The organism is Priestia sp. RMT2NF4, assembly GCF_047872835.1.
Lineage (GTDB): Bacteria > Bacillota > Bacilli > Bacillales > Bacillaceae_H > Priestia > Priestia zanthoxyli.
Window position 1 is genome coordinate 172,435 of sequence record NZ_JBLQZO010000003.1, and the last position, 57,671, is coordinate 230,105.

General features: G+C 38.3%; 51 protein-coding genes and 1 riboswitch (2 of these 52 only partly in view). Of the genes, 34 read left to right on the forward strand and 17 right to left on the reverse strand.

Annotation, left to right across the window (positions count from 1 at the left end; all coding sequences use genetic code 11):
- From ACMX9J_RS14430 to lrgB, 4 genes are all read left to right on the forward strand, one after another.
- A protein-coding gene (locus tag ACMX9J_RS14430; RefSeq protein WP_047751631.1) for a sensor histidine kinase crosses the window boundary here: on the forward strand, positions 1–386 show its final stretch. The gene continues 1,366 nt to the left of window position 1, outside the view; the window shows 386 of its 1,752 coding nt (coding positions 1,367–1,752); the start codon falls outside the window, past its left edge; it ends in the stop codon at positions 384–386.
- A 1-nt stretch (position 387) separates the two neighbouring features.
- Entirely contained in the window at positions 388–1,128 is a 741-nt protein-coding gene (locus tag ACMX9J_RS14435; protein WP_033578087.1) for a LytR/AlgR family response regulator transcription factor, read from the forward strand.
- A 162-nt stretch (positions 1,129–1,290) separates the two neighbouring features.
- Positions 1,291–1,725, forward strand: a complete 435-nt coding sequence (gene lrgA / locus ACMX9J_RS14440; RefSeq protein WP_028412310.1) for an antiholin-like murein hydrolase modulator LrgA — start codon at positions 1,291–1,293, stop codon at positions 1,723–1,725.
- Between the two features lie 33 nt (positions 1,726–1,758).
- A complete protein-coding gene (gene lrgB, locus ACMX9J_RS14445; protein WP_028412309.1) occupies positions 1,759–2,439 on the forward strand; it encodes an antiholin-like protein LrgB in 681 nt (226 codons plus the stop codon).
- Between the two features lie 51 nt (positions 2,440–2,490).
- Here the strand turns inward: lrgB and ACMX9J_RS14450 are convergent, their stop codons facing one another.
- Entirely contained in the window at positions 2,491–2,925 is a 435-nt protein-coding gene (locus ACMX9J_RS14450; protein WP_033578088.1) for a hypothetical protein, read from the reverse strand.
- A gap of 337 nt (positions 2,926–3,262) precedes the next feature.
- Between ACMX9J_RS14450 and nirB the strand changes: the two genes are divergently transcribed.
- The gene (nirB, locus tag ACMX9J_RS14455) at positions 3,263–5,608 is read left to right on the forward strand and encodes a nitrite reductase large subunit NirB (protein ID WP_416225893.1); all 2,346 of its coding nucleotides are present in this window, start codon (positions 3,263–3,265) and stop codon (positions 5,606–5,608) included.
- Positions 5,609–5,627: 19 nt separating this feature from the next.
- On the forward strand, positions 5,628–7,778 hold the full coding sequence (gene nasC, locus ACMX9J_RS14460; RefSeq protein ID WP_416225894.1) for an assimilatory nitrate reductase catalytic subunit NasC: 2,151 nt from the start codon (positions 5,628–5,630) through the stop codon (positions 7,776–7,778).
- Between the two features lie 49 nt (positions 7,779–7,827).
- On the opposite strand, the gene ACMX9J_RS14465 is transcribed toward nasC, so the two are convergent.
- On the reverse strand, positions 7,828–9,009 hold the full coding sequence (locus tag ACMX9J_RS14465; protein ID WP_047751628.1) for an MFS transporter: 1,182 nt from the start codon (positions 9,007–9,009) through the stop codon (positions 7,828–7,830).
- A gap of 369 nt (positions 9,010–9,378) precedes the next feature.
- Between ACMX9J_RS14465 and speE the strand changes: the two genes are divergently transcribed.
- On the forward strand, positions 9,379–10,266 hold the full coding sequence (speE, locus tag ACMX9J_RS14470) for a polyamine aminopropyltransferase (RefSeq protein WP_034269436.1): 888 nt from the start codon (positions 9,379–9,381) through the stop codon (positions 10,264–10,266).
- Positions 10,267–10,269: 3 nt separating this feature from the next.
- Here the strand turns inward: speE and ACMX9J_RS14475 are convergent, their stop codons facing one another.
- Complete coding sequence (locus ACMX9J_RS14475) at positions 10,270–10,944, reverse strand: hypothetical protein (protein WP_047751627.1); 675 nt, start codon at positions 10,942–10,944, stop codon at positions 10,270–10,272.
- Between the two features lie 245 nt (positions 10,945–11,189).
- Here ACMX9J_RS14475 and ACMX9J_RS14480 point away from each other — a divergent pair, with 245 nt between their 5' ends.
- The 6 genes from ACMX9J_RS14480 to ACMX9J_RS14505 are packed head-to-tail and all read left to right on the forward strand — an operon-like array spanning position 11,190 to position 20,135.
- Positions 11,190–13,811 (forward strand): putative amidoligase domain-containing protein, encoded by a 2,622-nt coding sequence (locus ACMX9J_RS14480; protein WP_416225895.1) that lies wholly within the window; start codon positions 11,190–11,192, stop codon positions 13,809–13,811.
- Positions 13,808–15,217 (forward strand): Mur ligase family protein, encoded by a 1,410-nt coding sequence (locus tag ACMX9J_RS14485; RefSeq protein WP_034269446.1) that lies wholly within the window; start codon positions 13,808–13,810, stop codon positions 15,215–15,217. The genes ACMX9J_RS14480 and ACMX9J_RS14485 overlap by 4 nt, the downstream gene beginning before the upstream one ends.
- A gap of 13 nt (positions 15,218–15,230) precedes the next feature.
- Positions 15,231–16,748 carry a phosphoenolpyruvate mutase gene (aepX, locus tag ACMX9J_RS14490; protein ID WP_034269449.1) on the forward strand — a complete coding sequence of 506 codons (1,518 nt, stop codon included), beginning with the start codon at positions 15,231–15,233 and terminating at the stop codon, positions 16,746–16,748.
- Positions 16,741–17,871, forward strand: a complete 1,131-nt coding sequence (gene aepY, locus ACMX9J_RS14495) for a phosphonopyruvate decarboxylase (RefSeq protein ID WP_416225896.1) — start codon at positions 16,741–16,743, stop codon at positions 17,869–17,871. Before aepX ends, aepY begins: the two co-directional genes overlap by 8 nt.
- Positions 17,864–19,705, forward strand: coding sequence for a 2-aminoethylphosphonate aminotransferase (locus ACMX9J_RS14500; protein ID WP_034269455.1), 1,842 nt, complete (start codon positions 17,864–17,866; stop codon positions 19,703–19,705). The genes aepY and ACMX9J_RS14500 overlap by 8 nt, the downstream gene beginning before the upstream one ends.
- A gap of 7 nt (positions 19,706–19,712) precedes the next feature.
- Positions 19,713–20,135, forward strand: a complete 423-nt coding sequence (locus ACMX9J_RS14505; RefSeq protein WP_416225897.1) for an NUDIX hydrolase — start codon at positions 19,713–19,715, stop codon at positions 20,133–20,135.
- Positions 20,136–20,242: 107 nt separating this feature from the next.
- Here ACMX9J_RS14505 and budA read toward each other — a convergent pair whose 3' ends face one another.
- From budA to ACMX9J_RS14535, 6 genes are all read right to left on the reverse strand, one after another.
- Positions 20,243–20,956 carry an acetolactate decarboxylase gene (gene budA, locus ACMX9J_RS14510; RefSeq protein ID WP_028412303.1) on the reverse strand — a complete coding sequence of 238 codons (714 nt, stop codon included), beginning with the start codon at positions 20,954–20,956 and terminating at the stop codon, positions 20,243–20,245.
- A gap of 16 nt (positions 20,957–20,972) precedes the next feature.
- Positions 20,973–22,652 carry an acetolactate synthase AlsS gene (gene alsS / locus ACMX9J_RS14515; protein WP_098113876.1) on the reverse strand — a complete coding sequence of 560 codons (1,680 nt, stop codon included), beginning with the start codon at positions 22,650–22,652 and terminating at the stop codon, positions 20,973–20,975.
- Between the two features lie 227 nt (positions 22,653–22,879).
- The gene (locus tag ACMX9J_RS14520) at positions 22,880–23,044 is read right to left on the reverse strand and encodes an aspartyl-phosphate phosphatase Spo0E family protein (RefSeq protein WP_080754377.1); all 165 of its coding nucleotides are present in this window, start codon (positions 23,042–23,044) and stop codon (positions 22,880–22,882) included.
- 863 nt (positions 23,045–23,907) lie between these two features.
- Positions 23,908–24,105 (reverse strand): YwbE family protein, encoded by a 198-nt coding sequence (locus ACMX9J_RS14525; protein ID WP_013055498.1) that lies wholly within the window; start codon positions 24,103–24,105, stop codon positions 23,908–23,910.
- Positions 24,105–24,284, reverse strand: coding sequence for a hypothetical protein (locus ACMX9J_RS14530; RefSeq protein ID WP_028412301.1), 180 nt, complete (start codon positions 24,282–24,284; stop codon positions 24,105–24,107). Before ACMX9J_RS14530 ends, ACMX9J_RS14525 begins: the two co-directional genes overlap by 1 nt.
- 84 nt (positions 24,285–24,368) lie before the next feature.
- Positions 24,369–24,737 (reverse strand): winged helix-turn-helix transcriptional regulator, encoded by a 369-nt coding sequence (locus ACMX9J_RS14535; RefSeq protein WP_013055500.1) that lies wholly within the window; start codon positions 24,735–24,737, stop codon positions 24,369–24,371.
- A 328-nt stretch (positions 24,738–25,065) separates the two neighbouring features.
- Between ACMX9J_RS14535 and ACMX9J_RS14540 the strand changes: the two genes are divergently transcribed.
- The 8 genes from ACMX9J_RS14540 (at position 25,066) to ACMX9J_RS14575 (ending at position 33,633) form a co-directional block, all read left to right on the forward strand.
- Positions 25,066–26,265: an MFS transporter gene (locus tag ACMX9J_RS14540; protein ID WP_014461498.1), complete on the forward strand. Its 1,200-nt coding sequence runs from the start codon at positions 25,066–25,068 to the stop codon at positions 26,263–26,265.
- A gap of 56 nt (positions 26,266–26,321) precedes the next feature.
- Positions 26,322–27,278 (forward strand): LLM class oxidoreductase, encoded by a 957-nt coding sequence (locus ACMX9J_RS14545; protein ID WP_416225898.1) that lies wholly within the window; start codon positions 26,322–26,324, stop codon positions 27,276–27,278.
- 262 nt (positions 27,279–27,540) lie between these two features.
- Entirely contained in the window at positions 27,541–28,467 is a 927-nt protein-coding gene (locus ACMX9J_RS14550; RefSeq protein ID WP_416225899.1) for an ACP S-malonyltransferase, read from the forward strand.
- Positions 28,468–28,504: 37 nt separating this feature from the next.
- Positions 28,505–30,157 (forward strand): malonate decarboxylase subunit alpha, encoded by a 1,653-nt coding sequence (gene mdcA / locus ACMX9J_RS14555; RefSeq protein ID WP_154973544.1) that lies wholly within the window; start codon positions 28,505–28,507, stop codon positions 30,155–30,157.
- A gap of 5 nt (positions 30,158–30,162) precedes the next feature.
- On the forward strand, positions 30,163–31,020 hold the full coding sequence (locus ACMX9J_RS14560; protein WP_034269473.1) for a triphosphoribosyl-dephospho-CoA synthase: 858 nt from the start codon (positions 30,163–30,165) through the stop codon (positions 31,018–31,020).
- Between the two features lie 27 nt (positions 31,021–31,047).
- Positions 31,048–31,350: a malonate decarboxylase subunit delta gene (locus ACMX9J_RS14565; RefSeq protein WP_028412295.1), complete on the forward strand. Its 303-nt coding sequence runs from the start codon at positions 31,048–31,050 to the stop codon at positions 31,348–31,350.
- Positions 31,337–33,037, forward strand: coding sequence for a biotin-independent malonate decarboxylase subunit beta (gene mdcD, locus ACMX9J_RS14570; protein WP_416225900.1), 1,701 nt, complete (start codon positions 31,337–31,339; stop codon positions 33,035–33,037). Before ACMX9J_RS14565 ends, mdcD begins: the two co-directional genes overlap by 14 nt.
- On the forward strand, positions 33,025–33,633 hold the full coding sequence (locus ACMX9J_RS14575) for a malonate decarboxylase holo-ACP synthase (RefSeq protein ID WP_028412293.1): 609 nt from the start codon (positions 33,025–33,027) through the stop codon (positions 33,631–33,633). Before mdcD ends, ACMX9J_RS14575 begins: the two co-directional genes overlap by 13 nt.
- 39 nt (positions 33,634–33,672) lie before the next feature.
- On the opposite strand, the gene ACMX9J_RS14580 is transcribed toward ACMX9J_RS14575, so the two are convergent.
- Together ACMX9J_RS14580 and ACMX9J_RS14585 are read right to left on the reverse strand one after the other, a co-directional pair.
- Positions 33,673–34,611: a response regulator gene (locus ACMX9J_RS14580; RefSeq protein ID WP_028412292.1), complete on the reverse strand. Its 939-nt coding sequence runs from the start codon at positions 34,609–34,611 to the stop codon at positions 33,673–33,675.
- Between the two features lie 4 nt (positions 34,612–34,615).
- A complete protein-coding gene (locus ACMX9J_RS14585) occupies positions 34,616–35,866 on the reverse strand; it encodes an ATP-binding protein (RefSeq protein ID WP_033578101.1) in 1,251 nt (416 codons plus the stop codon).
- Positions 35,867–36,132: 266 nt separating this feature from the next.
- Between ACMX9J_RS14585 and ACMX9J_RS14590 the strand changes: the two genes are divergently transcribed.
- The gene (locus ACMX9J_RS14590; protein WP_028412290.1) at positions 36,133–37,122 is read left to right on the forward strand and encodes a glutaminase; all 990 of its coding nucleotides are present in this window, start codon (positions 36,133–36,135) and stop codon (positions 37,120–37,122) included.
- Between the two features lie 103 nt (positions 37,123–37,225).
- On the forward strand, positions 37,226–38,656 hold the full coding sequence (locus ACMX9J_RS14595; RefSeq protein WP_028412289.1) for an alanine/glycine:cation symporter family protein: 1,431 nt from the start codon (positions 37,226–37,228) through the stop codon (positions 38,654–38,656).
- Between the two features lie 30 nt (positions 38,657–38,686).
- Here the strand turns inward: ACMX9J_RS14595 and ACMX9J_RS14600 are convergent, their stop codons facing one another.
- The 3 genes from ACMX9J_RS14600 to ACMX9J_RS14610 form a co-directional block, all read right to left on the reverse strand.
- A complete protein-coding gene (locus ACMX9J_RS14600; protein ID WP_033578103.1) occupies positions 38,687–40,186 on the reverse strand; it encodes a sodium:solute symporter family protein in 1,500 nt (499 codons plus the stop codon).
- Positions 40,186–40,389, reverse strand: a complete 204-nt coding sequence (locus ACMX9J_RS14605) for a DUF3311 domain-containing protein (RefSeq protein ID WP_033578104.1) — start codon at positions 40,387–40,389, stop codon at positions 40,186–40,188. The genes ACMX9J_RS14600 and ACMX9J_RS14605 overlap by 1 nt, the downstream gene beginning before the upstream one ends.
- 355 nt (positions 40,390–40,744) lie before the next feature.
- Complete coding sequence (locus tag ACMX9J_RS14610; protein ID WP_080754378.1) at positions 40,745–41,344, reverse strand: cupin domain-containing protein; 600 nt, start codon at positions 41,342–41,344, stop codon at positions 40,745–40,747.
- Positions 41,345–41,730: 386 nt separating this feature from the next.
- Positions 41,731–41,809: riboswitch (ZMP/ZTP riboswitch) on the forward strand.
- A gap of 56 nt (positions 41,810–41,865) precedes the next feature.
- Between ACMX9J_RS14610 and ACMX9J_RS14615 the strand changes: the two genes are divergently transcribed.
- The 7 genes from ACMX9J_RS14615 (at position 41,866) to ACMX9J_RS14645 (ending at position 50,879) form a co-directional block, all read left to right on the forward strand.
- Positions 41,866–43,461, forward strand: a complete 1,596-nt coding sequence (locus tag ACMX9J_RS14615; RefSeq protein ID WP_028412286.1) for an APC family permease — start codon at positions 41,866–41,868, stop codon at positions 43,459–43,461.
- 179 nt (positions 43,462–43,640) lie between these two features.
- Positions 43,641–44,687: a DUF5105 domain-containing protein gene (locus ACMX9J_RS14620; RefSeq protein ID WP_205689700.1), complete on the forward strand. Its 1,047-nt coding sequence runs from the start codon at positions 43,641–43,643 to the stop codon at positions 44,685–44,687.
- A 130-nt stretch (positions 44,688–44,817) separates the two neighbouring features.
- Positions 44,818–44,955 (forward strand): hypothetical protein, encoded by a 138-nt coding sequence (locus ACMX9J_RS14625; RefSeq protein ID WP_167387308.1) that lies wholly within the window; start codon positions 44,818–44,820, stop codon positions 44,953–44,955.
- 191 nt (positions 44,956–45,146) lie between these two features.
- Positions 45,147–45,656 carry an acyl-CoA thioesterase gene (locus ACMX9J_RS14630; protein WP_034269490.1) on the forward strand — a complete coding sequence of 170 codons (510 nt, stop codon included), beginning with the start codon at positions 45,147–45,149 and terminating at the stop codon, positions 45,654–45,656.
- Between the two features lie 393 nt (positions 45,657–46,049).
- On the forward strand, positions 46,050–48,818 hold the full coding sequence (gene ppc / locus ACMX9J_RS14635) for a phosphoenolpyruvate carboxylase (RefSeq protein WP_416225901.1): 2,769 nt from the start codon (positions 46,050–46,052) through the stop codon (positions 48,816–48,818).
- Between the two features lie 217 nt (positions 48,819–49,035).
- On the forward strand, positions 49,036–49,479 hold the full coding sequence (locus ACMX9J_RS14640) for a hypothetical protein (protein WP_014461480.1): 444 nt from the start codon (positions 49,036–49,038) through the stop codon (positions 49,477–49,479).
- A 392-nt stretch (positions 49,480–49,871) separates the two neighbouring features.
- Complete coding sequence (locus tag ACMX9J_RS14645) at positions 49,872–50,879, forward strand: Rieske 2Fe-2S domain-containing protein (protein ID WP_416225902.1); 1,008 nt, start codon at positions 49,872–49,874, stop codon at positions 50,877–50,879.
- Positions 50,880–50,910: 31 nt separating this feature from the next.
- Here the strand turns inward: ACMX9J_RS14645 and ACMX9J_RS14650 are convergent, their stop codons facing one another.
- The 3 genes from ACMX9J_RS14650 to ACMX9J_RS14660 form a co-directional block, all read right to left on the reverse strand.
- Positions 50,911–51,666 (reverse strand): ABC transporter permease, encoded by a 756-nt coding sequence (locus ACMX9J_RS14650; RefSeq protein ID WP_033578108.1) that lies wholly within the window; start codon positions 51,664–51,666, stop codon positions 50,911–50,913.
- Positions 51,663–52,400 (reverse strand): phosphate ABC transporter ATP-binding protein, encoded by a 738-nt coding sequence (locus tag ACMX9J_RS14655; protein WP_033578109.1) that lies wholly within the window; start codon positions 52,398–52,400, stop codon positions 51,663–51,665. Before ACMX9J_RS14655 ends, ACMX9J_RS14650 begins: the two co-directional genes overlap by 4 nt.
- Positions 52,401–52,498: 98 nt before the next feature.
- Complete coding sequence (locus ACMX9J_RS14660; protein ID WP_028412095.1) at positions 52,499–53,806, reverse strand: homocysteine synthase; 1,308 nt, start codon at positions 53,804–53,806, stop codon at positions 52,499–52,501.
- Positions 53,807–54,148: 342 nt separating this feature from the next.
- Between ACMX9J_RS14660 and ACMX9J_RS14665 the strand changes: the two genes are divergently transcribed.
- The 4 genes in view from ACMX9J_RS14665 to ACMX9J_RS14680 are tightly spaced (each overlapping or abutting the next) and all read left to right on the forward strand, a layout consistent with a single transcriptional unit that may run on beyond the window.
- On the forward strand, positions 54,149–54,835 hold the full coding sequence (locus ACMX9J_RS14665) for a Yip1 family protein (protein WP_028412096.1): 687 nt from the start codon (positions 54,149–54,151) through the stop codon (positions 54,833–54,835).
- Complete coding sequence (locus ACMX9J_RS14670; RefSeq protein WP_154991707.1) at positions 54,836–55,966, forward strand: efflux RND transporter periplasmic adaptor subunit; 1,131 nt, start codon at positions 54,836–54,838, stop codon at positions 55,964–55,966.
- On the forward strand, positions 55,963–56,652 hold the full coding sequence (locus ACMX9J_RS14675) for an ABC transporter ATP-binding protein (RefSeq protein ID WP_028412098.1): 690 nt from the start codon (positions 55,963–55,965) through the stop codon (positions 56,650–56,652). Before ACMX9J_RS14670 ends, ACMX9J_RS14675 begins: the two co-directional genes overlap by 4 nt.
- On the forward strand, positions 56,649–57,671 hold the 5' portion of the coding sequence (locus tag ACMX9J_RS14680; RefSeq protein ID WP_311265054.1) for an ABC transporter permease. 174 nt of this gene lie beyond the right edge of the window; 1,023 of the gene's 1,197 nt are visible here — the first part of the coding sequence; it begins with the start codon at positions 56,649–56,651; its stop codon lies beyond the right edge, outside the window. Before ACMX9J_RS14675 ends, ACMX9J_RS14680 begins: the two co-directional genes overlap by 4 nt.

Here is a 57,671-nt window from a genome sequence, read left to right on the forward strand (position 1 = left end):
AATACGAAATTGACATGTATATTGAAGAAGGACTAGATGATGTCTTGCTTCCGCCGTTTATTCTTCAAGTACTTGTGGAAAATGCCATTCGGCACGCGTTTCCACGCAAACAAAAACACTGTCGCGTAGAAGTTTATATTGAGACAAAAGATAAATATGTATACGTAAAGGTAAAAGACAATGGACAAGGTATAGACACAAAACGATTGGAACTGCTTGGCAATGAGCCTGTTTTTTCAGAAAAAGGAACGGGGACGGCTCTTTACAATATTAAACAACGTTTACATGGATTGTTTGGAAAAGAAACGACACTGGAGTTTGATGTAACAGAAGGAACAGCAGTTTCGTTTGTTATACCAATTGAATTAAAAAGCGAGGGTATGTAGTATGCTGCGAGTACTAATAGTAGACGATGAAATGTTAGCGCGAGATGAATTAAAATATTTACTCCACCGAACGAAAGAAGTAGACTTCATTGAAGAAGCTGAAAGTATCGAAGAGGCGTTGGATAAAATGATGGATGAAAAGCCGGATTTATTATTCTTAGATATACAATTGTCAGATGACAGCGGTTTTGATATTGCGAAAAGACTTAAAAAAATGAAAAACCCGCCTGCTATTATATTTGCAACTGCGTACGATCAGTACGCTTTACAAGCCTTTGAAGTAGATGCAATTGACTATATTTTGAAGCCTTTTGATGAAGAAAGAGTGGTGCAGGCCATTCATAAATATAAAAAAATGCGTGTTCCTCATCACGCTGTTAAAGAAGAAGAACCGATAGGAGAGTCTTCTTCTCAAACGGGAAAGTTAGCGATTTCTGTAGACGATTCAATTGTGTTAGTAAATATAGAGGACATCTTGTTTGTAGGGCTAATAGAAGGAGAAGTTACCATTCAAACCATAACCGAATCCTATCATACTGCAGATACGCTGGCTATGCTAGAAAAAAAGCTCCCTTCTCAGTCGTTTGTTCGTGTGCACCGGGGTTATATCGTCAACGTACATCATATTTCCGAAGTACAGCCATGGTTTAATTCCACGTATAATTTAGTGATGAAAAACGATAAGCGAGTTCCTGTCAGCCGTACATATGCTAAAGAATTGAAGAAGCGTTTAGGAATTTAAGTAAGAAACAGCTTGCGTATGCATGTTAGCAGGCTGTTTTTTGCATTTCAAGGCTCGATTTTTGTAAGTGAGCACAAATATTCGACTCTTTGATTTGAAAACGCTTTCTAACGTGTTTTCATTTTATATAATGAAGTCAACAAACAGAGAGAGGTGAAAGAAATGAGTGCTAAAAAAGTGTATGGCTTTTTAACACAAGCATTTATTTTTTCCGTAATTATGTTGATTTCAGATTTTATTGCAGAGCATTTGCCTTTTCCGATGCCAGCTTCAGTTATTGGACTTGTGCTGTTATTTCTTGCACTCTGCTTGAAGATTATTAAACTAGAGCAAGTTGAATCACTGGGAACGGCTTTAACTTCTTTGATCGGATTTTTATTTGTACCAGCAGGTATTTCTGTTATGAATTCATTAGGTGTTATGCAGCAGTACGGCATTCAAATTTGTTTAGTTATCATCGTGGCAACGATTATTTTGTTAGGCGTTACAGGCTTATTTTCACAGCTTATACTTGGCATGACAAAAGATAATAAAGCAAAAGAAGAAATAAAAGATGTAGATATGAGTGAAAAAACAAAAAAACAGGGCATTGCGTAATATCAATTATAAAGAGACAAGGTGGTTGGAAAGATGAATCCGTATTTTGGAATCGTGGTTTCTTTAGCTGCGTACGGTATTGGAACGTATTTATTTAAAAAGTCAAAAGGGTTTTTCTTATTTACTCCTTTATTTGTGGCAATGGTGCTCGGGATTGCTTTTTTGAAACTTGGTCACTTTTCTTATGAGGAGTACAGTAGCGGCGGAAAAATTATCAGCTTCTTTTTAGAACCGGCAACAATTGCTTTTGCCATCCCTTTATATAAGCAAGCCGATAAATTAAAAAAGTACTGGTGGCAAATTCTTTCTTCTATTGCAGTAGGATCAGTTTGTTCGGTAGCGATTATTTTTGCGATTGCTAAAGGTATTCATATGGATGAAGTCGTGATGAAATCAATGCTCCCACAAGCAGCTACAACAGCGATTGCACTGCCATTGTCTCAAGATATTGGAGGGATTCCTGCTATTACTTCCTTTGCCGTTATTTTTAATGCAGTTATTGTATATGCACTGGGCGCATTATTTTTAAAAGTATTCAAAGTGAAAAATCCAATTTCAAAAGGATTAGCGCTGGGAACGTCCGGGCATGCGCTAGGAGTAGCCGTAGGGATTGAAATGGGAGAAGTAGAGGCAGCCATGGCAAGTATTGCAGTCGTTATTGTAGGTGTCGTCACAGTTGCCGTTATTCCACTTTTTGTTCAGCTAGTCATGTAATAAAAGCCTGAAGATGTCAGAAAACCTCTGACTTCTTCAGGCTTTTATTTGTTAATACACCACTCCAAAATGTCGTGATGCGCAGTTTTGGCAGGTTGTATGGTCAAAAAGACTCTCAGGAATGATAAATTCAAAACAAAATTGACATTGTTTGAATTGACTTTGTCTATAAAACATTGTCTCTAAGAAAATAGCTGTAATATGTTCGGTTATACGCTTATGGGAACGTTGTTCTAAAGTGGACCACGGAATAGACTGATGCTCTATGTAAATCGGAGAAGAAGTATAGGGTGTATCCCATTGAATGGCTTGATATCCAAACGTAAGGCCATGACGTGCTGCTGATGTAAATATGATCAGGTTTTGATGGAATTCTGGTAGAGGTAATTCTAGTTTTTGATCTTTAAGCGATCTCGTTTTGGAATGAAGGTTATACAATTTAATTTGAAAATGAATCCACTGAGTGGCGTGAACGGTTATTGACATGTTTTAAACCTCCAATTCAGACTCTTTCTTTTATCATAATTGATTTCAAAATAAATAAATAGTAGGCAAAAAGAAGATAACAAAATTTTATATAGAGTACTTATAAAGCGTAGAGAAAGGTAATGCAAGCACAGCATCCTTTTTTCTACCCCTTTTTAAAGCAGATTAATCTTCTATATAAAAGCCTGCTTTCAACGAAAGGTATCGGCGTATTCATACGCTTTAAACAGATTTTAATGTTAGAAGTTATAACAAGGTCCATTTCTTTTAGAGAAGTTTATGAAATAATAAAAAATGTATATTTTACGGTCTGAATCTATGTGTTGGAGGTTTTTATATGACGAAACAAAAGCTGATAGTAATCGGAAACGGAATGGCGGGAATGCGCTGTATTGAAGAAATTCTTATTCATTCTCCAGATTGTTTTGATATTACTGTTTTTGGAAGTGAGCCTCACGTTAACTATAATCGAATTTTATTATCAACCGTTTTACAAGGCAGTACAAAGCTTGAAGATATTAACATTCATTCTTTTGCATGGTATAACGAAAATAATATCACTTTATTTAAAGGAGAAAGTGTTACGCACATAGACACCAAGAGAAAAATAATAAAAACAGATAAAAACAGAGAGACGATGTACGACAAGCTTATTATTGCTACTGGTTCGAGCCCGTATATGCTCCCCGTTAAAGGTGCTGAAAAAGAAGGTGTCCTCGGTTTTCGTACCATTGAAGACTGTCAAAAAATGATTGAAATTTCTAAACAATATAAAAAAGCAGCGGTTATTGGAGGAGGTCTGTTAGGGCTGGAAGCTGCTAGAGGACTATTAAATTTAGGGATGGATGTTCAAGTTATTCATCATTCGGGTTTTTTAATGGAGCGACAGCTAGACAGAGCAGCATCTGCCATGTTAAGAGAAGAATTGGAAAAGCAAGGCATGAGTTTTCTATTAAACAAACATACGGATGAGATTATAGGGGGAAATCGAGCAGAAGGCGTCCGATTTAACGATAACAGCAAAGTTGCAGCTGATTTAGTTGTAATGGCTACAGGAGTGAGGCCAAATGTGAATCTCGCTAAAAAAAGCGGAATAGCAACAAATAGAGCAATTATCGTAAATGATTATTTAGAAACGAGCATTCCGGATATCTATGCAGTAGGTGAATGCGCTGAACATCGGGGGATGACATACGGCCTTGTTGCTCCTCTTTACGAACAAGGGAAAGTCTTAGCGCGACACCTTTGCCAAATGAAAAACGAGGGTTATGGCGGGTCCGTTCTTTCCACTCAGTTAAAAATATCAGGAATAGACGTTTATTCGGTCGGAGAGTTTAAGGAAAATCAAGGTGCAAAAGCTATTACGATTTCGAATATGTTAGATGGTATATACAAAAAAGTAGTTTTTCGCGAAGGGAGAATAGTGGGAGCCGTTCTTTTTGGGGATACCAGTGAGGCTATAAAGCTATCACAAATGATTAGTGAAAAAAAGGATTTGTCGCAAGCGGAAAAAGTACAATTATTTCCTTCTCAATATGAAAAGGAAAATGCAGCAGCTTCTATGTCAGTTACAGATATGGTATGTAACTGTAACGGTGTAACCAAGGGAGCTATTATTGAAGCAGTACAGAAACATGATTTAACGACAGTAGATGAAATAAAAAATTGCACGAAAGCTTCTGGTTCATGCGGAGGATGCAAGCCCCTTGTAACAGATCTTTTAACATATATTCAAAGCAATGAATTTGATGAAAACATTGAACAAAAAACCTTTTGTGCTTGTACACATCTATCAGAAGATGAGCTGGTAAGAGAAATGCAGCAATATCAATTTGAAACGGTTCAGCAAGTAAGAGAAATGTTAAAGTTTAAAGACATGAAAGGCTGCTCGTTATGTGAAGGCGGTCTTCATTACTATTTAAATATGATGAATCCTCATTATGAAAATAATCGACATTCTTTATTTACTATGGAGAATGAACAGGCCGTTTTGCTTCATGACGGTACTTATGCAGTGGTACCGCAAATTCACGGTGGTCTGACAAATGTACAGGAATTAAGGAACATAGCAAATGTAGCTGAAAGGTACAACATCTCGAATATTCGTTTAACAAGTGATCAGCGCATTCAACTTATTGGAGTGAAAAAAGAATATCTTTCGTTGATAAGTGAGGAAATAGATAGAGGACTTCAGCAGCTATATGAACGTACAGTTAAAAATGTATCTGTTTATATAGGAAAAGGAACGTGTATTTGTCAGTATGAACCTGCTCTTGCTTTATCAAATGAATTAGACAAACAGCTTGAATACGTAAAGACCCCATGCGATATCAAAATCAGTATTGCTTCTTGTTTTCACATTACAGAGGATGTCACAACAAGTGATATAGGATTAAGAAGAATAGACAGAGGTTGGGAAATATATGCTGGCGGAAGCAGCACAGAAGCCAGAAGCGGGGAGCTGTTTTATGTGGCCGAAACGAACGAAGAAGCGATAGAAATCAGCTGTTCTTTGATTCAATATTACCGTGAAACGGGGAACTATTTAGAAGCTGTCGGCAGCTGGATCGAGCGAGTAGGAATTGTTCATGTCAGAGAAGTTTTGTTTGAGGCAGACAATCGAGAGTATTTAATGAAGCAGCTCAGCTCAGAACGCTCTCGTGCAATCACATATTTATTATAGGAAAGAAGGGTGACCTACGATGACTGAGATGCTGTTGAAATATTTTCGTGAGCAGCAAAAGCAAGTTGAAACCGAGCGTATCTATAATACGCAGTGTCCTTACTGCAGCATGCAGTGCAAAATGCAGTTAGTTGAACAAACACATGTAAAAAGAAAAACGTATAAAACAATTGGAAGAGACAACCCTACTTCTCAAGGAAGATTATGTATCAAAGGAATGAATGCGCACCAGCATCCTTTGCATAAAGATCGGATTCAATATCCTTTGTTAAAAATAAACGGAGAGTTTGTAAAGATTTCTTGGAGGGAAGCTCTTGACTATATTAAAGAGCACGTTACAGAGATTCAAGAGAAGAATGGAGCAGATGCGCTAGGTGTTTATGGAAGTGCCTCTATTACAAATGAAGAAGCTTATTTATTAGGGAAATTTGCTCGAGTTGCGTTAAAAACAAAGTATATTGATTACAATGGACGCTTATGTATGTCAGCTGCTGCTTCTGCTGCTAGTAAAACATTTGGCATGGACCGAGGATTTACGAATAGCTTACAAGAGATTCCGTTTACTGAATGTATTATGTTAGCTGGAACAAATATTGCGGAATGTCAGCCAACGATTATGCCTTATTTTGAAAAAGCAAAAGAAAACGGAGCTTTTATTATTGCTATTGATCCAAGAGAGACAGGTACAACTAAAATAGCTGATTTACACCTGAAGCTTAAACCGGGGAGCGACGCGGCATTAGCCAATGGAATCTTGAAGGTCATTATCGAAGAAAATTATCTAGATGAACGATTTCTACAAGAACGTGTTAATGGATTTGAAGAGGTAATGCAATATGTGGCGTCTCTAGAATTTAGTGTCATTGAAGAAATAACGGGAGTGCCGCTTGAGAAAATGTATCAAGCTGCCCGTATGTTTGGTCAAAGAGAAACAGGAATGATTTTTACTGCTAGAGGGGTAGAGCAGCAAACAGACGGGAGTGCTGCTGTGCAGAACTTTTTGAATATTCTACTTTCTGTCGGGAAAATCGGTAAACCTCGCTGCGGATATGGAGCCATTACTGGTCAAGGAAATGGGCAAGGAGCCCGAGAACACGGTCAAAAAGCAGATCAGCTTCCAGGCTACCGTTCAATTGAAAATCACGAGCATCGGATGTATATAGCAGATGTTTGGAACATAGAGGAGAAAGATCTTCCTAGAAAAGGTGTTTCTGCATATGAAATGATTGAAAAAATTCATGACGGTGAAATTAAAGGGCTGTTTCTGGTATGTTCAAATCCAACCGTTTCAAATCCAAACGCTAATTTTGTTAAGAAGGCTTTTGAAAAGCTTGAATTTCTAGTGGTAGCAGATATGTTTGAATCAGAAACGGCAAAATTAGCAAACTTAATTTTACCAGCATCCTCTTATTTGGAAGATGAAGGAACGATGACAAATGTGGAGGGAAGAGTTACATTGCGCGAAGCTAGCTTTCCGCGCCGTGGCGAAATCAAACACGACTGGGAAATACTATGTGAAATTGCTAAAGTTTTAGGGAAAGAGGAATATTTTTCGTTTTCATCAGCTGAAGAAATATTTAATGAACTGCGAATAGCAAGTAAAGGAGGAATCGCGGATTACTCCGGTATTACGTACGAACGATTACGAGCGGAAAAAGGAATTTTATGGCCATGCAGAAGCTTAACAGATAAAGGAACCGAGCGCCTGTTTGAAACACGTTTTGCTCATAGTGATGGAAAGGCGATGATGGTCCCTGTCTCCAATCAAGCTATTGTTCCTAAAGCAAAAATAACGAAAAAATATCCTCTCTATTTAACAACAGGGAGAGTGGTGTCACACTATTTAACGGGTGTACAAACGCGAAAAAGTGCATCTTTATCTGCTAGAAATTTCGAATCTTTTATGGAAATCCACCCTTCAACAGCGAAAAAATATGAAATATCGAATCAAGAATTAGTACAAATTGAATCTTCATATGGAAGGATTGTGGTAAGAAGCAAATTTTCAGAGGGCATTCGGCCAGATACCGTATTTGTTCCTTTTCACTGGGCGGATTCTCAAAATGTTAATAACCTTGTTTCTGAGAAATTAGATCCCGCCTGTAAGATGCCTGGCTTTAAAGTAAGTGCCGTGAATATTAGCCCTTCTGTAAAAAGAAGCAGTTATTAAAAATGCTGATGCAAAAAGCCTCTTGCAAAAAGAGGCTTTTTACGTGGAATCAGGCAAGGTGCTTTTGGTTAATACGTACATCTTGTTTTTTGAATCCAGAATAATTCAGTAAGAGACAGAATAGAGCAAAAAGCGCTAGTAAGGAAAAACCGACAACGTAATCTCCGCTTGTATCTTTTATAAAGCCTAGCACAATAGGAGGGAAAAAGCCGCCTACTCCTCCGAATGCTCCTACGATCCCCGTAACAGCTCCAATATTTCCTGTTGAAACAGATGGAACCATTTTAAAAACAGCTCCATTTCCGATACCAAGGGTAATGGCTGCAAGTAAGCAACCTGCGCTGAATAGCGCGAAGGAGCTGATGGTAAAGGCGATAAATAATCCTATTAGCAGCATTCCGGTAAAGACAAAGGTGAGTACTTTTTTTGCTCCGAATACATCCGATAAATATCCTCCAAGAGGCCGTACAAACGTTGCTAATACAACAAAAATAGCTGTTTTCAGCCCGCTGTCTACGGTTGATGCATTAAATTGATCGTGCAAAATGGTAGGGAGATAGATGCTGAATGTGACAAATCCACCGAATGTTAAAAAATAGAAAACGGACAAAAACCACGTTTCTCTAAATTTTAATACCGATAAAGATTCCTGCAGCGTTTTAGGAGAAGCAGCAGAAGGGTGGTCTGAAGTTCCTACCCATAATAAAAGAGCCATTAAAGCTACCGCAATTGCTAAACTCCAAAATACCCAAGGCAAGCCAAAAGAAGAAAAGATAAGTGGAATACTAAAGCTTGCTACCGCTGATCCTAAGTTGCCCATCCCGGCAATTCCTAAAATAAAACCTTGCTTTTGAGGTGAATACCATTTAGAGACATATGTAATGGAAATAGCAAATGTTGTTCCAGCCATGCCGATAAAAAATGCCCAAAAGAGCAGCATGGAGTAAGAATGAGTAAAGCCTGCACAAATGGTAGGGAGTAAAAGAGCAAGCATTGTTAACGAATACACTTTTCTTCCGCCGAAGCGATCTGTTAAAATTCCCATTGGAATCCGCATGAGTGAACCTAATAAGACGGGAGTGGCAATTAAGATACTTTTTTCAGCATTGGTTAATGAATACATCACTTGAATATCTGCGGCGATAGGCGCGAAGACAGACCATACTGAAAAAGCAATAATCATAGATAAAGTCGAGATAAGAAGTACAGATAAGGGCCGTTTAGAAAACATTGCTTAAAAACCTCCTTTTTTATATACAGCGTAAAGCTGTTGCAATATGGTAATTATGATACTACGCTTTCTTTCTTATGTATCATTCTGTGTTAGGCTTTCTTCCGTACTTTTGCTGAAGAACGGACGCAGATAAAGGCGGAGAGATAACTTAGAGTTGTACTCTATCTAAGTGCTGATGAAGAAACGATTAAAAAGCTTCGAAAGAAAAGTAAGTAGAAATATTGTGGGAAGAATGGAAGAAACATTGAAATTAGAAGAGATTAATAGAGTAAGCACCTATAAATTTGTGCTATCGAATTATAGCGAAATGAAAAATAATTCATATTTTATATAGAACACAAATTTTTGAAATAGAAGGTGGAAAAAGTGACAGAAAAGCATCCTCTTTCAGGTTATAAAAAGGATGATAATGGAGTTCTCTGGATCTGGAGTTACGTTGGACAGGCTAGAGTGAAAATGGGGTATAAAGTAAAAAGTCTGCTTCACTATGAGCAATCTTCCTATCAGCAAATCAGTATTGTGGATACAAAATGGTATGGGAAAATGCTGGTGCTAGATGGTACTCCACAAATTTCAACAGGAGAAGGGTTTATTTATAATGAAATGATTAGCCATGTGCCAATTATAACGCATTCAAATCCCCAAAAAGTTGCGATGATTGGCGGAGGAGACTGTGGTCCTGCACGGGAGGCAATGAAGTATGATGGAATTCAACAAATTGATGTAGTCGAAATTGATCCAAAAGTTACAGAAATCTGCCGCACCTGGCTAACTCCGGCTTCTTGTTATGATGGTGAAACCAGGCTCAATATGATACATCGAGATGGAATAGATTGGATTCAAGAACAAAAAGGAGTTTATGATGTTCTCATAATTGATCGACCTGACCCTGTTGGGCCCGGAAAAAAACTATTTCAACCTGATTTTTATCAATATGTCTACAACAGCCTTAAAGATGATGGCGTGGTTGTTTTTCAATCAGGTTCTCCTTACTACAATACTTCTACGTTACAAGGCACAGTTAAAAATTTAAAGGAGCTATTTCCCATTGTCCGCACATATCTAGTGACTATACCTCTGTTCCCTTGCGGCATTTGGAGTTTTACGATTGCTTCTAAAAAAATGGATCCTCTTCAGGCCGATTTAACGAAGCTACAGCATTCACATACTCAATATATTGATCCTGAAATTTTCCGCGCATCATTTGTTTTACCTAAATATATAAAAGAAATAGTAGACGGAAAGGATTCTTAAAAACTAAGTAGCGACAAATGTTTGTTGAAAGTCATCAATAATCTCGGAAAATATATTTGTTATAGCAGATCTATGTTTGCTGCGCAGAGTCCGGGATAGTTCAATTTGAAACGTATTAAAATTATGACTGTAACCTGTATAGTTCCTATTGTCACCTTGTCTGTGAAAGGCAATTGATTCGTTTCCAACAAATTTATTATCAACTATTACATGGATTTTTGGTAACGAATCTTCAGCTTTTTTAGTCAAGGCCTGTTGAAACCAATCTTTAACGTCCTTTGAGCAAGATTGTCCTTTTAAAGTCCCCACTTCAATTGCATAAGGCCCGTAATGTGTATCCTTCATTCCATGAAAAGATAAATGCAAATAGGGTGTTAAAAGGCAATCATTACTATCTATTATCTTTAAAGATTTGATAATTTCTTGGATTGTTCTTCTATATTCTTGTATCCCCTCGTAGTTTGTTTTATTTAGGTTTCTATTTAAATCTGCTACGGTTCTAGAAACCGTACTAACGATTCCTGCACATCCTGTTTTCTTAACTAAATTCTCTACAATTTTATCCGTAAATAAATCAGCAGCGGGTGGTTCTGCATGAAGTGCATCCACATGACAGCTCATAAAGCCGGTTCCTTTATTGTATTTTAAGTAGTTTCCATGAATGAATTTTAATGTCATTGACTATTTCTCCTTTTATATCGTTTGAAATCTATCCTTTCTATAATAAATGCAGTGAAAATAAAATCGGTGAATTATTACGCGTGTTAAATACATACATAAAAAGTTTTTAGATACGGTGGAAATAAATAGATAAATGTACAGGAGTATTTTGTATAGTTACATACTATATGATTAGCTGATTATTGTTATAGGGCATTAAAGTAGCAAAATACGATAGAAAGTTCTAATTAGGAGGCTTTAAAATGGATCCAATGAGAGAAGAGTTAGGGATATTATCTGATAAAGAAATGACGTTGCAAACTCTTAATCTGAATAATATACCGTCTGTTGAATTAGTTGACCCAAAAACCTGTTCATATCCAGTGATAGGGAGGAAATATGGTCACCGTAGCGGAAGAGATATTGTTATCGTCAATACAAAGGATCAAGCAATATATGAAGGATATGATTATTTTACGAAAATATATGCAATAGACAAAGAATATTGTCTAGAAGTAGAAGGACTGAGCGTAAAAACAGTACAAGTAGTGACCAGTGAACATGTAGTATTTAATGAAATACCCATTCGAACGCAAGCCTTCGGTTGGAAATTAGAACAGATAAACAGCATGGATGTACCGGAAATGCTGATGAACGTAGCCATTCGAGCGCTCTACGTAACAGGAGCTAAAAGCGGCTTTGTTAAAATGGGTGTATTAGAAAACGGAGAGTGTATCGTCACAGATATTAACTCATCAGAAAGCGAATGGATAGAAAATCCGCTAAAGCCTAGTGTTCCTTTTAGCATGGGTGCTGATGTTGAGTTTATGTTAAGTTGTGATGGAGAGCTTCTACCAGCTTCTACTTTCTTTTCTGTTGAAGGTCCGGTAGGTTGTGATGAAAGGCAAATAGAGCAAGATAGCGGTGAGTATGCATTAGTAGAAGTTAGGCCTGAAAAAGCGAATTCATCAACAGAGCTATTTCAGAATATCCAAAAATTAATAGAAAAAGCATCTGCACAGGTACCATATAAAAACGTTCATTTTCGGGCAGGAAGCATGCCGTTTTCAGGGTATCAATGTGGAGGGCATATTCATTTTGGCATCCCGCTTTCTTTATCTTTATTAAGAGCTCTTGACCACTACCTTGCTATTCCAGTAGCGCTGATAGAAGAATCTAAAACCGCTAAACTTAGAAGGAAAACGAACCATGGAGGCCTTGGACGCTATCGTGAGAAACCGTATGGATTTGAGTATTTAACGTTAAGCTCTTGGATTATCGACCCTAGAATTACTCTCTCTACTTTAGCTCTTGCTCAGCTAGTTGCTACCCATCATCATGAATTAAAAAGCGAATTTTTATTTCATCCACTTACGCAGCGTGCCTACTATCAAGGGAATAAAATCTTTCTTAAACGGATGTGGAAAGATATCAAGGCGAATCTTATGAAAACATCTAGCTATCCACACTATCAAAATGAACTATCTTTTCTATTTGAAATGATCGAAAAAGAAATTTCTTGTGATGAATCAAATGATATTCGCAGCAATTGGAATGTAAAGATTTCTAAAGAAATCTATAATCGCGGATATATTATCCAAATCCCCAAAAAGCTCCGTTTAAAATACGGCCTCAAAGAGGGGCAGTCTACAATTGTTAGTGCAGGAAAGGCAATATCAACCGCAACTGTTCATTCTTACCCTTTTTCATTTCGCCATCCAAATATGGTTCAACTCTCTAAATCTCTCCGTGATAAACTATCTCTCCCAAAAGATTGGTGCCCCAAGCTATCAGCTTCAGAAGGTATCATAACTTTAGGTCCTATCATTGGCATTCTTGCTAACCGTCCTTTTGAAAGACAAACAACTTATTTCCACCATTTATGTCGCTTAGCAAATGAAAAGCGAATGCTTGTATATGTGTTTGAACCCGAAGATATTGATTGGGAGAAAAAACTGGTTAAAGGAACAACCATTAACGGTGAAGGGCTTTTTCCTTTTCCTGCTGTTATTTATGATCGTTATTTCATAGATGGTAGAAAAAATATTTTAATAGATGAAGTAAGGGCAAAACTTCAGGCGATTTATAAAATTCCTTTTGTTAATTCTTCAAATTTGTTTCAGCTTACGGGAGATAAGTGGGCAACATATCAACTTCTTATGAAAGAATATGAAGAATTTCTTCCGGAGTCACGTCTAGTAAAAAAACCTGCTGACATTGCAGAAATGCTTGATAGCTACGGAGAAGTTTATTTAAAACCGCTTGGCGGAGCCTTAAGTAAAGGAGTCATGCGCATCGTTCGCCGACCAACAGGCATCTTTTGGTTTGATCTTAATAAAAAAGAGCTTCATCAATTCAGTAATATGGAAGAACTATTTACTTTGCTCTCTCCTTTGATGAAAAACAATCCTTATCTTGTTCAAGAAGGAATTCGCAGAAAGCAGCATAAAGATAAAAATTTAGAAATACGGGTTTATATGCAAAAAAATGAAAAGCAAATTTGGCTTCGAACGGGTATGGTTGCGCGCCTCACCGGTGAAGATGTGCTAACGGAAGATTCTGAAACGAATATGCGCCTCAGTAAAATATTGAATAGTTTATACCCTGATCCAACAGACAGAAGGCTCGTTATAAACCAACTAGCTAAAATATCTAAAAATATTGTTGCAACAGTAGAGGAGAAAGTGGGCCCTTTTGGGGAGCTGGCAGTAGATTTATGTATAGATCAGTATGGTTCCATAAAGTTACTCGAAATAAATGCAAAACCAGATAGTCTATTCTCACAAATTAGAGCCTATAAGCTGCGTACTTTGGCGGGGATTCGTCTGCTCAATTATGCATCTTCACTGGCGGGTTACGAAGAAGAAAAGGAGGATTTAACATGAAGAACTTCACATTAAATGAAATCCTTAAACAAACGGGGGGAGACCTTTGTTATGGATCAGGAAATCCGGTTATTAAACATGCTATAAACTACGCTAAAAGAGATATAGAGGATCATACACTCATCTTTCATTTAGATAGAGAACCGATTAGAGGGAAGTATTGGAAAGAAAATCATTCAATCGTCGTTATAACAGATCAACCCGAGCTGTGCACGAACTTAGGGGGAAATATTATTCTTGTTAAAACAGCTCAATTAGAAGATGCTTATTGGAAATTTATCGAATACTACCGAGGGCTTTTTGATCTTCCTGTTATTGGTGTTACAGGAACTTGTGGAAAAACGACTACGAAAGAGATGATCCGACAAATATTAATTGAAGATTATAAAGTGAAAGCTACGTGGATGAGTATGAATTCTATGTCTGTAAATCTACGTTATTTAACAGGTATTGACGATACGACGGAAGTAGCTGTTTTTGAGATGCCGGTCGCTTATCCAGGCTATCTAAAAGTTGCGTGCCGCTACTTTCAACCGCAAATACGAATTTTATTAAATATAGGCGTACACCATCTCGCTGATTGTGAAACGCCTGAAGAATACATGAAAGCAAAAGCTGAAATTGTAGAAGGCTTAGATCCAAATAGCGGCATTTTGATTTTAAACGCAGATGACGAAAATATTAAGAAAGTACTTGATGTGAGTCCTTTTAAAGGCGTTGTATATATAGGTAAAAATGATGGTTCCCAATTTCAGGCGAAAGATATTAAATATGCCAATGGAGGAATGGCTTTTACTTTAAAACACAAAAACAAAGAGTACAATGCCTTTATCCCTGGATATGGTGAACATAATGTTTATAACGCACTTGCTGCCATTGCTGCTGTATTTTATGTGGGCGTTGATATTTCCGTTGCCATACAAAGACTTAGCTTATTTGAACAAGTAGAAGAACATTTGGAATTTAAAAGAGGAATGAATGAATGTACGGTAATTAATGATACATGGAACTCTTCACCTTTATCAATGGCTACAGCTCTTAAAGTTCTTAGCGATATGTCAAAAGAGAAACAATCTATCGCTTTATTAGGCTACATGCCTCAGCTAGGAGAAGGGCCTCATGCAATTAAACAATACGAAGAGATGGGAAGAAAAGCAGCGGAATCAAAAATTAACATTCTGGTTGTAGTAGGAGATGAAGCAAAAGCTATCGGAACAGGAGCTTTAAAATATGGAATGGATCCTAATAAAGTTTATTTTTGTAATACCGGCGACGAAGTATACGGTGTTTTAGCTCCTTATTTAAATGAAAATACAATACTTCTATTAAAAGTAACGCATCGTGTTATGAAAAAACCTACTTTTAAACAATTAAGAAATACACTCATTCCAGACAACGAAGAGTAAAAGGAGGATAGAAATGAAGAAGACTAAACAGCTAAGAGAGTTGATAGAAAGTAAACAGCTAGAGTTTATTATGGAAGCTCACAGTGCGCTATCTGCAAAGATTGTAGAAGAAGCCGGATTCAAAGGGATATGGGCGAGTGGCTTGTCATTATCTGCAGCACTGGGTGTAAGAGATAATAACGAGGCTTCATGGACACAGGTATTAGACATCTTAGAGTTTATGAGTGACGCAACGTCCGTTCCAATTCTTCTCGACGGCGATACAGGCTATGGGAATTTTAATAATGCAAGAAGATTGGTTAAGAAATTGGAGCAGCGAGACATTCCAGGAGTGTGTATTGAAGATAAACTGTTTCCAAAAACAAACTCATTTATTAAAGGTGAAGCACAGCCGCTTGCAGATATTAATGAATTTTGCGGCAAAATTAAAGCAATGAAAGACAGTCAAAAAGATGAAGATTTTGTGGTGGTATCGCGCGTAGAAGCTTTTATTGCAGGGTGGGGGCTGAAAGAAGCTTTAAAGCGTGCAGAAGCTTATCGCCAAGCGGGAACCGACGCCGTTTTGATTCATAGTAAAAGGTCAGATATGACAGAGATCGAAGCTTTTATGAAAGAGTGGGGAAACAGGCTCCCGGTTATTATTGTTCCAACCAAATACTATTCGGTTCCAACTGATAAATTTAGTGATTTAGGAATTAGCTTGAGCATTTGGGCTAACCATAACTTAAGGTCTTCCATTACGGCTATGCAGAAAACGTCCGCTCAGATTTATTATGATCAAAGTTTGATTAACGTAGAAAAAAAGGTCTCTCCGCTTGAGGAAGTTTTTCGCCTTCAAAAAGCTGAAGAGCTCGATATGGCAGAGAAACTTTATTTAAGCTCTGCTAATCATAGCACAAACGCTATGATTCTGGTAAAAGAATCAGCAAATGACGCTTTAATAACTGAACAAATAAATCAGTTAAAAAAAGTCGGCGTGACAAATAGTATAAAAGTAGACAGTAGCAAAGCTATGGAAGATAAGGTATCTGCTAATAGAGGAGAATTATATCCTCTTTATGCTGCGAGGGATAAGCTAGGAACTGCTACTTTAATAAGCGATAGTAACATCGTGTATAAAACACATGTTTTTGAGGAGTTAATTCATGAAAGTGGCGATATCACTATCGTAGCAGGAGCGGATTACGAGTTAAAAGGAAATCAAACATCTTATGTAACCGCTAAACTTCCCTATTCCAAACAGCTGTATTCCAAAACAGTAGACTTAATTCAAATGTCGTGCAATCCAAACTCTAAAAACATTCATGGTGAATTCATTGGTCTTTGGAAAGTTTCCGGAAAAGGCACTGAGGTTGTAAAAAAAGCTTTGGAAGAACTGGCACAAAGAAAAGATTTTGCTCAGCTCACGTTCTCTGATTTCTTTAATTATATTAATCTAATTCATCCGGTTGCTGTTAAATATACGATGGGGTCATGGATAGATACGGAAACGTATACAAAGATTCAAAAAGATGGTGGCAAAAATGATTAGTACATCATCATTTGGGAAGCAATTAAAAAAACTAGGTTTTCAATTTTATAGCGGGGTGCCTTGTTCGTATCTTAAACCTCTTATTAACTACGCTATTAACGAATGTGAATACGTTGCAGCAGCAAACGAAGGAGAAGCGGTAGCGATTGCTGCTGGTGCATCAATTGCTGGTAACAAAGCGGTTGTGTTAATGCAGAACTCCGGATTAGCAAATGCTGTTTCCCCTTTAACCTCTCTTATCCATCCATTTAAAATTCCTGTCCTTGGATTTGTCAGCTTGCGAGGAGAACCTGGATGTCCAGATGAACCGCAGCATGAATTAATGGGAGAAATTACTCCTGCCCTGCTAAATACGATGAAAATAAAATGGGAATATTTATCTTTTGATGTTGCGGAAGTTAAAAACCAATTACAGCGGGCTAATCAAGCTGTTGAAAATAATGAAAGCTACTTTTTTATTGTAAAAAAAGGAACGTTTGAGCCAGTTAAGCTTTTAGAACAATCAATCAAAAACGTTGCTTCTAAAATGAAAAGTGAACAGGTGGCAACCAACGAATTACCTTCAAGGTATGAGGCATTACAAGTAGTTAATTCATTAAAAGACAACGATACTATTCAATTGGCTGCTACAGGAAAAACTGGCCGAGAGCTTTACGAAATAGAAGATGCTAGAAATAATTTTTATATGGTTGGATCTATGGGATGCGTTAGTTCCATTGGTTTGGGCCTAGCTTTGAGCAGAAATGAAAAGAACATTATTACGATTGATGGAGACGGAGCTTTGCTTATGCGCATGGGAAATCTAGCAACCAACGGATACTATTGTCCGGAAAATTTATTACACATTCTTTTAGATAATCAAACCCATGATTCTACAGGGGGACAACATACGGTCTCTCATAACATTAATTTTGTAGATATTGCTTCTTCCTGTGGGTATCAACATTCCATTCATGTTCATAACTTAAATGAGTTAGAGACGTATATAAAACAGTGGAAAAATGATAAAAAATTAACGTTTTTATATCTTAAAATAGCGAAAGGATCTAAAAAGAACCTGGGGCGTCCTGAAATGAAGCCTTATGAAGTCAGAGAAAGACTGCAGGTGTTTTTAGATGATTAAAACAGCTGTTATTCTAGCTGCAGGGATGGGGAGCAGAATTCGTAGAAGAGCTGGAAATCGCCCTAAAGGTTTTTTGATGATTGATGAAAAATCGATTATTGAACATTCCATTTCGAAGTTAATAGAAGCGGGAGTTAAGACGATTTTTATTGGAACAGGTTATATGAAAGAAGAATATGAAAAATTAATGAATAAGTATCCTCAAATAAAATGTGTTAATAACTCCAGATACGAAACAACAGGAAGTCTGTTTACGCTCTATCAATTTAAGGATCATATTAAAGACGATTTTTTACTGTTGGAATCAGATGTAATTTATGAAAAGAGTGCGTTGAAAACATTAGTAAACCATTCGAGATCAGATGTCATACTAGCGAGTAAATTGAACGGTGCTGGCGATGAAGTGTATATCGAAACTGATGGAAATAATAACCTTAAGAATATGTCAAAACAAAAAGAAGAGTTGAGTAGTATCTATGCAGAATTAGTTGGTTTAACCAAACTCTCTTATGCTACATTTCAGAGACTGTGTGATGAAGCAAATACGCTCTTTCAGTTTAGTCAAACGATCGATTATGAATATGGCCTCGTTAAAATTTCTAAAAAAACAAATGTGTATATTCATAAACTGGACAATTTAGCATGGTGTGAAGTGGATGATGAGGATCACTGGGTAAGAGCAACTACTATTGTTTATCCGATTATTAAAGCTCGAGAAGGTATTCCACACGCTGTTAAGAGAAACATACTCCTAAACCCGGGACCGGCAACTACAACAGACACCGTCAAGTATGCTCAAATAGTGGAGGACATTTGCCCGAGAGAAAAAGAATTTGGAGAGACGATGGAATTTATCTCTGCTGAACTAACAAAATTTGTTGGGAATCCAGAGAAGTATACTACGGTATTATTCGGCGGATCTGGAACGGCGGCAGTGGAATCGATTTTAAGTTCAGTAATTGATAACGGTACTGTGGTTATTATCAATAACGGTCCATACGGTGAGAGAATGTGTAAAATCGCCGCGGTTTATGGGCTGAATTATGCAGAATATAAAAGCTCCGCCGAGCAGGCTATTGATATGAACGACTTAGAAGCTTTTATAAAAAAGATTTCAACGAACGTTTCTTATCTGGCACTTGTTCACTGTGAAACTTCAACAGGGCTTCTTAATGATATTGAACAAATTGGGGAATTTTGTGCCGTGAAAAATATCGAGATGATTGTGGATGCAATGAGTTCGTATGCAGCTGTTCCGATTGACATGCAAAAAATGAATATAAGCTATCTGGCCGCAAGTGCAAATAAGAACCTTCAAGGAATGGCAGGCGTGTCGTTTGTTATAGCAAATAAAGACCGGTTAGAAAAAACGGAGCAAATGAAGCCTCGTAACCTTTATCTTCATTTATATGATCAGTATCGCTATTTCCAAATGAATAAACAAATGCGTTTTACTCCTCCTGTTCAGACTATGTATGCCTTAAAGCAGGCAATTATAGAAACTCAGTGGGAAGGAATTGAGAAACGATATGAGCGCTACTCAAAATCGTGGACTACTTTAACTGATGGAATTACTCGGCTTGGGTTAACCTATTTGGTTCCTAAAACACATCATTCTAAAATTATTACCTCTATCATCGAGCCTTCCGATAAAAAGTATAATTTTGATATTATGCATGATTTTTTTTATAAACAAGGGTTTACCATTTATCCTGGTAAAGTTGATAAATTAGAAACGTTTAGAATAGCAAATATTGGTGATATCACATATAGAGATATAGAAAGATTTCTTCACCTTCTTGAACAATATCTTAAAGCTTTAAAAGGAGAGTGAGAAAAAGTTGAATCAAAAATTAGCTGTAGCAGTTATGGTAATCAATCAAGATCATCACGTGCTTCTAGTCAAAAACCATAGACGGGGATGGGAATTTCCTGGAGGTTTTGTAGAAGCAGGTGAATCGATAAAGGATGCGGGTATACGGGAAGTTAAAGAGGAATCTGGAATTGTTGTTGAAGTGACCAACTTTCTTGGAGTAGAGCAAGATGTTAAACGATCTACTACTGTTGTTTTATTAAAGGGAAAAGCGATTAGCGGGGAAATTTCAGTTTCTAGTGAAACGCAGGATGTAGGATATTTTACGTTCGAAGAAGCAAAAGGCATCATTAAATTAGATAACTTTAAGGATCGAATGGCTAGATGTCTAAATGAGACTGAAATACCTTTTTTCTATGTTTTAAAAGACACGGATTCCTTTTACGTATAGGCGGAAGGTTTCTGTGTTGTGATAGATGTGCGGGGTGAACTCGATTAAAAAACTCTCATCGTCATGCGCAGCGATGAGAGTTTTTTTATCAGTAAAAGTATCGTTGCTTATTCAGCCGTCGCAATTTCTTCTTCTACATCATGGTCTTCTAAATTAGCATTTAGAAATTCACTTGTTTCCGATAAATTGAGATTTAATTTCGTTTTTTTGCAAATTTGAATGGTAACATCTTGAACGGAGACGTCTAAAACATGTCCACCTTCTTTTTTATATTCATCAATAAAGTGCAGGTGATACCCGGGAACACCGATGCCTGAAGAATATTCTGGCGTGTAAAAACCTGCTAGTGTTCCATTTACATCTGAAGATGTAAATGTAGGCTGATCAGCAGCTGCATCTACCATGGAAGGATAGGGTTTCTCTTGCTTTGCAACAGTGCGAGTTTTTACTTCTTTAAACTTCCCGTCAATACGAACTGCATAGAATAAATTCGGACTGGGAATAAGCTCGTTCATTAAGGTTTCTAGTTGTTCACGGTTCATTTCCTCTTCTACACGATAAGAGATATCTTCATAAAAGGTTGTCATAATGGCAAAAGGTGTTTTTGCATCTTCACTAATAGGTGCGGCTTTCCCATCAGCAATGTGATAAAATTCTCCGTCAAAGGCAATCATTTCACCATCCAGCTGATTAAACGTGCCGATGCCGAAATCACCTTTCTTAGCTAAATCCCTGTATGTGACAACACCGTCAAATACTCCGTCCAATAAAGCAATCATAGTGGAAGTTTGGTGAATCGTTAATTTTTCTTTATTGCTCATTCTTTACTCAGTCCTTTCAGTTAATTTGATCTGGCAGTAGCTGTGTATTTAATTTTTCATTATCTTTATAATCTACAGGCACGTCGATGATAACGGGGCCTTGTTCACGAAAAGCGCTTGCTAGAGTGTCCGAAAATTCTTCTGGTGAGTTCACTCTAAATCCTTTGGCACCAAAACTTTCAGCAAGCGTAACAAAGTCTACACTCCCGAACTCTACCGCAGATTTTCGGCCATATTTAATCTGCTGTTGAAAGCCAACCATATCGTAGGTTTGATCGTTCCAGATAATGTGAACAATTGGTAAGTTTAACCGAACGGCTGTCTCGAGCTCCATAGCTGAAAATAAAAACCCGCCGTCTCCAGACATGGACAGAACTTTTTTATGGGGGCGAACGAGTGCAGCTGAAATAGCCCAAGGCAAAGCAACACCTAGCGTTTGCATGCCGTTGCTGAATAGTAAATGCTGAGGTTCATAGGAACGAAAATAACGAGCCATCCATATGTAATGCGAACCAACGTCACATGTGATGGTAGTATCATCTTCAACAAAGTCCTGCAGAGCTTCAATTAACTGTAGGGGATGAAGGTGAGTGTCATTAGAAAACTCGTACTGATCGTCAGGTTGTTCAAGTTTGCTTTTTAGCGTTTTTAAAAAAGAAGCACTTTCTGTTGAACGTATTAAATGTGGGAGTTTATCCGTTAATATGTCGATGGTGCTTGGGATATCCCCTACTAACTCAATTTCCGGCTGATAATGGTGGTCAGCTTGTGCTTGTACATCATCTAAATGAATAATGCTTCTTTGACTTTCTGAGTTCCAAAGAGAAGGAGGGTATTCAATTGGGTCATATCCGATTGTTAAGACGACGTCAGCATGCTTCAATAAGACGTCTCCAGGCTGATTGCGAAAAAGACCTACTCGTCCAAAAAAGTGAGTTTCAAGCTCTCGTGAAACAGCTCCCGCACCTTGGAACGTTTCTACGACAGGAAGGTCATGTTCTGCTACGAGTTGACGGATTGATTCCACTGCTTTAGATTTACTTGCTCTCATACCTAAAAGTAAAACAGGTAGTTTTGCTGTGCGAATAGTGTGTATAGCTTGGGCAACAGCGTCTAAATTAGCAGCGCCAATCGTAGGAGTTTTTAGAAAGGATAGAGTGGAAGCTGATGTTTCGCCATCCATTACATCCTGCGGCAAGCTGACAAAAGATGCTCCTGAAGGAGAAGAAACTGCTTCACGAAAGGCGTCTGTTATCACTTCTGGAACGTTTGCAGCATCTTCTACCTCAACGCTGAATTTGGCGATAGATTTAAATAGTCCTTCATTGTCCATTGATTGATGCGTCTTTTTTAATCGATCTGCTCTTGGAACGGCTCCTGCTAGGGCTACCACTGGATCACCTTCAGAAGTAGCAGTGACAAGGCCAGTGGCTAAATTAGCGGCACCTGGACCTGATGTGACAAGGCAAACGCCCGGCGTACCTGTCAATCTTCCCATAGCAGCTGCCATAAACGCAGCATTTTGTTCGTGGCGGCAAACAATTACTTCCGGTCCTTTTTCTTTCAAAACATCAAATACGCCATCAATTTTGGCTCCTGGAATGCCAAAAATATAAGGCACATTCTGACTTGCCAAACTTTCTACTAGTAAATCGGCGCCTTTTTTTGTTTCGGTAGTATCAGCATTACTCATCATGCATTCTCTCCTTTAAGTTTCTTAAATAAGTTTTAAGGCCTACTGATTGAATACCCAATTTGTATGACAACTAACCAAAGGAAAGGAGAAGGTTTTAATTTTCTAAATAAAAAACTTCCCTAATTAATTAGGGAAGCAGAGATGTACCTATTGCGAATAAAACACATCTGTTTTATCTGTAGGTTTATGGTACTTGGGGGATAGCAAGTGAAAGTCCTACGCGGCTCTTATTTGGTATGGTTAAAAAGCTTTTGGTAACGAACAATTTTTTGATCTAGCTTTTGACTTAATTTTAAGATCTCACCGTGAGAATAGCTGCTTGTTTTCTTAGCTAATTGGTAAATATCTGATTGTAAGGCTCGAATTTCTTTTTCTAACTGTGGTTGCTTCATTGAAATCCTCTCCAAGTCAGAATACTTCTATCTTCTATCTTTTATCTAATAGTATGAAATTCCTTCATATTTGTAAAATGTTTTTTGTTTTGAAAAATATGAAATAGGTAAAGAGCTGCTGACAAGCTTTGTCGAACACTTTTTTTACCTATTTTCAACAAATATGATATACTAAGGCTAGGAAAAATGACAATCCGGAGCGCACGTTCAGTTATTCTTAACAAGCGAATGAATTCTTAGCTTTGACAAGTTTAACTTGTAAGGTGAAGAAATTCATCACATAATCTTATTAGATCTGAACCTTGTTAGCCCGGATGAGGATTTGTCGAAAACGATTCACTAGAAAAAACCTTCGAGACCGCCAACTCGGAGGTTTTTTTATTTTTGTGTATGGGAAGTAAAAAAAAGACATAGACTAATAAAGAAAAAGGTCCTGCACCCATAATCGGCCGTAGTTGATTACACCTTGTCCATTTCTGCAAGGAAGCTGTCTTTTTACTATAGGGAAGTGCCGCCAAACACCATTCCCTAAAGACAATCACCACACGAGCCTTATGGATGAAGAACCCTTTAGACGATACTTATCGGTGATTACTTATTTTACTACTGGAAAAATAGCAAAACAAGAGCGACTATGGCTCCTAAAAGCTCCACGTAAGCCGTTAGGAGCTGAACATTCTCAGCATCTAGGAAAAATGACTTGAGGATTCGTCTCAGACTATCCACCACCTTTTTTTTCCTTGCGTGAGTTCCCAAGGGAAAGAAAGGGGACGACAGTGCTTCTTTATTTTAACAAAAGTAGGAAATGATAAGTAGATTTATTTGAAGTGTAAATTAAAAAAGCATGTAAAATACATGCTTTTTTAATTTGGGTAAATTTCTTTTATGCGTCCGACTTGTCCATCTGTTAAACGAACTTTGATACCGTGCGGGTGAAAGCTTGAATTGGTCAGAATGTCTTTGACCGTTCCGTGTGTAAGTTTTCCAGAACGCTGATCTGCTTTTAAAACAATGTCGACTTCAATTCCAGGGGCTACGTCTTTTCTATTTTGTCCGTTCATTATACACCTGTTCTCTTTCGCTGATTATTCGTTTTTTTGGTTTGTTGACTCGTCAGCTTTTTGGTTGCTTGATTGGTACTGCCGTTCTTAGCTTTACTTGAAGATTGATTTTTCTTATTAGCAAGCTGCTGTTTGATAGCATCTTGAAGGCTAATTTTCTTTTTAAGTTGTTCTGTCATAAAGGTTCCTCCTGAATACGTACATCGTCTGAAAAAATAAAGAAAGTAAGGGAATGAAAAAGCTGACTATCTAGTCAGCTTTTTTTAATTAGAAACAGTGACTTCTTCTACAGGCTGCATAAGTACAGCTTCTTTATCAGGGTACGTTTTTTCAATATGATGTTCTCCCCAAGAGCATAGTGAATCAAGAATGCTTTTTAAAGACCATCCGTAATCTGTTAAAGAATATTCTACTCGAGGCGGCATTTCATTGTACATTTTTCTAACAATGATGCCGTCTGCTTCAAGCTCACGAAGCTGCTGCGTTAATACTTTTTGTGTAACGCGCGGCATAATTCTTTTTAATTCTCCAGGGCGTTTTGTCCCTTTAATTAAGTGGCAAAGAATAACGACTTTCCACTTGCCTCCAATGACTTCTAATGCCGCTTCCACTGGAATATTATATTTTTTCACGTTAACAACTCTCCTTGTTCTAGAGATAACGGTTAAATGCATGGTTTCGCATTTTTTCTGATGTTTATCATACCACTATAGCGCAGAATTTTCTAGGTGTAAGCATTTTTTTAGAATACCCAATAGTTCATGACTTTAGTATTTATGCTTATTGTAACCTCCAGGTACCTATATCACTTGAAAGTGCGTACTTTTTCTTTGGTTCTACATCGCTCATAATAACAATTGTTGATGGCCGGTTAGCGAATATATGAAGGGTACCTAAGCTAATCAGCTGTAAGAGAAGCTATTATAAAAAGTTATTATAACGAACAGGAGGCGTTAAGAAGTGAATACACTTTCACAAACACAACAAAGTAAAAAAAGCGGTGCTTTGCCGCTATTAGCGCTAGCTATTAGCGCCTTTGGAATCGGGACAACAGAGTTTGTTCCAGTAGGTTTATTATCATCGCTTGCAGATGATTTAAATATTTCCATTACACTAGCAGGGTTATTAATTTCAGGGTACGCAATGGGAGTTGCATTTGGAGCGCCCGTATTAACAGCATTAACAAGTAAAATGAGCAGAAAATCATTGCTGATGCTATTAATGGTTATTTTTATCGTAGGAAACTCAGTAGCAGCTTTATCAACAAGCTTTGGGCTGCTGCTTATAGCACGAATTATTACTGCATTTTCACACGGGATTTTCTTTTCTATCGGTGCGACTATCGCTGCTGATTTGGTGCCGGAAGATAAGCGGGCAAGTGCCATTGCTTTAATGTTTACAGGTTTGACAGTTGCAACTGTTACAGGTGTTCCACTTGGTACATTTATCGGACAAGCTTTCGGCTGGAGAGCAACATTTTGGGGAGTAGCGTTACTTGGCGTTATTGCCATTATTGCCAGTGCTCTTTTAGTGCCTAAAAACTTAAAAGAAGCGCCGCCGGCAAAGTTTAGTGATCAATTAAAAATTTTGAAAAACGGGCCGCTTTTACTATCGTTTGCTATTACTGCTTTAGGTTATGGCGGAACGTTTGTAGCTTATACGTATTTAGCACCTATTCTTGAAAAGTTAACAGGATACGCACCAAGCGCAGTTAGTATCTTGCTATTAGTATACGGCGTAGCAGTAGCCATCGGAAATACGATTGGAGGAAAAGCTGCGAATAAAAATCCGTTAAAAGCATTATTTTGGATGTTTTTAATTCAAGCCGTTATCTTAGTTATTTTATCGTTTACTGCATCGTTTAAAGTAGCGGGAACAATTACGATTTTTGCCATGGGCTTATTGGCATTTATGAACGTACCTGGACTGCAAGTGCTGGTCGTGAACTTAGCTGAAAAGTATGTTCCTTCAGCAGTAAACGTAGCCTCTGCGCTGAATATTGCTGCATTTAACGTTGGAATTGCTATTGGTTCTTTTGTAGGCGGCCTGATTGTTGATTCCATTGGTCTTGTTCATACTCCTTGGATTGGAGGAGTGATGGTTTTAGGAGCGGTCTTATTAACCGCATGGAGCCGCTCAATAGAAGCAAAAGCAAAATAAAACAGAGATCATCGCCTTTTGCGATGATCTCTTAGCTATAAAAGGAGAGGAAGCAAATGACTGCATTTCAATATCATAAGGCGTATCGTCGTATGTACAAGGAGAATGAGTTAACGTTAGGTTTGCATATGCCGCTTGAAAATTATCAGTATGCCACGCCTACGATGGAGAAACAAGTAGAGCTCACGCAGCTTGCAGAACAATATGGGTTTACAAGCTTATGGTTCCGTGATGTCCTTCTTCAAGATCCATCATTTGGCGATCCAGCCACGGGTCAAATTTATGATATGCTTATTCATTTGACTTACCTTGCCAGTCAAACAAAAGAAATTGCTCTCAGTACATCTGCTATTGTGCTGCCTTTACGTCATCCGCTTCGTGTAGCTAAAGAAATGGCAACCATTGATCAGCTTTTTCCTGAGCGTTTGATTATGGGCGTATCCTCTGGAGACCATCAAGCAGATTTTCGAGGGTTAGGTATTCCTCATGAAGAAAGAGGAAAGCGATTTGCAGAGGCTTTTCATTATTTAGAAGAAGCGTTAAATAAAGAATTTCCATCTATCCAGTCTGCTTTGGGGTCCATTCAAGGAGCAAATGTTGTTCCTAAGCCAACGAAACGTATTCCAACGATGATCACGGGATACAGCCAGCAAAATATGGAGTGGTTTGCACAGTATGGAGACGGCTGGATGTACTATCCTCGTCATCCGCATTTTCAAGCAGAAGCCATTAAACAGTGGAGAGAACTGGTTGATATCTATCATCCAGGCGTTTTTAAACCTTTTACACAACCTATGCATCTAGATTTGGCAGAAGATCCAAATGAAATGCCAACGCCAATTCGTTTAGGATTTCGAGCAGGGCGTAATACATTAATTGAGCTTCTTTCTATTTATAAAGAAATAGGAGTTAACCATCTCTTTTTTGCTCTTTTTGATAGTAAGCGTCCGGCTGAAGAAGTCATACATGAGCTTGGTGAAGAAGTGCTTCCGCATTTCCCGTCTCATATGTAGCAAACAAAAAGAGGCTGAGACAAAAGCAGTTTACTTAAAGGAAAATCCGAACGATGAATCGTTCGGATTTTTTCATTTATCCAATTCGCTCATCTTTAGATTCCAGATTCCATTGATTTCGTTATGTCTAACGCTCTTTTTATATAGATTTCAAGTTATAGGATATATAAGAAATATGTATTAGAGTTATTGATCCTATGTTCTTTATAATAAAAGTATCCATTATCTCCTTGGGTGATATAAAGTCGAAAGGAGAAACACGATGAGTGTTGCATTTCTATTTCCAGGACAAGGTGCACAATATGCTGGTATGCTTCATGATATAAAAAATAAATGGGGATTAACGACTACGTTTGAAGAAGCAAGTGAGGCTTTAAATCAAGACGTATTATCGTTAGATTCGTCAGAAAAATTAAAATGTAATAAAAATGTTCAGATATGTCTTTTTATTGCAGGAGTGGCTACGGCTAGGTCGTTTAAAAACAAAGGTTACTCGCCAGACGTGGTAGGAGGGCATTCAATAGGGGCGTTTGGAGCAGCAGTTATATCTGAAGTGTTATCTTTTAAAGAAGCTCTTTTTCTTGTGGGAAAAAGAGGGGAACTGATGGAAAATGCCTATCCTGATGGTTATGGTATGGGGGTTGTAATGGGACTGCGCGAACATCAGCTTCTCTCTATTGTACATGAAATATCCACCGATGCAGCTCCTGTTTACGTAGCGAATCTAAATGCTCCTGATCAAATAACGCTTTCTGGCACCTTAAAAGCAATTGAGGAAGTTCTTGAAAAAGCATCTAAAAAAGGGGCTAGGAAAACCAAAATGCTTCATGTAACGGTGCCTTCTCACTGTCCTCTTATGGAAGGAGTTTCGAGCGAATTACGAAAAGTAATAACGGAAGTGAAAGGAAAAGACCCGATCGTTCCTTTTATAGGTAATTGTAAAGCTCGGAAATTATGGAAAGCTGCTGATATTAAGGAAGATCTGGCAGAGAGTGTTGCCCTGCCCGTCCGTTGGCATGATATGACGGAAGTTATGTATGAAATGGGTACAAGATTATATATTGAAATGGCTCCAGGAAGAGTACTAACGGATTTGACTGCTAAGAGCTTTCCGGAAGCAAGGGCTATTTCTGCAGCCGAATCTACTATGAAATCTGTGTTAATTTTAATGGAGAAAGAAAAAATGTAAGCGCATTAATTTAGGAGTAGAAGAAAGGAGCTAGAACATGAGTGGAATAAAAAAAACTTCAAAATCATGGACAACCCGCCGAGATCAAAAAGCAGCTCGCCTTGCGAAAATAGACCAACTTCTTAAAGGAAAGTTATTGGATAATGAACACATTATTGAAGCGTTAGAATTGCTTATATCACCCGGAGATAAAGTAGTGCTTGAAGGAGACAATCAAAAGCAAGCATCTTTTTTATCAAAGGCGCTGAATGAAGTAAGCGCTGATAAAATAAACGGTCTTCATATGATTATGTCTAGTATTTCACGCCCGGAACACCTCGACATATTTGAGAAAGGAATTGCTGAAAAAATTGATTTTTCGTACGCCGGTGCTCAAAGTCTTCGCGTATCTCAAATGATTGAAGATGGCACGTTGAAAATGGGAGAAATTCATACATATCTAGAGCTTTACGGACGCCTTTTCATTGATTTAATTCCCAATATTGCATTAGTGGCTGCCGATAAAGCGGATGCACAAGGTAACTTATATACAGGAGCAAATACGGAAGAAACGCCGACGATTATTGAAGCAACAGCGTTTAAGGACGGAATTGTCATTGTGCAGGTAAATGAACTTGTTGAAGAACTTCCGCGAGTTGATATTCCGGCTTCTTGGATTGATTGTATCGTCGTGGCCAATCAGCCTTATCAATTGGAAGCTTTATTTACCCGAGATCCTCGTCATATTACAGAGCTCCAAATTCTAATGGCTATGATGACGATTCGAGGTATCTATGAGCGCCACAGCGTACAATCATTAAATCATGGCATTGGCTTTAATACAGCTGCAATTGAGCTTTTGCTGCCTACCTATGGAGAAAAGTTAGGGCTGAAAGGTAAAATATGCAAGCACTGGGCTCTGAACCCTCACCCTACGTTAATTCCGGCTATTGAAAGCGGATGGATTGAGAGCGTACACTGCTTTGGCGGAGAAGTAGGAATGGAACAATACACAGCAGCCCGTCCAGATGTATTTTTTACAGGACGCGACGGCAGCCTGCGCTCAAACCGTGCGATGTGTCAAGTGGCTGGTCAATATGCAGTAGATGCTTTCGTGGGATCAACTTTGCAAATAGATGGAGAAGGAAATTCTTCTACCGTCACATCTGGACGTTTATCAGGGTTTGGCGGAGCGCCTAACATGGGGCATGATCCTAGAGGCCGACGGCATTCTACGTCTGCTTGGTTGGATATGATGAACGATAAGCATGAATTAGCAAGAGGCAGAAAGCTAGTTGTACAAATGGTTGAAACCTTTCAATCAGGAAATGAGCCTGTTTTCGTTGAGTCTTTGGATGCGGTAAATGTAGCTAAACAAGCAAACTTAGCTACTGCTCCTGTCATGATTTACGGGGATGATGTGACACATGTCGTGACTGAAGAAGGAATTGCTTATTTATATAAAGCACAAAGCTTGGAAGAAAGAAAAGCAGCGCTTGAAGCAGTAGCGGGGGTAACGCCTATAGGGTTACGGCACAACCAAAATAAAGTGGAAAGAATGCGCAGAGATGGCTTAGTGGCTTTTCCGGAAGATTTACAGATTCGCCGTACGGAAGCAAAGCGTTCGCTGTTAGCCGCGAAAAGTGTAGAAGATTTAGTAGAATGGTCAGATGGTTTATATAATCCGCCTGCTAAATTTAGGAGCTGGTAAAAAATATGCGTATTCAAGAAGAGTCAAAAACAACTGTGTTTTCTTCATGCCTGATAGCTAAAATGGCAGTTACCGCTTTAGTTGATGAAGCGGTACTTACACCTAAGCCGGGGCTTGTAGATGCAGCAACAACTGGATCTCATCAAGATATGAATATTGAGACGCTGCTAGCCTCTGCTTATGCTTTACAACCGACCTTCTCACAGATTGCATTATATAGTCAAGGAAAGCAGCCGAGTCAGATGCTAAGGGAAGAAATTGCTCGAATTGGACGCGAAGGTGAACAAATTATGTACGGGGCTACGGATGGTGTAAATACACACAAGGGAGCTATTTGGGCATTAGGTCTACTTGCTTCTGCAACAGCGGTTTGCGGTATTCAAGCATCACCTGCATCCATCACAGAAGCTGCAGGAAAAATTGCTCGTTATGCAGATCGCTTTTGTACTCTGCATTCATCTAATGGACTTCGTGTGAAAAAAAAGTATGGCGCAAAAGGAGCGGCTGGAGAGGCGAAGCAAGGATTTCCTCACGTGATTCATATAGGCTTGCCTGCTTTACATAAGGCTCGCAAGCTAGGCATACATGAAACATCAGCGCGGATTGATACTTTAGTAACACTAATCGCCAATCTTGATGATACGTGTATTTTGCATCGTGCTGGTCCAGTTGTATTAGAGGAGGTTAAAATGGCGGCATCCAATGTGTTAGAAGTTGGAGGGGTATCTACATCAATAGGAAAACAGCGGCTGGAAGCGTTAGATCATATTTTTCTATCATCTAACGCTTCTCCAGGTGGAAGTGCAGATTTGCTGGCTGCTGTATTATTTTTAGATCGAATATCTCTTTTTAAAGAATCATAAACGTCTGCAGGGAGGAGTGAGTGGCTAATGGAAACGTTAGTGTTTAAGTACAAAGCCGATCGAAAGTTAACTCAGCGCGCACATGTAGGCGTTGTTGGTTCAGGGGATTTAGAAATCTTAATGGTTCCTTCTGATGAAGAACATGCTCACGTATCAGTACGAACAGGAAGTGAAGGGTTTAGTGAAACCTGGAAAGCCGTATTAGATCGGTTTTTTAGTGCTCATATGATTCAAGCGAAAATTGTAATTAATGATTTCGGTGCTACGCCCGGTGTAGTCGCTTTGCGTCTTGCACAAGCTTTGGAGGTGAGTGAAAATGGGAGTGAATAATCAAAGCTTTATTGAGTTAAATGGAAGAGAACGAGCGCAGGCAATCTTAGATCAAGGTACATTTCGTGAGCTGCTCGGCCCTTTTGACGGGATCGAGTCGCCTCATTTACCTAAGCAAAATATTGTTCCTCAAAGCGATGATGGTGTCATCATAGCAAGTGGGCTAATAGCAGGGGAGCCAGCAGTTGTCATTTCAATAGAAGGAGGATTTCAAGGGGGAGGCATTGGTGAAGTATCGGGAGCTAAAATTGCAGGAGCTTTAGAATTAGCTCTTAATAATCACAAAAAAGGTGTTCCTGTTAGACCTGTTTTTCTATTCGATACAGGAGGGGTAAGGCTGCAAGAAGCGAATTATGGACTTTTGTCGATATCTGAAATTGACTCAGCGGTAGTTGCTCTGCGTGAGCATACACCTGTTGTCGGAGTTATTTCAGGAAATGTAGGCTGCTTTGGAGGAATGTCTATCACTGCTTCACTCTTTAGTTATCTCATTATGACAAAAGAAGCAAGGTTTGGTCTTAACGGCCCGGAAGTGATCGAACAAGAAGCGGGGGTTGAAGAGTTTGATGCAAGAGACCGAAGCTTAATCTGGAAAACGATTGGCGGTATTCAACGCTATGAAACGGGGTTTGCAGATACATTAGCACAGGATGATGTTACTGCTATTCAACGAGCGGTTCAAGAGACGTTTCAAAAAAAAGAAAAAGTAGCTAGTAAAACAGAACAAGTAGATTTTTATAGGCATTTGCTTAGCAAGGTTGATCCTTCAGAAAAAATGGCTCCTTATCAATTTCAAGAATTGTATAAAGCAACAAAAAATGAACATATCCCTTCAGCAGTCTCTTACTCGTTGAACGAAGTTCGAGGTAGCATGCCTAACAGCCGCGGTCGCGTGTGGATTAACGCTTTAATAAATGATGAAGAAGCAGATTTTGAAATTCCTTCCGTTCTTTATAAAGACGCACTGCTAGGAAGAGAAAAGGTCCGATATATATCGGTTGTACCTAATCCTTATAATCGTTTCTTACGTGCACGAAAAGGGGAAGTAGGACTAGATGAAGGATGGGCAATTGCTAAGCACGTTCGTGAAGTAATACAAGAAGATCGAAATCAATCTCCGCGCCCTATAATTGCCATTGTGGACGTACCGAGTCAAGCGTATGGCTATCATGAAGAACTTCTAGGTATTCACTATGCTTGCGCTGCTGCAGCTGATGCTTATGCAGCAGCGCGCTTAGCAGGTCATCCGGTTATTACGTTAATTGTCGGAAAAGCAATTTCAGGAGCATTTTTGGCTCATGGATACCAATCGAATCGAATTTTGGCTTTAAAAGACGAAGGAGTGAATGTTCACGCCATGTCCAAACAGTCGGCAGCGCGCATTACTAAAAGAAGTATAAAAGAACTTGAGGAAGCTTCAAAGAAAGTCCCGTCCATGGCTTATGATATTAAATCATTTGCTTCACTTGGCGCTTTATATGAGCTGGTTAGCGGTATTCAAGCAGAGCAGCCCACAGAGCGCGACGTTCAAATGATTCAAGATATTTTAATTGGAGCAGTAGAAGATGTTCGCTGTGAAGGTGTATACGATTTAAGCAGCCGGCTGCACAGTGAGCAAGCAAGAAAGGAAGGGCGAAAAGCTTCTTTATGGGTAAGAGGTGAGTTGGAAAAACAATGGAATATATAGCTCATGATTTGCTTCAGTTAAAAGAGGAAGCAAAGCTTATCAGTTATACACCTATCCCCGAGTGGGTGGAATATTCATTAGCCAAGGCTCCATTTGTAGTGGTAAGGCGTGCTGTTCACCGAGATAAACTGATACCTATTGGAGTAAGAGGAGAACGAAGGAATCAGCGTTTTGGTGCTTTTTTATCTGAGGAGGCCATTAAACAAACAATTAGGCCGGAAAATCTCGTTTCATTTTTTCAAAACGCCCAGTCTAGAAACATGCCAGCTATACGCGCTTTGGAAGAGGTGGCTATTATTTTTGAAAAATTTGCGTGGGGACCAACCGGCAGTGTAGGGTTCGAGCTTGCAAGCGGTGAAGAAGTTGTCACGACAACCAGTGATTTAGATGTACTTATTCGCCTTTCTTCTTATTTGTCGGTGAAACAAGCGGAAATGATAGTCAGTAAGCTAAAGAGATGCCCAGTTTCTGTAGATGTACAGGTAGAAACAGAAAAAGGAGCCTTTTCTCTAGCGGAATACGCAAAAGGCGAAGAGACGCTGCTTCTGCGTACTGTATATGGTCCTGCCTTAGTAAAACTGAATCAATTAGCATAAAAGACGGATGAGGGATTTGCACCTTTTCCGTCTTTTCTGTCAATACCAGCTTTTTTCTTGGCTTAACAAACGCTTGGCTTCAAGAAAAAATATTTGAATAAACTTTTTGGTGTTAATGCGAATCGGCAAAATTTTAGAATCTCCCTGCAGTTCTTTCATTTTTTTACGAACGGCTGTAAAGTCAAAAAACTTAGAAGCATAATTTTCAAACTTTGGATTTGAAAAATCTGTTAATCCAATAGAAGCAAAATGATTCAGTGAGTGAGTAACTGCTCGTCTTATTCGCTGTTCACAAGCCTTGGTTTCACGATTAATTTCAATAGAAGACGCGTGAGCTCCCAATTTTTTCTCAGCGACATTCACAAAAATATTTTTTAGAGAAGGGAAATGTTTTTCCACACTTTCTCTTTGGTCATAAGTGTACAGAAACTGTAAAATATCCAGTAAATCTTTTGCACCATTTTCTCCTACAATACCTAATTCGGCTAATAAGAATTTCCCTACATCATATAGATGGGCTTGTTTCGTTATCGGCTGGCTTGAAGGGGGAGCGTGATGGGCTGTCGCTAAACTATTCAAGGAGGTTTTAATATCATCGATTGATTTCTCAAGAGAGATTCGTTCAATTACTTTTCGAATAACCGTTAAAATTTCAATTCGATTAATTGGTTTTGTAATATAGTATTCAATTCCTAATGAATAGGCTTCTCCTATTAATTCTTTGGACTCTACCTGTGAAATCATAATCATTTTTCCTTTAAATGAATCTTTTAAATGACGGATCGTTTCGATTCCATCTCGTCCTGGCATAAGTAAATCAATAAATAAAATATCAATTTGCTTTAAATTTAACGTAGAGGCATCTAAAAAGCTGCCGTCTACGACTTCTTCTACAACTTCTCCTAAATCCTCATCTTCAATCAGCTGACTGAGCGTTGAACGAATGGCTGAATCATCATCTGTAATACAAAATCGCATAAACTCATCCTTTCTGAATTAGACTACAAAGAGGTATTTGAATGATAAAAATCATCCCTTTATCTCCTTGTTTAGCTTCAATCGTACCTCCAAGTTCTTGAACAATATCTCTTACGTAAGAAAGGCCAATTCCAGTAGAGGGATTTCCAAATTGATCGTATTTTGAGGTGAAACCAGGTTCAAAAATAGCTTTTTCGTACTTCAAAGGCACGCCAGGACCATCATCTTGTACATGGAATTCTACAAATTCAGCTTGTCTATGTACGGATAAAACAATCATTCCCTCATCTTTAATCGCCTCCACTGCGTTTGCTACCAAGTTATTAATGATCGATAAAATTGTGTAAACGTGGTAGCTGAAATGTTCCCCGGTGACAGAGGAAAAAAAGCTAATTTGTTTGTGAAGAGAATCGGCATATTTTTTGTTGATGCGTACGATCAGCTCGATTAATTCCTCTGCTTTCATATAATTTTGGAAACTTTCATTTGAAATTGTTTTAGATAAGCCCGCAAAAATACGCTGGTTGTCTTTTTTTACTTCGTGAATATCTCCGGCAATCCGAAGCGCTTTTTTACTGAGCGATTGGTTAAGCACAGAATGATCTTTTTCCTGCTGATGTAATACACGGTATAAATCGTACGAGGCTTTTGTAATCACTTCTGTATTATGAAGGGTCTTTTTTAAATGAACGGTTTCTTCATAAAGGCTTGTAATAAGCATTAGCATGTGCTCATTTTGTTTGCGAATTTGACGTTCTCGTGACTGTGATTCATAAATTGTCATCATATTAAAAAAGCTAAGTACAATGAAGCTGTGAGCAAAAGCAATAACGGCCATGTCGGATAATGAATCGATATGAATGGTTGTGTGCAAAACGATATACTGCGCAGTTAGTTCGACTATATCAGCAGCTATTTCAATGATGAGTCCAATTAATCCAATCACAATAGCACTATAGTTCATGCGGCTTACTTTAAAAATAAAAAATAAAAGTGCATACGTAAAGTAAAAGAAAAACGTAGGGTAATGCGTATGTGCAGAAGCCGCAAATTGAAAATGATCGAGCGTGATATAATCGAGCATGATGCGAAAGAGAACGACGCTTAAAGCGGTTAACAAGCCGCCAGATAAAACGGTTTTCCGTTTTAAAAGCAATAGGAAAAAGAAAAATGTAGGAGCTCCAAATGTAATTCGAAATGTTTCATTTAACGGATAAAATTTTAGCTCTCCCGCCAGCGGAACAGTAATGAGCATGAGCAATAAAATGTACGGATCTTTTCGAATGAAAGATTTAAAATTCAGATAATTACACCTCCTGAAGTGATTCGTGAATTAGTATACATTGTGACAGCGTCCAGCACAATGGAGAAGAGTACCAAAGATAAAAATATAATTCCAAAAAGTTTTGTAGGTTTTTGTATGCTCTCGTAGGTTGCATTGTACATTAAAAACGAAAATGAAATCCCGCTTTATGAAAGCGCTTTAAAATAAAAAGTTAATGAAGTGATGAGGTGATTTTAATGAAAAGAGAAATTGAACAGGAAATGTCTTACTTACAGGTCACTGCAAAAGAGCAGTTACACGAGTGGGTAGAGCAAATAAAAGAATTTTCGTCAGAAGGAAAAACGGCTGATTATATCCCCGCTCTGAAAGATATGGACTCGTCTCAATTAGGTATTTGTTTGATTGGTGCTGACGGAACGGTTATCCAGTCTGGGGATTATGAAGCGGTATTTACTCTTCAAAGTATTTCTAAAGTCATTAGCTTTATAGCAGCTTGCTTATGCTGCGGCATTCCCTACGTACTAGAGAGAGTAGATGTAGAGCCAACTGGAGATGCATTTAATTCTATTATAAGACTGGAAATGCATAAACCAGGAAAGCCGTTCAATCCTATGATTAATGCCGGTGCTTTAACGGTTTCATCTCTTTTATCTGGAGAGACGGCAAAAGAAAAACTAAGCTATTTGTTTGATGTAATAACAATGCTTACTGGGAAAACACCACTCATTAATGAAACCGTCTTTGAATCAGAATGGCAAACGTCTCATCGAAATCGTGCGCTTGCCTACTATTTAAAAGAAACAAACTACTTACAAGGAGAAGTAGAAGAAGTTCTAGAGGTTTACTTAAAGCAGTGCTCAATTGAAGTAACGACTGAAGATATTGCGCTGATCGGATTAATTCTATCATTAGACGGATATCATCCAGTGTTTCACAAACAAGTAATTCCAAAAGAAGTAGCTAAATTAACAAAAGCGCTTATGCTTACATGCGGTATGTATAATGCCTCAGGAAAGTTTGCGGCATTTGTTGGTATGCCAGCTAAAAGCGGTGTATCAGGAGGAATCATGTCATTGGTGCCACCTAATACGAAAAAGCAGTCTCCATTTCCAGACGGATGCGGTATCGGAATTTACAGTCCAGCTATTGATGAGTACGGGAATAGCGTAAAAGGCGTTACGCTGCTAAAAAAAATCGCAAAAGAATGGGATTTGAGTATTTTTTAGTCTATTTACGTACTATTCATTCGCTTCAATAATATAAACACCAAGAGAAAAAACTTTCATGTTTTGCATTTGTTCTACCAAATTTTTTAATGAGGTGATAGGCGTGCAACAAGCAATCGAAAGTGTAATTAGTGTCATCAATGATTTTTTTTGGTCGAATTTATTAATTATTTTACTTGTATCAATCGGTATTTATTTTACGATCCGCTCTCGTTTTTTGCAGTTTCGCATGTTGAAAGAAATGGTACTTGTTTTGAAAGAAGGACGAGCGGCTAAAGATGGGGGAGTCTCCCCGTTTCAAGCTTTCTGCATAAGCATGGCAGCTCGAGTAGGAACAGGAAATATTACCGGTATAGCGATTGCTATTGCTCTTGGTGGCCCGGGTGCTGTATTTTGGATGTGGATTATTGCCATTATCGGTTCAGTATCAAGTTTTGTAGAAAGTACACTCGCTCAAATCTATAAGGTAAAAGGGTCAAACGGATTTCGAGGAGGACCCGCTTACTATATGGAAAAAGGGTTAAATAAAAGATGGATGGGCGGGCTATTTGCTGTACTCATTACACTGTCATTTGGCCTGGTGTTTAACGCTGTGCAATCTAATACGATTACGCTGGCATTTGAGAACTCTTTCGGAACGAGCCGCTTATTGATTGGGATTATTATGACAGTTATATTTGCGATAATTATTTTTGGCGGGATCAAACGCATCGCTAAGATATCGGAATACATCGTTGTCGTATTAGCCGTTTTATACATTGGAATGGCTCTGTTCATCATCTTTAAAAATATTGATCAAATGCCTGCCGTTCTATCTCTAATTGTGAAAAATGCATTTGGATTTGAACAGGCGCTTGGGGGATCAATTGGTGCAACGTTAATCAACGGAGTAAAGCGCGGACTGTTTTCCAATGAAGCAGGGATGGGAAGTGCTCCCAACGCGGCGGCAACTGCAGTGACGAGTCACCCAGTTAAACAAGGTCTTATCCAAGCATTTGGTGTCTTGACGGACACACTTGTGATTTGTACAAGCACAGCATTTATCGTTCTCTTATCCCCCGCCTATAAGCAGGGACTAAGCGGCATTGAATTAACGCAAGCTTCTCTTAGTACACATATCGGTTCTTGGGCATCAGGATTTTTAGCTATCATGGTATTTCTATTTGCTTTTAGTACGTTAATTGGCAATTATTATTATGGAGAAACGAATATTGAATTTTTAAATTCAAATAAGATGTGGCTTTGGTCTTATCGTGTAGGTGTTTTAGCGATGGTTATTTTTGGATCGGTCGCTCAGCTTCAGCTTGTATGGAATTTGGCAGACTTATTTATGGGGATGATGGTAGTGGTGAACTTAATTGCTATTTTTCTATTATCGAAAGTGGCGTTTTCTGCCTTGCATGACTATACTCAGCAGAAAAAGGAAGGGAAAAATCCAGTCTTTTATAAAGATGCATTAGAAAACAATCAAAATATTGAATGTTGGGAAAGAGAATCGACTTCCTCCCCTTCTGAAAAAGAGAATATTATCTAAAAAAAGTTCAGCCAGTTGGCTGAACTTTTTTTATGCGTTTTTCTTTAATTCAGTTTGCGTAGTGCCTTGAGAAAATAATGTTTCTTTCACGCCATTTGTTGCTGCTTTGGTTTTTGCAGCAAAGATTGGATTTAAAATAAAAACTACGAGTAGGTTAGATAATAATCCCCAGAACCCTTCATAAAGGCCAAATGAATTTCCTGTGGCATGAACGGTAAACGTTACAACCAGCCCTACTACTAATCCAGCAATCGTACTTTCTTTCGATTGATTTCTCCAAAACAGGCTGATAACAATAGCCGGGAAGATTTGTACCATGCCGGATACCCCTAGTAACTGTAGGGAAACAAGTGCTTGTGGGAATAATAAACCGAATAAAAGTGCCAGTCCAATAACAACAAAAACCATAGAACGAGTAACCATTGTTAATGTTTTACCCTGTACATTTGGATTAATTAAATCTCTAAATATATTATTTGCAAATAAGTTAGACGCTCCGATCGCCATGATAGAACATGGAATTAATGAAGCAAGAGCAATCGTTGCATAAGCTAACCCTTGGCCAATGCCACCATATGAATATTGAATCAAGGTTAATAATGCTAATCTAGGATCCGTTGTATCTTGAGGTAATACTTGATAAGCAATAAACCCTAAGAAGATCACTAGAATTAAAACAATATTGTAAAGAGGTAAGAAGACAGCATTTTTACGAAGCGAATCTGCACTTTTAGCAGTGAAAACACCTGTAGCAGCGTGGGCCCACATGAATAAAGCTAAAGCAGATACGAGTGATGCTGTAATAAACCATGGAATGCCCTTAGGTCCTTGTGTTGGGATCGTTAATAGCTGAGGTGCATCCTTTGCAACATTGTCAATCATGTTGCCCCAGCTTCCAAAATGCATAATTGGCAGAGAAACAACCATAAATAACATAATCGCCCATACTAAAATATCTTTAATAATTGCCGTATAAGTGGGACCTTTAATTCCGCTGAAAAAAGTATAAAGAGCCACAAGAAAGAATGAAAGAATAACGACAGCTTTTACATTAATGTAGCCAGTTCCTGCAACGCGAAGAGTATCTTGAATACCGCTAAGCTGAAGATCGATATATGGAATAAGCATCAATACACCTACTATGGCAATTAAAGAGGAGAGAAATTTACTGCTAAAACGTTCTCTAGCATAATCAGCAAGTGTAGTAAGTTTGTGCTTTTTAGCAACAGTCCAAAGTTTTGGAAGAAAAAAGTATGAAATTAAAAAGGCTAAAACAGAGTAAGGAATGGCAAAAAATGCGATGCTTCCTCCTTGATAAGCTGTACTTGTAAGACCTAGGAATGTATAAGCAGTATATAAATCTGCTCCTACTAAAAGCCAGACGAGCAGGCTTCCAAAACGTCTTCCCCCTACAGCCCACTCTTCAACGGAGCTTCTAGATGATTTGTCACGTCCTGCTATAAAGCCAATGGCGATAACGACAAGAACAATTGCTGATGTGATTAAAAGTGCGGTTAAATTTCCTTGCATTATTCAATGTCCCCCCAAGATTTTTGTAAACGATAAATGATAAATGTACACACAGGCGTTAAGAAGACCCATAAAAATAACCATAAATGCAAAATAGGTAATCCAAAAATAATTGGATGAATGTTATTTACAAAAGGTAAAAAAGCGAATTGAGCAATAAACGGAATGATGAATAAAATAAATATTATGAATTTTCTGTTCAATTTTTACTCCTCCTCTAAAATTTATCTAACAATGTTCACTATGATAGCAAGTCTGACATAGTAAAGCAATAAGTTTTTTGAAAATTTCGTTATAAATTACGAAAATTTTTTTAGAAAAACAAAAAAAGGGTATGAGAAGAAGATATTTGAAATGATTAGGGAAGAAAAAGCAGGGGAGAACCTAAGCGCAGTTGCCTTTGAAACAAAAAAAGAACGGAAAAGAAGAAAGGTAGTTTTCTCGATGAGATAAAGTATATTGCTATTGCATTAAAGAAAAAGAATTTGTATGTTCAAATATAGATTTATGGAAGCTATAAAAACGAGCAAATAAAAAAACTAGACAATAAGTGCTTGTCTAGTTCCACCACTCTGTCAATGGTCCTTTGTCGCCATAAACAGGATCTGTTGTAGGAATAGGTACTTGTGCAATTTCATCAAATACGTGAGGGCGATCCGTTTGTTTTCCTGTTCGTAAGTTGTAATCCATGCCCTCTGGATAAGCTCCAACCACTTTAAAATCAGCAGTTGACTGCAGACGCATATGTCCTGTACCTGCAGGGAGTACGAGTACATCCCCAGCATGCACCACGATATTTTCTCCCATATGTCCACCTAGTTTTAAGCGTGCAGATCCGCTAATTACACCTAGTGCTTCATGAGAATTGCTGTGGTAATGGTGAAAATCATATATGCCGCCTACCCAGCTGTTTTTCCAGTTGTGAGAATTAAAAATGCTCTCTACTTTCTCTTTCTTACTAATAAATACGTGTTCATACAACAAAACTGGAAGACGAGGGTGATTTGGAATGGTTCCGTCGTCATCAAAATAAAGAACTTTTACATTTGCATAATTCATAAGCATCCCTCTAACAATCTTTTTTCGTAATTTTCCCTGTTTTTTGCTTGCGTAAACAGAGAAGTTTGCTCGAAGTACTTCATTCGTTGCGAAGTGCATGATATGTAGGTGTTAACGTTTTCCCAAAAGAAGTCTCCCACTTCAAGCGTAGCTAAGTGGTGGGCAGTTTACTTTAGTATCTTTTCTTCATATTGTATATAAGTAAAGGGGCTAGTGCAAGAATTCTATGGATATATAGATGTTAATTCGTATTTTGTAAATGAATAATATATATTAATATAATTTTTAGAAGATGATATGCTCGTGAAGTAAAAGAATCAAATAATAAGCAAGGTTAGAGTTTTAGTTGTTTTTTGTAATTAGGAAGAGATTTTAAGAAGATTTATTCGGAATTTTACGAATAATTCATTACTTTTGTAAAAGTAATGTAAACATTTTTGTGTATTGAGTAATAGTAATGAATGTTATATACTGATAAAAAATATATTCCTATATGTGACTGGCGCAACATGGATGACCATGGGGGAGCATATAGCGTATAAGCCGCGCGCCTGGGCAAACACTTGAGAAAATTTCGCAAGTGTTTTTTTTATTTTCCTAGGGAAGAGGAGTAGATTTGGATGAGCAATATGCAAAGGAAGATGGGAACATTTGCTTTAACCATGACAGGCATAGGTTCGATTATCGGTTCAGGATGGCTGTTTGGAGCATGGAAAGCAGCTCAAATTGCAGGACCCGCGGCTATTTTTTCATGGGTTATTGGAATGGTAGTTATTTTGACCATTGCCCTATCGTACGCTGAACTGGGCGCGATGTTTCCGCAAGCAGGGGGGATGGTTAAATATCCTCAGTATTCACACGGATCATTTATTGGATTTTTGGCTGCTTGGGCTAACTGGATTTCAATCGCTTCAACGATAACAGTGGAGGCTATTGCATCTGTGCAATATATGAGTACTTGGCCGTGGAAATGGGCTCGCTGGACTCATGAATTAGTAGACAATGGCATTTTAACGTCCAAGGGGTTGGCAGTTGCGTCTCTGTTATTATTCATTTACTTTTTTGTGAACTATTGGACGGTAAATCTCTTTGCTAAAGCAAACTCATTTATTACGATTGTTAAATTAATTATTCCTGGTTTAACGGCAGGGGCTTTATTTTTTGCTGGTTTTCATAGCGGGAACTTTTCAAGTGAGCATGGGGTAGCACCTTACGGATGGGCGAGTGTTTTAACGGCAGTGGCAACATCAGGTATCGTGTTTGCATTTAATGGGTTTCAAAGTCCTGTAAATATGGCAGGAGAAGCAAAGTCACCTAATAAATCGATTCCGGTAGCTGTAATTGGTTCAATTTTTATTGCTGGAATTGTATACATTATATTACAAATTGTTTTTATCGGAGCAGTAAGTCCGTCATCAATTGCGGATGGATGGAATCATTTGAATTTTAATTCTCCTTTTGCTGATTTAGCGATTGCGCTTGGAATTAACTGGCTAACAATTGTGTTATACGCAGATGCATTTGTTTCTCCTTCCGGCACAGGTGCTACATATACGGCAACGACTTCTAGAATGTTATACGGGATGCAGCAAAATGGATATTTGCCAAAGATATTTGGTACTCTTCATCCACTTTACAATGTCCCGCGCCCAGCTATGTGGCTAAATTTAGCAGCCTGCTTTTTGTTTCTCTTTTTATTTAGAGGATGGGGTGTCTTAGCAGAAGTGATCTCAGTAGCGACGCTTATCTCTTATATTATGGGCCCTGTAGCGCTTATAACATTAAGAAAAACGGCTTCACACTTTTACCGTCCATTTTATTTAAAAGGGGCATCAGTTATTGCGCCATGCGGCTTCGTTTTTGCTTCTTTGACGCTTTACTGGGCAAGGTGGCCACTTACAGGTGAAGTGATTTTTATTATGGCAATTGGCCTGCCAGTTTATTTTTATTACCAAGCGAAAAATAAATGGGTGGGCTTTAAAAAAGAATTTTTAACCGGGGCTTGGATGCTTATCTATTTAGCGTGCATGATTTTTATTTCCTACATAGGAAGCGAAAAATTCGGAGGCAAAAATATTTTACCTTTCGGATGGGATATGCTAGTGATTGCTTGCGTATCATTAGCCTTTTATTACTGGGGAATTAAAAGTGGCAAATCTAACCGATATATGAAAGAAGCTGAACAAATCAATCAAGAAAATTTTAAATCTAAATAAAAAACACGAGCCGGTGCTCGTGTTTTTATTTAGATGAATGGAGAATTTAGACTTAGTTTTTATCAAAATATTGTAAAAAACATAGATTTTAAGGTTTAAGGATTTACACAGAGGGAACCTTTATTTGGGATAAAGTTCTAAAAAAACAAAATAAAGGGGATTGGACAGCTGTGAAAAAAATGAATGTTTTGGCTTTGGTTTTTGTACTTATGCTAGTATTAGCGGCTTGTAACAGTTCTAAGGAAACGGGAGGATCCACTTCGGCTAAAAATAAGGCGATTGAAGCATCTATTGACAGCGCTTCTTATATTTTAGTAGATAGTGATGAAGGAGCTACAAGTGAAGAAAAGGGGCTGTTGAAAGTTGATTTAAAAGTGAAAAATGTATCCAAAAACAGTATATCTTTATCGGATTACGACGGTGTGTATTTATATGAAGGAGATGAACAATTATCTCCCAAAACGGGAGTGAACAGTAGGGAACTTGGACTAGAAAGCAGTTCATCTGACAAGATTGGCGCTGGGAAGCAAAAAAAATTAATGTTCGTCTTTGAAGTCAAAAAAGATAAAAAGTACAAAATTGGGCTTCAGCCAAAATCATCTGATTATGATGAAGAAATTGACGAAGTAACATTAACACTGGATACGAAGAAATACGCGAAAAGCTATAATAAGCTGCAAGACCCAGAAAAAGCTCTGCAAGCTTACACGGAAGTTCTTTACTTAAACAAAGAAAATGTAGATTATGATAAATATGTAACAGCGGACAAAACAGCTGTCATAGAAGAACAGAAAAAAGCGTTTAATGAGGAATTAAAAGGTGCGTTTTCTAATAGTTTAACCGATAAAGCAAAAAAAGATTTTTTTAACATGTATAAAGATGTTTTGAAAGAAAAAGCAAGCGTAAAGACAAATGTGATTGCCAATGCAAATAATAAAGCTGTAGTAGAAGTGGAGTACACTACTGTTAATTTATCAGACTTATATTCATACGTATCGCAGCTTAAGAGAGCATATACAGATGAAACAAAAGATTACGATACAAAACACTCTGAAGAGTTTGCGGCTTCTAAATTCAAAGATATTGTAAATGAATTAGAAACGAAAGAAGGAAGTCGTCCGCTACGAATTTTTATGGTGAAAGAAGATGGGAAATGGACTGTGAAGTCAAGTGACCTATACAGTGACTCTTTAGGTAAAACGTTTGGATCAAGCTACATTCGATAGACAAAAAAGAGGCTAGGACAAAAATAGTTGAGCCCAAGTAAAAAACGAACCATTCATCAATCTGTTTGATGAGTGGTTCGTTTTTTTGCGATGGTGCATATCGTTTTATTTGTTTCGTTCCTTCTAGCAGTTGATTGGAGGGCAAGGCGAAGACTCCTGCGGGAAAAGCGGAACAGGTGAGACCCCGCAGGAGCGTAAGCGACGAGGAGGCTCAGCGCCCGCCCGCGGAAAGCGAAGCCTTGCACGGAAATCAATTGCGGTGTCATAAGCAGTCCAGCTCATGTATCTCATTTGTTCGTCTTTCAATTGGATTTATTTCGTTATGTCTCAACCTCTTTTTTGTTTTCTGTAAATAAATCAACGAGTTTTTTGTAAAGCTAAATTTATCGAAATATGCTAGTATAGGTTCATTCATTCTTTTATTCTTATTATGATAGGCATCAATGGAGGTTCTTACTAATGAAAGCAAATTATTGTAAAGATACAAAGGCCGTTCGAACGAGCCGCATTTTCCCTAATGATATTAATAATCACAATACTTTATTTGGCGGAAAATTAATGAGTGATATTGATATGATTGCGTCCATTTCAGCTTATCGTCACAGTCGTACAGAGTGTGTGACGGCTTCAGCAGACTCTATTCACTTTCTGCACCCTATTACGCCTCAGGATTCTGTATGTTTGGAGTCATACGTATCATGGACAGGTCGTTCATCCATGGAAGTGTTTGTGAAAGTGATTAAAGAAAATTTAAAAACCGGGGAGCGTCAAATTGCAGCTACATCATTTTTAACTTTTGTGGCAATGGATGATGATGGAAAGCCCCGCGCAGTACCGGAGCTTATTCCAGAAACAGAAGAAGAAAGATATCTGTTTCAAACGGGGGCAGATCGTGCTGCCACACGTAAACAAGTGCGTAAAAAAAGCAATGAACTAGCCTCAGTGTTGGATTTAGGACAACCTTGGTAGCATAAAAGAGAGGCTGAAAAGTATTTTAGCTCAAGTGAAAAACGAACCACTGATCAGCACGTTTGATTAGTGGTTCGTTTTTTTTGTTATGGTGAACGTAGGTTTCAGCTGTTTCGTTCTTTCTAGCAGTTGATTGAAAGGAGAGGTGAAGTCTTCCAATCAACTGCGGTGTCACAAGCGGTTCAGCTTATGTATCCCATTTGTTCGTCTTAGGATTGGATTCATTTCGTTATGCCTCATCCTCTTTTTTATATTTGATGAATCTTTCCTCCTAATCGAGAGGAGGAAACAAAATTATATGAAATTTATTTTCGTTCATGGTAATATGAATTTAATATAATTTTCTAAAAAGTTTAAAAAGTACAACATTTATAAAGAAAGGTGTCGTGTCTAATGGTAACAGTAGAAGCAGCAGAAAGACAAAACAGCAGCACTGCCCTGCGCCGTGATGTAAAATTTCTCGGTCAATTGTTAGGGAAAGTTCTGGTTCACCAAGGTGGAGAAGAACTGCTCAACAAAGTAGAAAAAATACGCGAAGTGGCAAAATCACTTAGAGAAAACAAAGATGAAGCCATCTATAAAGAAATAAAAAATGAAATCGTTACTCTTGAACAGCCGATGCGCGCGCAGGTTATTCGGGCATTTGCCGTTTATTTTCATTTAGTTAATATTGCAGAGCAAAATCATCGAATTCGTCGCAGACGGGAATATCAGCAGCAAGAAGATTCTATTATGCAGCCGGGTTCATTGGAAAGCGCCGTTGTTTCGCTTAAAAATAATGGCGTGGCGCCAGATGTAATTGCTAACTTGCTTCAAACTTTATCACTTGAGCTTATCATCACGGCACATCCAACAGAAGCCACTAGACGAAGTGTCCTTGATATTCATAAACGAATGGCTGAGCTTCTGAAAAACTTGGATAATTCAACGTTAACAAAACGTGAACGTACAGAAATTGAAGAAAGACTGTTTAGCGAAGTGTTAATTTTATGGCAAACAAATGAACTGCGAGATCGCAAGCCAACCGTAATGGATGAAGTATCCAATGGATTATATTATTTTGATGAAACGTTATTTGAAGTGCTTCCTCAACTTCATCAGGAATTGGAAAATTCATTGCAGGAGAATTACCCCGAAGAAAATTGGAAAGTGCCTAATATTCTTCGATTTGGTTCATGGATTGGCGGAGACCGAGATGGAAATCCAAACGTAACTTCTAAAGTAACGTGGCAAACGCTTGTCAAACAAAGGAAGTTAGCTATTCGTAAATATAAAGAGTCGCTTACTCAATTGAGACAAAGGTTAAGTCAGTCTACAAAAAGAGTCGCAGTTTCAGATAATCTTCTTGATTCTATTAATCAAGAAATATCGCTGCTGCCTGAGAAAAAGCGATGGAGAATCAAACACGAAGTATATCGCTGCAAGCTTACGATTATGCTTCATAAATTAAATTTAGTTGGAGAGTCGGAAGCAGGTTATCAAAGGTCGGAAGAACTTTTACAAGATTTGTTTCTCATCAAAGATAGCTTGCAAAAGCATCAGCCTCAAGATTATCAGCTGAAAAGCTTGTGTAAATTAATTCGCCAAGTTGAGCTGTTTGGATTTCATTTAGCAACGCTTGATATCCGTAATCACAGCGGAGAACATGAAGCGGCAATCAAAGAAATTTTCCATGCTGTTTCTTTAGCTGAAGATTATTCAGCGTTAACAGAAGAGAAAAAAGTTGAGCTGCTAGGGAAAGTTCTTCAAGACCCAAGACCTGTGCTATCGTTTGTAGAGAATTACTCTAAAGAAACGCAGCAAGTAATTGAAGTATTTAACATGATACATCGAGCACATAAAGAATTTGGAGAAAGATCCATTGAAGTCTACTTGATCAGTATGACGCAGTCTGCAAGTGATTTGTTAGAAGTCATGGTACTTGCCAAAGAAGCGGGTATTTACCGCCTTCATGCAGATGGCCGCATTGAAAGCAAGTTAAATATAGCTCCGCTGCTTGAAACGATCGATGATCTCACAGCAGGTCCTAAGATTATGGAACAGCTATTTCAATTAGATTTTTATCGAGAGCACTTAAGAAAACAGAAGGATTTGCAGGAAATCATGCTTGGCTACTCAGATGGAAGCAAAGATGGCGGAACGCTTACCGCTAATTGGAAGCTCTACAAAGCGCAGCAGGAAATTCACGATATGGCGAGGAAGTATCAAGTTCGTCTGAAGTTTTTCCATGGCCGAGGAGGCTCACTAGGCCGAGGAGGAGGCCCGTTAAACCGAAGCATTTTATCTCAGCCTGTTGAGACGCTAGGAGACGGTGTTAAAATTACAGAGCAAGGAGAAGTTCTTTCTTCTAGATACTCTTTATATGACATTGCTTACCGAAGCCTTGAACAAGCGGTCTCAGCTCTTCTTACAGCGGCAGCAAATGTTTCTCAAGAAGCTGAACAATGTGATATTCGTACACATGAATGGGAAGAAACAATGGACGAGATTTCAACTGCTTCGTTACGTAAGTATCAAGAGCTTGTTTTCAACGATCCAGACTTTTTAACCTACTTTAAACAAGCTACACCTCTTCCTGAGCTCGGGGCTTTAAATATTGGGTCACGTCCAATGAGTCGAAAAGGAAGTGATCGCTTTGAAGACTTGCGAGCAATTCCATGGGTATTTGCATGGACGCAAAGCAGACAGCTGCTTCCAGCCTGGTACGCTGCAGGTACGGGCTTACAGCATTTAGTAGAGAAATCCGGAGATATACAGCTTCTTCAGCAAATGTATAAAGAATGGCCATTTTTCCGCTCGACCGTCGATAACCTGCAAATGGCTTTAACAAAAGCAGATTTAATGGCAGCAAAAGAATACACAGAAATGGTACAAGATCCGGTTATTTCAGAGAGGATTTTTACCGCTATTAAAAAAGAGTATAATGTTACGAAAGAAATGATTCTTCAAATCACGGGGCAAAAAGAATTAATGGATCATCTTCCTACGATTAAAGAATCTATTAAATTACGAAATCCGTATGTGGACCCTCTAACCTTCTTGCAAGTTAAGGTTATTTCCAAGCTGCGTGAAGATGAGGCTGAAACGTTAAATGAAGAACTTTTAAAAGAAGCATTATTAACGATTAACGGCATTGCAGCAGGATTGCGTAACACAGGCTGATGATACCAAAAGACACCTCAATAAAACAAAAGAGGTGTCTTTTGTTCATTCTTCTCACATAAAGAACTGCCTGTCAGTTCCTTCTCTTTTAAAGAGAACTTCCGTCTGTTAAATAGGCACTGAGAAAAATCAGTGATAAAATAGAGAAGAACTGGTAATATTCTACAAACAAGTGCTAGTGGTGGGGTAACTAGATTGAATATGGAGGACGAGGACAATGGTAAAAAATTCGCAAATCTTCATTGAAGCTGACTCCGAGAATTCTGTATTTATTGGACTGGAATTTTGTGAGTATACACAAAAAATGAATCCTACTTGTTTGTCCAAACAGCATATAAATGTGTTTATTCATCCGGAAGAACTCACTGTGGAATTTAAGAAAACAAAAAGTGATAGAACTATTGATGATTTCCATCTGATGCATATCGTTCCGGTTCATTGCTTTAATTATTTATTATGTTCGATTTCGCAAGGTATTGTTACAGATGTTCAGCTAAAAGCGGTCGGTCATCAAGGAGAAACGTTGTTTGAAGAAAATCTTACATTGAAGTTTCATGAAAAAGCGACGGATTATGAAGAAACGCTCTCATTTTTCAAACATTTAAATCAAGAAATACAAAAACAGACGAAAAAATATACAGCCAGTTATATGAGCTCATGATAAAGAAAGCTGCGGTTTTAAAAACCGCAGCTTTTATTCGTTTAACCGAAAAAATTATGTGAGAGATGCTTACAAAGCAAGAGATTTTTCAGTGGGAAATTGATAAAGTAAAAATAAGAGAAATCAGTGGACAGAAAAGCTTTTAGCGGCTGGCCGCTTTTTATTCAATATGCAAGGGTTAGGTATTGAGATTAAAAAAATAGCGATGAATACGTATTGTTATTGTAGATGAAGTGCTAAGGTCGCTCTATCTGCAATTATGTAGAATCTTCGCGCGCTTATAGTCTGTTTTACGGAACGAAAAAGCTGCGGAATTAGAAGAACTCCTTCTATTTCTGCGGTTTTTTTTATAAACAAGAAATAAATTCACTTATCGTACGGAGGCGATGCAGATGATTAAAGATTTAGTATTGGCTAAGGAATGGCTGCCTGCAGCTTATTCACATGATTTAACAGATCAGCCCTTTCAAGTAACGATTTTAGAAGAGCGAGTTGCGCTGTTTCGCACAACTAATGCCATTAAAGCATTTAAAGATTTGTGCATCCATCGCGGTGCAGCGTTATCTCTTGGGAAAGTAGTAGATGATTGCATTGTGTGCCCTTATCACGGATGGAAATACGATGGTGCCGGGGCTTGTGTGAAAATTCCTCAACAGCCGCCGGGAAGAGCGATTCCTTCAAAAGCAAAAGCACAGGTATATGATTGCGTTGAAAAGTATGGGATTATATGGGTGAAGATGAACAGCGAGGCAAGTGATATTCCTCTTCCTCAGTATGACGAATACCTTAACTCCGGATTTAAAACGGTTTGCGCCAACCCTCATACTCTGCAGGCAGCAGCTCCTCGTGTCGTAGAAAACTTTCTAGATGTAAGCCATTTGGCTTTTGTTCACGAAGGAAGCCTTGGACACTCGGATTACGCCGAAATTCCTGATTATAAGGTACATTGGAAAGATAACCGATACATTTCTGACGAAATCGCTGTGTACGCAGATGCAGATGGTACGGGTAACTTTGCGACTATTTATTATATTTTTGAAATTCTTCGTCCTGCCGTTGCAAGGTTGAAAAAAGTGAACTATGAAACGGGTGAAATCTTTTCGATGCTGTTTGCGGTTTTACCTGAAGAGGAAAGAAAGTCGACTGTGTTTGCATTGGTTTCTAGAAACTATTCGTTTGATGCACCTGATCAATATTTCCGTGATTTTCAGCAGCTTATTATTGAACAAGATACGAGCATTGTAGAAAGTCAAAAGCCCGAAGAGCTGCCGCTTGACTTACAAGCAGAGCTTCATTTGAATCCGGACCGACTGAGTATTGCCTATAGAAGATGGCTCGGTGATTTAGGAGTGACCTTTGGAAGTGACGTAGGAACAAGATTAAAAAAAGCTGCTCAATAAAAAAGAAGAAAGGAGTCTCCTTTCTTCTTTTTTATGTATGTTCACGGATAAGCTGATGATAGCTATTAAAAAGGGTAGGATATGTTAAGCGGCTTAAGATGACGCAGGAAAGCGTAGCAGAGGCTAGGATAGTAAAAACGATGAGCAGCTGGAATTTGACTGCTTGTATCGGATCTGCCCCTCCAATAATCTGGCCTGTCATCATGCCGGGAAGCTGAACGAGTCCAATTGTTTTTTGGCTTTCTACAGTAGGAATCATGCTAGCTTTGATTGCGGCATTTAAAATACTATGAATAGCTTGTTTAGGAGTTCCGCCAAGCGCCAGAATCAATTGAATTTCGTCTCGCCTTCTATTTACTTCAGCGTCTAACCGATTTAAAAATAAATTGGCCAAAATCATCGAATTTCCAATAATCATACCGCTGACAGGAATGACATATCGCGGAGTAGCAGGGATAATATGTAGGCCCAGCATAACGCTTTGGGTCAGGATTTCTACAATAAAAAGAGTGACAAATACACGAAAGAAAGCTTTAAATCCCTGCTTTTTTTTCTTTACAACATTTTGGGAAGCGACCGTCAGCATCACGAATAAAATGAGAATCATAAAAGCTGGGTGATTCGCGTCAAAAATAAAAGATAAAACATATCCGATCACTAACAGCTGAACGGCTGCTCGAATACTGGCAATGATTATATCTTTCTCGAGTCCTATACGAAAAGATTTTGATAAAAAAAGAGCAATAAAAACAAAAACGATGGTAAAAATCAGTGAAAGTGAACTCATAGAAAGGCTCCTTCAATAAATTGTTTTGTTTCAGCTTTTACAGGAGCATGAAAAAAGGTCTCCGTCTTCGCTTTTTCTACAATCACTCCGTTCATTAAAAGCCAGACTTCCTCTCCTAAACGTTTGGCTTGTTCTAAATTATGGGTAACCCAAATAATCGTTTTATTCTGCTCTTTATGTAAATGAGAAATCAGCTGTTCAATTTCATGAGCAGAAGTGGCATCCAAAGCGGAAGTGATTTCGTCTAACAGTAAAAGATCCGATCCGTTCGACAGCGTGCGCGCTAATGATAACCTTTGTCTTTGACCACCGGATAAATCTCTTGCATCCTGCTCTAACAAGTCAGGGGAAAGACCGGTTAAGGCACAGAGTTCTTCAGGCATAATATCCTGTTTGCCGTGCAGCTTTTGAACAAGCATCATATTATCTCGCACTGTTCCATCAATAACAGGAGCTGATTGAAAAGCGATGCCCACTTTTTTTCGCAAATCAGAAATATTCCATTTGCTAATGTCTTTTCCATATACTTCAATACTTCCTTCATCAGGTGCAGAAAGTAAATTGCACATGGAAAGAAGGGTGCTTTTTCCGGATCCTGATGGTCCTACCATCATGACGAGCGAGCCTTGCATCACTGTACCCGATATGCCTTTTAAAACACTATGTTCTTTATCTTTAAATGTTTTATGAACGTCTGTAAATGTAATGGCAGGTATTGAATTGAACGTGTTCATAGTAACTCCTTTTTCATTCGTTTTGTTTATTGTAGCATAAGCGAAAGTATAAAAAGTTATTGGGCGATATAAAAAAAAGCTGTGAAAAACCACAGCTTTTAAACAGTTGTATTCACTTTTTGGCTGGCTTTTAAGGCATAATCTAAATCTTCAAGAAGGTCGTCGATTGCTTCTGTTCCAACCGACAGACGAATGAGTTCTGGCGTCACACCCGAAGCTTTTTGTTCGTCTTCAGATAGCTGTTGATGAGTGGTGCTTGCCGGGTGAATAATGAGTGATTTAGAGTCGCCAATATTGGCTAAATGAGAAAATAACTGAACCGAATCAATTAACTTAGCCGCAGCGTTTTTTCCTCCCCTGACACCAAAGGTTAAAATGGCTCCTTGTCCTTTAGGCAAATATTTTTGTGCCAAAGAATAGGAAGGGTGGGAAGGAAGCCCCGCATAATTTACCCATTCTACTAATTCATGCTGCTCTAAAAATTTCGCTACCTTTAATGCGTTTTCGCTGTGACGCTCTAATCGCAGATGGAGTGTTTCTACTCCTTGAAGAAGTAAAAAGGAATTAAAAGGTGATAAAGCAGCTCCAATATCTCGTAAAAGCTGAACGCGCGCTTTTGTAATATAAGCAGCTTCACCGGCAGCTTCTGTGTATACGAGGCCATGATAACTTGGATCTGGAGTTGTTAAGTCTGGAAATTTTCCGCTCGCTTCCCAATTAAATTTTCCACTGTCTACGATAACACCGCCAATTGCTGTTCCATGCCCTCCAAGAAACTTAGTAGCAGAATGAACGACAATATCTGCTCCAAAATCGATGGGGCGAAGAAGGTAAGGGCTTGGAACAGTATTATCAATAATAAGAGGAATTCCATGTTCGTGGGCAATGTCTGCAACTGCCTCGATGTCTAGCACATTTCCCTGTGGATTTCCAACGGATTCAGCATAAATTGCCTTTGTTTTGGAAGTGATTGCACTTCTAAAATTTTCTGGATTATCGGCGTTTACAAATTTGACGGTAATGCCCAGTTTAGGAAGCGTAGACGAAAAGAGGTTATACGTTCCCCCATATAAACTGCTTGCTGATACAATTTCATCTCCTGCGGAAGCGATATTCAAAATGGAAAAGGTAGTAGCTGACTGACCTGAAGCTACTCCTAGAGCACCAACTCCGCCTTCTAACTCAGCAATTCGCTGTTCAAAAACGTCCGTAGTAGGGTTTACAATTCGAGTGTAGATATAGCCTTGTTCACTTAAATTAAATAAAGACGCAGCATGCTCCGTATCTTTAAATCCAAATGAGCTTGTTTGATAAATAGGTACGGCACGCGAAAAAGTAGCTGGGTCAAGCTGTTGACCAGAATGGATCGCTTGTGTTTCAGGACGAAATGGTTTCTTAGCAGACATTGAAACTCCTCCTTGGATATAAAACTTATAAAAAACATAGGAATAATAAACTTTAATCATAATATACGAATTCTATTGAATGATGTCAAATGATAATTAGAATATTTAGAAAATATAAAAAAGATTAATAATGTAATTTAGCATTAAGACATCTCTTTAATTGTTAAAAATACCATAAAAAATATTAAATGTAAGAAAAATGTAAATTAATTTGTATAATTATGTTAGAATATTAGGTGTTTGAGAGTTTCTTAAAGAGCCAATTTTGCTAGAAGACTTTAAAAAATAGTAAAAGGTGGGTCTTAAGAGCTACTAACGAAACAAAATAAAAGGAGTTTGATTATGAGCACAGAAGTCAATGTATCTTCGGAAGTTCAAGAGAAAGGAAAGCCTTCTATTTTTGGTTTTATTACGAGTCCGGTTGTACAGTTTGAGAAAATGAAAAGCACTCCGGTCATCTGGGGACCTCTTTTACTTGTTATTGTTTTAACACTTGCAACAACGCTTCTAGCTGTTTATACCCCTCAAGCGCAAGAGACATTACAGCAGCAAAAAGAAGCTGGGATTGAAGTGAATCCTATATTCAGTATGATTGGCGGAACGGTTGGAGGAGTGATTGCAATAGTTGCTACACTGGCATTCACGAGTTTAATTTTGTTTTTAATTGCAAAGTTAGGGACTGGAAAAACAACATATCGCCAAATGTTTAGCATGAATTTGTTTGTTACGTTCATCACAGCAATTGGTCAGTTAATTAATACGGGAGTCGCTGCATTAGCGCATACTTCAGCGAATGTGACGTCGTTAAATGGGCTAGTTGGTGCTAAAGGTGCTATTGGAGGCGTATTTACTTCAATCGAAATTTTCTCTATATGGGGACTTATTTTGACAGCAGTCGGGCTGCAAAAAGTAGCGAATTTATCAAAAGCTGCTTCAATTATTACCGTAATTGTTTTATTTATCTTAGGAGCTGCTATTTCAGGAGTTGGAGGAGCTGCTTCAGAAGCGCTTAAAGGAGCAGGGTTGTAAATGAAAAAAGGAATAATTATTACAGCCGTAACAGTTGTTATTGTTGCGGTTATTGGGATTAATGTATATCGTGCACAAAGTGTAGGTGGTAAAGCAGTTGATGTTCAAGTAACAACTGTAAAAGAAAAAAAGTTAAGAAATACAGTGATGGTTCCGGGTACGTTAAAGCTTGCTGATGAGCAATACGTTTACTTTGACGCTGAAAAAGGCGAGGTTGAACGATTTCATGTAACGGAAGGATCGCGCGTACAGCAGGGAACTTCTCTCGTAACGTACGAAAGCGATACGCTTGATTTAGAGCAAGAACAAAACAAGCTAGAAAAAAAATCGAGTCAGCTGCAAATTGATTCAGTAAGCAAACAAATCTCAAATTTAAATAAAAAACAAAAAGAATTAGAAAAAGAAATGAGTAAGCAAGAAGCGAAAGATCAAATTGAAACAGAGCGGACGCAGCTCAACCTCGACTTAGAAACGGCTAAAATTGACTTAGAACGAAACAAACTAGAAGCCAAATCAATTGCTAAAAAAGAGCGTAATTTAGACGTAACGAGTGATATTAGCGGGACTGTGCTAGAAGTAGATAAAGAAGCGGTTAATAACACGAGTGAAGTTCAAAAGCCGCTTATACATATTGGTAATACCGATGAATACTTAGCTACTGGCGTGCTTTCTGAGTACGACGCTTTAAAAATTAAAACCGGTCAAGCTGTTAAAATTACATCAGATGTACTGCCTGATAAAGAATGGTCAGGGAGCGTAAAACAAATTGACTATCTACCTCAGCAGCAGGCATCAGCGGAGGCAGGCAATGATGCAGCGAATCAATATCCAGTTGAAGTAAAAGTAGATGACCAAGATATCACGATGATTAAGCCAGGATTTAAGCTGCTGCTTGAAATTGAAACAAGCAGTAAGAAAGCTTCATCACTCCCAATAAAAGCAGTTGTAAATGAAGACGGAGAAAAATTTGTATACGTCGTGAAAGATAAAAAGGCGGTTCGTAAGGAAGTAAAGGTAGGAGAAACAACCAACAAATTTATTGAAATCAAAAGCGGCGTTTCTTCTAAAGATAAAGTTATTGCCAATCCTTCAAAGGACTTAACTGACGGTGCGGAAGTGACTGTTCAATGATTGAGCTTGTAAATATTCATAAAAGCTATCATCTTGGCAAAGAGGAAGTACCGATTTTAAAAGATATTAATTTGAAGATTTATGACGGTGAGTTTGTTGCGATTATGGGACCTTCAGGCTCCGGAAAATCAACGCTCATGAACATTATCGGATGCTTAGACCGCGCTTCTTCAGGCTCCTATTTATTAAATGAACAAGAAATCTCTACTTACAGCGATGAGCAGCTGGCAAAAGTAAGAAATATTCATATCGGCTTTGTTTTTCAGCAGTTTCAGCTGCTGCCGCGTTTATCAGCTGTCGAAAACGTAGAGCTTCCAATGGTATATGCCGGCGTATCGCGTAAGGAAAGACGAGCCAGAGCAGAAGCTGCGCTTGCAAAAGTAGGGCTGAGTGAGCGAATGAAACACTTGCCGAGCGAGTTATCAGGAGGGCAAAAGCAGCGTGTTGCTATTGCTCGCTCTATTGTTAACAATCCGACGCTTATTTTAGCCGATGAACCCACAGGAGCCTTAGATACAAAAACGAGTGCTGATATTATGGAGCAATTTTCTAAGCTAAATGCAGATGGGACAACAGTTGTAGTTATTACTCATGAACCTGAAGTGGCAGAGTACACATCGCGTACAGTTATCGTTCGTGACGGTAAGGTATTAAGTCATAGTGACAAGGAGAACGATAGCTTATGAGTTTAATAGAAAATATTCGTATGGCTTTTTCCTCGGTTCTTGCTCATAAAATGCGCTCTATTTTGACAATGCTTGGTATTATCATTGGCGTAGGGGCGGTTATTATCGTTGTTGCTATCGGCCAAGGCGGAGAACAGATGATTAAGTCAGAAATAACAGGAGCAAGCAATACAGTTGATGTCTACTACGAGCCTCCTGAAGACGAGATGCAAGCTGATGACCTTTCCATGACGGGGGAGCCGATCTTTACAGAGGATGATATTAAAGCTCTTTCGACTATTCCTGGAGCGAAGAATGTGGTAGCTTCTAGCTCAATGGGAATGGGAATAAGATATAGAGACAAAGAATCCGATACAACTGTTAACGCAATTAATGAAGGGTATATTGAGGTTAATCAGCTTGAAGTTTCAAAAGGAAGAATGTTGGACAGCGCTGATTTTTTGTCAGGTAATCGAGTAGGTGTTATTACGAGCGATATGAAAAAAGAGCTGTTTGATAAAAAAGAAGCTCTTGGACAAGTAGTATGGGTTCAAGGACAGCCTATCAAAATTATTGGTGTGACAAAAAAACCAAAAGGCTTTTTAGCATATGAAATACCGACTATTTACATTCCAGATAATACGTACAAATCAAGCTTCGGTAAGCTCGACTACACAAACCTTAGCGTTCAAGCACAAAGTTCTGATCAATTAAAAAAAGTAGGTAATGACGCAACGGATTTGTTAAATAATTTGCATGATGCTGAAGATGCTTACCAAGTGCAGAACTTAGAAGAAATAGCAGATAGCATTGGAAATGTAACGCGAATTATGACAACGATTATTGGGTCCATTGCAGGCATTTCCCTGCTTGTTGGCGGGATTGGCGTTATGAACATTATGCTGGTTTCTGTAACGGAACGTACAAGAGAAATTGGTATTCGTAAAGCACTGGGAGCATCTAAAAGACAAATTTTAACTCAGTTTTTGATTGAATCCATTACGCTCACGCTTATTGGTGGTTTGCTTGGCATTGGCCTC

What these genes read in the sequence shown, in the direction of transcription:
- ACMX9J_RS14435 (WP_033578087.1), top strand. Translation starts at nt 388, where the DNA reads ATGCTGCGAGTACTAATAGTAGACGATGAAATGTTAGCGCGAGATGAA.
- lrgA (WP_028412310.1), top strand. Translation starts at nt 1,291, where the DNA reads ATGAGTGCTAAAAAAGTGTATGGCTTTTTAACACAAGCATTTATTTTT.
- lrgB (WP_028412309.1), top strand. Translation starts at nt 1,759, where the DNA reads ATGAATCCGTATTTTGGAATCGTGGTTTCTTTAGCTGCGTACGGTATT.
- ACMX9J_RS14450 (WP_033578088.1), bottom strand. Translation starts at nt 2,925, where the DNA reads ATGTCAATAACCGTTCACGCCACTCAGTGGATTCATTTTCAAATTAAA.
- nirB (WP_416225893.1), top strand. Translation starts at nt 3,263, where the DNA reads ATGACGAAACAAAAGCTGATAGTAATCGGAAACGGAATGGCGGGAATG.
- nasC (WP_416225894.1), top strand. Translation starts at nt 5,628, where the DNA reads ATGACTGAGATGCTGTTGAAATATTTTCGTGAGCAGCAAAAGCAAGTT.
- ACMX9J_RS14465 (WP_047751628.1), bottom strand. Translation starts at nt 9,009, where the DNA reads ATGTTTTCTAAACGGCCCTTATCTGTACTTCTTATCTCGACTTTATCT.
- ACMX9J_RS14475 (WP_047751627.1), bottom strand. Translation starts at nt 10,944, where the DNA reads ATGACATTAAAATTCATTCATGGAAACTACTTAAAATACAATAAAGGA.
- ACMX9J_RS14480 (WP_416225895.1), top strand. Translation starts at nt 11,190, where the DNA reads ATGGATCCAATGAGAGAAGAGTTAGGGATATTATCTGATAAAGAAATG.
- ACMX9J_RS14485 (WP_034269446.1), top strand. Translation starts at nt 13,808, where the DNA reads ATGAAGAACTTCACATTAAATGAAATCCTTAAACAAACGGGGGGAGAC.
- aepX (WP_034269449.1), top strand. Translation starts at nt 15,231, where the DNA reads ATGAAGAAGACTAAACAGCTAAGAGAGTTGATAGAAAGTAAACAGCTA.
- aepY (WP_416225896.1), top strand. Translation starts at nt 16,741, where the DNA reads ATGATTAGTACATCATCATTTGGGAAGCAATTAAAAAAACTAGGTTTT.
- ACMX9J_RS14500 (WP_034269455.1), top strand. Translation starts at nt 17,864, where the DNA reads ATGATTAAAACAGCTGTTATTCTAGCTGCAGGGATGGGGAGCAGAATT.
- budA (WP_028412303.1), bottom strand. Translation starts at nt 20,956, where the DNA reads ATGAGCAATAAAGAAAAATTAACGATTCACCAAACTTCCACTATGATT.
- alsS (WP_098113876.1), bottom strand. Translation starts at nt 22,652, where the DNA reads ATGATGAGTAATGCTGATACTACCGAAACAAAAAAAGGCGCCGATTTA.
- ACMX9J_RS14520 (WP_080754377.1), bottom strand. Translation starts at nt 23,044, where the DNA reads ATGAAGCAACCACAGTTAGAAAAAGAAATTCGAGCCTTACAATCAGAT.
- ACMX9J_RS14525 (WP_013055498.1), bottom strand. Translation starts at nt 24,105, where the DNA reads ATGAACGGACAAAATAGAAAAGACGTAGCCCCTGGAATTGAAGTCGAC.
- ACMX9J_RS14530 (WP_028412301.1), bottom strand. Translation starts at nt 24,284, where the DNA reads ATGACAGAACAACTTAAAAAGAAAATTAGCCTTCAAGATGCTATCAAA.
- ACMX9J_RS14545 (WP_416225898.1), top strand. Translation starts at nt 26,322, where the DNA reads ATGACTGCATTTCAATATCATAAGGCGTATCGTCGTATGTACAAGGAG.
- ACMX9J_RS14550 (WP_416225899.1), top strand. Translation starts at nt 27,541, where the DNA reads ATGAGTGTTGCATTTCTATTTCCAGGACAAGGTGCACAATATGCTGGT.
- mdcA (WP_154973544.1), top strand. Translation starts at nt 28,505, where the DNA reads ATGAGTGGAATAAAAAAAACTTCAAAATCATGGACAACCCGCCGAGAT.
- ACMX9J_RS14560 (WP_034269473.1), top strand. Translation starts at nt 30,163, where the DNA reads ATGCGTATTCAAGAAGAGTCAAAAACAACTGTGTTTTCTTCATGCCTG.
- ACMX9J_RS14565 (WP_028412295.1), top strand. Translation starts at nt 31,048, where the DNA reads ATGGAAACGTTAGTGTTTAAGTACAAAGCCGATCGAAAGTTAACTCAG.
- mdcD (WP_416225900.1), top strand. Translation starts at nt 31,337, where the DNA reads ATGGGAGTGAATAATCAAAGCTTTATTGAGTTAAATGGAAGAGAACGA.
- ACMX9J_RS14575 (WP_028412293.1), top strand. Translation starts at nt 33,025, where the DNA reads ATGGAATATATAGCTCATGATTTGCTTCAGTTAAAAGAGGAAGCAAAG.
- ACMX9J_RS14580 (WP_028412292.1), bottom strand. Translation starts at nt 34,611, where the DNA reads ATGCGATTTTGTATTACAGATGATGATTCAGCCATTCGTTCAACGCTC.
- ACMX9J_RS14585 (WP_033578101.1), bottom strand. Translation starts at nt 35,866, where the DNA reads ATGCTCATTACTGTTCCGCTGGCGGGAGAGCTAAAATTTTATCCGTTA.
- ACMX9J_RS14590 (WP_028412290.1), top strand. Translation starts at nt 36,133, where the DNA reads ATGAAAAGAGAAATTGAACAGGAAATGTCTTACTTACAGGTCACTGCA.
- ACMX9J_RS14600 (WP_033578103.1), bottom strand. Translation starts at nt 40,186, where the DNA reads ATGCAAGGAAATTTAACCGCACTTTTAATCACATCAGCAATTGTTCTT.
- ACMX9J_RS14610 (WP_080754378.1), bottom strand. Translation starts at nt 41,344, where the DNA reads ATGCACTTCGCAACGAATGAAGTACTTCGAGCAAACTTCTCTGTTTAC.
- ACMX9J_RS14615 (WP_028412286.1), top strand. Translation starts at nt 41,866, where the DNA reads ATGAGCAATATGCAAAGGAAGATGGGAACATTTGCTTTAACCATGACA.
- ACMX9J_RS14620 (WP_205689700.1), top strand. Translation starts at nt 43,641, where the DNA reads ATGAATGTTTTGGCTTTGGTTTTTGTACTTATGCTAGTATTAGCGGCT.
- ACMX9J_RS14630 (WP_034269490.1), top strand. Translation starts at nt 45,147, where the DNA reads ATGAAAGCAAATTATTGTAAAGATACAAAGGCCGTTCGAACGAGCCGC.
- ppc (WP_416225901.1), top strand. Translation starts at nt 46,050, where the DNA reads ATGGTAACAGTAGAAGCAGCAGAAAGACAAAACAGCAGCACTGCCCTG.
- ACMX9J_RS14640 (WP_014461480.1), top strand. Translation starts at nt 49,036, where the DNA reads ATGGTAAAAAATTCGCAAATCTTCATTGAAGCTGACTCCGAGAATTCT.
- ACMX9J_RS14645 (WP_416225902.1), top strand. Translation starts at nt 49,872, where the DNA reads ATGATTAAAGATTTAGTATTGGCTAAGGAATGGCTGCCTGCAGCTTAT.
- ACMX9J_RS14650 (WP_033578108.1), bottom strand. Translation starts at nt 51,666, where the DNA reads ATGAGTTCACTTTCACTGATTTTTACCATCGTTTTTGTTTTTATTGCT.
- ACMX9J_RS14655 (WP_033578109.1), bottom strand. Translation starts at nt 52,400, where the DNA reads ATGAACACGTTCAATTCAATACCTGCCATTACATTTACAGACGTTCAT.
- ACMX9J_RS14660 (WP_028412095.1), bottom strand. Translation starts at nt 53,806, where the DNA reads ATGTCTGCTAAGAAACCATTTCGTCCTGAAACACAAGCGATCCATTCT.
- ACMX9J_RS14665 (WP_028412096.1), top strand. Translation starts at nt 54,149, where the DNA reads ATGAGCACAGAAGTCAATGTATCTTCGGAAGTTCAAGAGAAAGGAAAG.
- ACMX9J_RS14670 (WP_154991707.1), top strand. Translation starts at nt 54,836, where the DNA reads ATGAAAAAAGGAATAATTATTACAGCCGTAACAGTTGTTATTGTTGCG.
- ACMX9J_RS14675 (WP_028412098.1), top strand. Translation starts at nt 55,963, where the DNA reads ATGATTGAGCTTGTAAATATTCATAAAAGCTATCATCTTGGCAAAGAG.